The following is a 44,404-nucleotide window of genomic DNA, read 5'->3' as shown; positions in this document are numbered from 1 at the left end:
TTCATTTTCTTTACGTAATGCAATAAGTTCATTCTCTTCAGTAGACCGATTGTCTTTCTCTGAGAATGATCCTGACTGCTGGTATTGCTTAATCCAGCGATCTAGTACAGAAGCACTTAGTTCGTACTCATCTGCAATAGCTGCTCTTGCTTTTCCATTTTCGTATAACTGAACCATCTGTCTCTTAAATTCAGCAGTAAATGTACGTCTTTGTCTTGGCATAGTAGATCCGCTCCTTGTTATATTGCTCTTATTCTACTAGCCCTTATTTTTTCTGTCCAACTAAGTGTAGCCGATCCAAAGCGAATCTAATATATTAATCCTCTTAAACCTACTTATTTCGTTGGATAACTTCCGAAGGTAGGTTATTTGTTATGCAGTCACTCATCACATTTGAATCAGTAATTTACTCACAATGTGATGAGATAAAGAACTATATAAAATATTGTTTATGGAGGTATGAACATATATAAGATTCAATTAATTAGGGGTCAAGTTTGATTTAACATAATGTGATTACAAACTACTGACCAGTAGCATAAGAACTTAAGTGAATACAAACAATAAAGTTACTGTGCGTTATTAAAATGAGATTACACAGGAATGTCATCAACTTCTTGTCATCCGACATGGTTGGACACAAGGCTGTAGTAATATAGCTTATTTTAGTTTTATAGACATATGTACAAAATACGGGTTTTGTGTAATAGTATTAAAGTTAAAAAGTAGTTCTTCTTAAATTGGCTCTATTTTAGCCACATTTTCCGTTTATGTGCATATCCATTATTATTTTATATGTTGTTTACCATAACATCTTTTATCTTTCATTCATGCTAGCTGCTTTAGATTTTTTCTACGTTCTGTTCCAGTATCCATTTAATTTTGTGTTTGTAACGTATCATACGTGCACTTATTATAAATTAACTCTAATGCTTTATTCGTGCTGCACACATTGGCTGATTCTAGATACTTACTGTGTTCATCATTTCATTTTGATCTGACTGACTGGGCTTTAATCTGAATTCGCTTCATATAAAGCCATTTTTCAGACTAATTATCATTAAGCTGCTTACTAAGACTCACCATATTTGCGAATTGTCTATATGTCTACTTTGAAACGGTCTGTTTTGAATTACGTTTACATAATTATTTATTTGAAAACGCTTACTCTCATTTCCTATATATTGGGCTGCTCTAGTAATTAGAATGGCCCAATAATAGCATCAACATACGTCAATAGTTCATTTACAGATACTTGCTCATAAATTTACACACACTATACACGCGCTCTAATGCATCTATCTTTTCCCCAATTCACAATCCATTACAAATAATCTGCGCTATATAGCATTAACAGCACTCCTACAATGCACATAATCCACGAAGCGACAGAACTAGTATTTTTAGAAAACTGTTTCTGCATGTATGTTAATGGCTTTTGCATGGTTCGCCCCAAAAGTATATATAACAAGTACAAAATCAATGCCGGGAGCACCATGACTACATTATACGTTATTAACACCGGAAACCACTGATACCAGACTACTCCTGCATTCGTCATAAGCGCAATTGCCGTAAAATAAGGAAATGCTGTCCCGACCTCTACAAGTGATGTTGTGACTCCTAATGCTACCATAGCAGATATGCGTTTAGACTTTGGGTTTGTTATTCGTGATTTTTGGCTCTTGGGAATATAGAAGCTCCAAACAAAGAAGATCACCCCTACAATAAACAAGAACCAGCTGATTACACGATTGTGTAAGAACGAAGAAAACACTTCAAAAAAGAATCCAAATCCAATCTTAAGAGCCACACCAACGCTAAAATAAAATCCGATCACGGTTATTAAATAAATGAGTAGTCTTGAACCTAATTTCTCTTTCTCAGTTAGCAGCAAGTAAACGGTTACACCTAATATGGCAGGACTTAGCGTATCCAAAAGAGACAAACCGCCAATCATCAATAACAGCTCGGTATTCATGTTCCCTCACCTAGTTGAGTGCCTCTGTCACTGTCTACAGCACTGGATATAAAAATCTCGTATGCACGCTCCATATATTCCAGAACCTCCGGCTGAATGGGATACAGACCAAGTTGTTCAGAAGAATCTGGACATTTTCTCACTTCCCACAGTTTATTAATGAACTCGTCTTCATTTTCAAATTCTTCTTTTTGTTTTTCTAGCATTCTTCTTATCACATTCTGAACACATTCGGATGAGGATTCCTTACATGTATGGTATTTGGTAAGTAAGCCAATAAGCCCTATCCACTCCATGGATTCAGGAGTTCCAGCATTCATATTTGGAAGGTTTCTCCATGATTCAAGCTCTTCATCGTTGAATCTGGCTTTTTTGAAATGCTCACGTCTTTTCTTGTCCTGCATCATTAACTTGATCAGCTTCTGGATTGCCCCTTCCTGATTACCCTCCTCAACCGCAAAGCCACTTACTAAGGTCCGTATCGTCTGCTCCATTTCTTTTAATCTTGCTTGTTCGTCCATTATATAAGTTAACTGTTTGACTAAACCGGCGTTCCAGTTCCATTCCGGCTGAGTCAGTATCTCTTTAATGTCTGAGATTCGATAACCCATGCTTTTATAAAATTGGATCTGCTGCAGCTTTTGAAGATCTTCTTCGGTATACAGCCTATGACCACCTTGCGTTTTAGCGGAAGATGCCAGCAATCCAATTTGATCATAATAACGGAGCGTTCTGGCCGTAGTATTTGTTAGATTCGATACTTCATTAATATGAATCATTGTATAAGTGCCTCCGTTTCACCAATCACTTTTCAAATATTGTACATTTAATTAAATAACCTACTCCAAGGCCAATGCATACGGCTGGTAGTGGGTTGTCAATCAAAAGGCCGATTCCTGCGCCAATGATTACGCATCCGTATATAATCATGTCATCTTTTTTCATGCTTCACACCCTCTTTAATTCTTTAATTACATTTGCATCCAAAGTATAGTAACAAAATTTATTATAATAAATGACGTAACGTCAGTTTCAAGGTCTAATTTTGATTTAATAAAGAAATAATTTAGAGCTTGAAGTTGACGCTGCGTCAACAGCTATAATGTCAAATCATATATAGCTGAGGTGATCCTTTGAAAAAACGGTATAGATTCTCCCTATTGGTTAGCATGTTGTTATTGATTAGTGCGTGTTCTTCTGTTGAAAATGAGGAGACACAAATGGTTGCGCTGAAGGATATTCACACGATTTATATCAATCATGGAAGTACAGCACTTCATGTAAGTTCTTATGAAGCTGAGGATCTTAAGGCCTCGTTCATTGCTTCCGATGACGGTCCAGGAATCAAACTCCACAAAAGTAAGCGTAAACTCAATATATCCTTGAAAAGTGATATTAGGCGAATGTTAAACCTTAGAGAGAAGCCCGAACTCTTCGTTCAAATACCTTCTCAATACGAAGGAAGAGTCATCATCAATGGTTCTTCAGGACAAGTCAATATTCAGGATACGAACGCAGAACTACTTGAGGTCAGAGGGAAAAGCGGCAATATTACGATGGATTTCTCAGAAATAAAAAATCATATTGATATAAATGCAACCAGTGGGAATGTCCTACTGAAACTAAAAACAACAGATTCCGATGCAAGCTGGCACCTTCAAACTAGCAGCCGGAGGCGATCCATTGCTTTTTCGCTAGATAATCATACATTTACGAATCAAAAAACAGAGGGTCAAACGGGAGATGGAACCTATTCCGTACAAATGAAAACATCATCAGGAAATATAACAGTTGAATAATCCCCCTGATCAACAAGCTTATAATCGTCACCGTGAGTACCATTTTGCTCGTTGAACCTATGCCATTCATCGTATTCAAAGCCATTGGTATTCTTACTTCATTTTAGTTTCCATCAAAATACCCGCACAAAAAAATGCTGCCCTATAAGTCAATAGTGACATCATAGGGCAGTATCGTATAAAGCTAGTTAATTACTCGTACTAACTTCGACAGGGTCGGAATTTAATCTCGTACCAACCGCTTTGATGACGAATTCATAATTCATCGTTGAATTAATATTGTTTACAGTAAAGCTGTATTGTGTTTTACCTGCCACGACCGGAATATATTCACTCCAGTGTGTGGACACCTTATCATTTTTCTCATATAGTCTAAAACCTCTTACAGGTTCTGTACTTCCTGCAGGTGGGCTCCATGAAATCACTGCTTTGTTACCATTTCGTACAACACTAGCATTCGTGACGATCCCTGGCTTAACATCGGTTCTCCTGATCCCATACTGATCATAAGCCCTTACTCCATTGTTACCTGATCCTTCATCAGCTATTGCTGCTGTATAGGCTGTAAATTTCAGCACTTGATCAGATACATAAACATCGGTAAACATTTTCTTAAAAGGCTGTAGATTTTTAGCTGCAAAATAATCGTTATAGCCAGGATATTTCGTATAAAATTTATTACCGAATGCATTAGACATCAGATAAATGGTACCCTTAGGATTGATTGCATTCCCTTCACTGTCCAGCGTAATTTGTGAGGCTGGCACAACTTGATCATTGTACATTTGGAATGATCTCATGTACATATGATCGTGAGCTTCAAACACCATATCTATTCCCATCTCATCAAAGGCAGGAACAAGATGCTTTTTATAAAATTGAATTCGTTTATCTTCCCATTTTCCTGAGTTATCTCCTGCACCGTAAGGAGCTTTATGCAGCGCAACGAATTTCCACTTCATATTACTTTTGGCCACGACATTTTTCATCCATTTTACTTGGTCCAAATATTGTTGATCTACCCACTGCACGCTTCCATTACTCGCAAGCCCTCCTTCGTACTGAGAGTTGAAAATGATATACAGTGCATTACCATATTCAAAAGAGTAAACGGAACCATCTTCGGTACCGGCAACCACTTGTTTAGGCAAGTTAAAATGATTATAGAAGTTATTATTCGGTGTTGTCTCATCTCCAGTATAATCTTGAACCTCATGACCACCAAGAACAGGAACGAATGGTACAGTTGTAAGTTCATTTTGGGCTAGACCGAGCATCCATTGCCATTGCTCCTCCAAATCCCCGTTGTCTACCAAATCACCAACATTAATAAGGAATTTAGGGTCGCCAATTTGTATTTTCGCTTTTTTGAACGTATCTGCCCAAGGTTCAAAACCTGACCGACTTGATGCTTGAGAATCAGATCCGGCAATAAAATGATAGGGCTGATTCCCTGCCGCATCGGTTGTGAAGGAACCGATCTGACTCCAACTGTTCGGAGCTCCATTACCTACTCGGAATTTGTAAGCTGTTCCTGGAGTCAGGTTATTCGCAATCGCTTTATGAGCATAATAATACGTTTTCTTTTGAGTAGCTCTGTCTCCCTTGACCACGTAAGTTCCAATTTTTTCAGAGCTGCCTTGATAGGTAATCACTCCATTCTCTGGAAACACACCGCCCTGTACTGCTGAAGCCTGAACGACTTGAACGACCGTATCTGTCATTACATCGGTATACCAGGCGAAGGCTAAGCTTGTTTTCGGGTCTCCGTTAAAGGTCATATTAATTAATTTTGGGGGAACTGGTGGAGTACCCGGATTTGTGCCTGAGATGGGAGTTCCTTTTACAATAACATCTTTAAATAAGCTTGAACCATAAGGCCCAACCGCAGCATTACTTGAATTCGTTGCTTTAGTAGAAGTAACGAGCCAGCGAATATACAATACATCTTGATTGCTTGCGTTAAGTGGAATATCCTGAAGTTTACAGTTCGTGCAGTTAAAGTTGCTCGTAATTAACGTAAGCGCACCATTTGGTATATCCGTCCATGATTGATTATCTGCACTAATTTGAACCTTAAAATCCCGAGGGCCTGTTCCTGTTGAAGTTTGTTGAGAGGATAAAGTAATATTCTCATAATTTTTCGTTGATAACGTAGCCAGCCAGTATTTCGTATTAGCTCCATTATGCCAGCCTTGATATTTGATACTATTGTCCGTTGACACAAGCGCCTCGAAATATGGACCACCGATTGCACGAATGGTAGCACTTTGCTGATTCACACCAGATGAAGCTGGAATAATTCCTTGTGTTCCTGCGCTGGTAAAATTCCATTGGGCAATAACCTCACTACTCGGTGTGACCGCAGTCTCGACTGGCTGCTCATTTGCACTAGCTGCTCCTATTACATGGAATGGAAACAAAATTAGAACGAATAGCACGATTAGGACATTATGTAATCTTTTTTTTACCTCTTTTGTGATCCTCATGCCCGTTACCTCTTTTCCATTTTCATTTGAACGATTCATTTGCAATATATGTTTATTGACCATTGGATATTTCTTATTTTATTTCGTTCATAAAAGCCCTAAACTGCTTAGCAATTTCTTTGGATTGCGTATGATGCAAATAATGACCGCCGTCTAAGGGAATCACTTTCCCATGTACAGCATCTTTGATCTGCTCTTCGTGCAAAGGGAGCCAACCTTCTACAGGCGGATTATTCCCTTGAATAAATAATAAGAGAGGAAGATCTTTAGGAAACGTTAACGACTGCGCCTCCTTAAAATTAGTAGAAAGATGCTTTAATTCGTTTAAAATAGTAGCTTCGTACGCGTTTTTTAATGAAATCATTCGCATCTGTTCTTTTGTTTGATCATGAAATGGCAGTCCATCATAAGCGTCACCACTTACATTCATCATCAATCTTAGGAGACCAGAATGCTTGAGGAAACTAAACGTTTTTAATGGGAATGTAACATCCATACCAGGTTGTGTCGGAACACTCGTATCAATCCCGACAAATGCACGCACTTCATTCGGATATTTGTGAACATAATCGAGCCCGTAAATGCCTGCAATGGAATGACCCATAAGGATGTACTGCTCCATATTCAGCTGCTGCAGCGCTTCATGGATTTCACTTACAATATGGTCTGTGGTACGTTCTTTTTCGGTTCCATCGCTTAAACCATAACCAAAAGGCTCAATCACCACTATTTTGTAAAATGGCGATAACTCTTCTATTAAGAGCTTAAAATCAAGTGCTGGTGATGCTGTACCATAACCAGGCAGGAGCACGATTGTTTCTTCCCCTTCTCCTTCAATTAGCACATTCATCTGTTTCCCGTCTACAGTCACCAACTGTCCATAGGATTCTATTTTTCGTTGCTCTGATTTACTGCTTATGACATCCACGGTGAACACAATGGCAAGAAAAAGTACGATCACTGCCGCTAAAATCCCTATTGTTCTAAGAAGAATGACAATCGGTTTATTCCAACCCCTGCTCGTCCTCTTATTTAGTAGCTCCTCTTTTATCTCCACTCTCATCTCTCCTGTCCACATTTGGCTGACTTTACAAGTCGTTAGGGACAGCTTACATGCGGAAGATGTACTCCCTATGACCGCAATATGAACGGAGTATGAACTGGCAAAAAAAAAATGCTACAGCGTCATATGCAAGGAGGAAGCTTGCACATGCTGCTGTAGCATCGAGTATACGTGTATGCGGTAGATAAATTGAATATCATATTATGAATCCATCTACGCTGTGGGCGTTGTTAGTGGTAATGTAACAATGACGGTCGTTCCTTGACCTGGCTCACTTTCCACTCGCAGATCGCCTTGATGAAGCGATACGATCTGCTTAACGATGGCGAGCCCCAGTCCACTGCCTTCATATTTGCGACTATGGGATCGATCTGCCTTAAAAAACCGATCAAAGATTCGCTTTTGGTCCTCTAAAGGAATACCAATCCCCGTGTCGGTTATTTGGATAATTACAACCTTACTATCTTGTTTGATGCTGATACTAATTGCACCACCATCCTTAGAAAACTTAATACTATTACCGATGATATTTGTCCATACTTGGTTTAATAGATCAGGATCAGCCACTAAGCGAACGGACTCCAAATCTAGCTCGAAACGGATACTTCGAGCTGTCCATTGGGGCTGAATAGCGATGATAGCTCTCCTCATCTGTTCATCAAGATTAAATGTAGTCATCTGTAGTGGCTGTGACTGCGATTCAAGCATACTCAGCTTGAGCAGGCTATCGCTCATGTTGGACATGCGAGCTGCTTCTGCAATAATAATATCAAGATAACGACTTCGCTCATGATCTGTGAGGTGTACTTGCTTGAGCGCTACCGCATAGCCAGATATCGAAGTAAGCGGCGACTGAACTTCGTGCGATACGTTCGTTACAAATTCCCTACGCATCTGCTCAAGCTGCTGGAGATTATGCATCATTTCTTCAAAGCTCCGAGCCAGCGTTCCTAGTTCTCCTTGTTGTTTAATATTCAATTTGACGTTGAAATCTCCACCTGCTATACGCCTAGTCGCTTGCGTTAATTTCTTAATCGGTCTGACCACGAATATAGCGGATACCAGAATCACCAAACTTCCTCCGACCAACGAATATATCATAAAATGATACGTCCATATACGAAGAAATGAAGTTGAAGATGGTGAGCGTCGCTCCAGAAACATAGCTTTCGTACCCACTTCTGTTTTTACCGGTAATCCTAAAAGTATAGGATTAATCCCATTCGTCTTGACTCGAACAACTTCACCGTCTAATACTTTTTTTATTTGTTCATTGGTCACATGAAGAGGCTCATGCCCATCAATCGCCCCATAAATCTGAAGATGACCTAATTCATTGTACATTCGCAAATAATAAGAATTGAGCTGCTTCATTCCGCTTACAAACGAATCTGCGTCTTGCAATGGAAATGCCTCATAGATTCGGACGATATCTTGGCCGAAGTCGTCTAACGTTACTTGCAAGTTGTCGTTCAACTCATCTTCAAAAGCCCAAGTTGCTACTAAAAAAGCAATGATCGTCCCCCCGATCACCGAGACAAGAAAGGTTAGAACAACCCGTGGATATAGGGAGCGTATCATTCACCCACCTCAAGCCGATAGCCAAGCCCACGCATCGTCTCGATACGAAAATCATGTGTATTCGCAAAACGATCGCGCAGGCGTTTAATATGTACATCAATCGTTCGTTCATCTCCAGCATAATCGATACCCCAAATTTGCTCGATCAACTGCTCGCGTGTATAGACTTGTCCAGGTGTTCCAGCTAACTTATACAGTAATTCGAACTCTTTGAGCGGCAGTGTGAGCGTATCTTCCCCTATCAACACTTTAAAGCTCCGCCGATCAAGTATGACGCTGCCGAAGCGAATGATCTGCATAGAGCCAATCTTGTATCGTTTCAGCAGTGCCTTAACGCGAGCCATCATTTCCAACGGATCAAACGGTTTCGTCAAATAATCATCCGTCCCAAGCTCGAATCCTTTCACCTTCTCCCAGGTCTCGCCTCTAGCAGTCAGCATAAGTAACGGGAGATCCGGATTGGCTCTTCGCAGCTCCTTGCATAACGCCCAGCCATCCATAAGGGGCATCATAATATCAAGTATGACAAGGTCAATTTGCCTTGATGAATAAATAGCTAGTGCTTCCTTTCCATCCACGGCTTCAGCTATGTCGAACCCGTCATTACGTAGAAATAAACAGACCAGCTCACGAATGTTCGCATCGTCATCAGCAACTAGTATCGTAGGCATTCGTTCCACTCTCCCTATTCTCCATCCTGTATACAAATGACCAGTCTACTAATTATTTTATATTGCTAGCCTAATAACCAAAATAAGATAAACCAATCTATTATTATTCTCTCATATATTCAATATTTACATATAGCTTACCACACCTGCTCACATCAAAAAAACGTCACCACACAACGTGATGACGTTTCCGTCTAATAAACTTCAAATTACTTCTTTTCCATAACAGCGAAATAGCTGTTCTCGTCATCAGCAAAGTTGAATACACGCCCACCAGGCAAGCTTACAACATCACCAACGGTAACCCCATTTTCTTTAAAGCTACTGTACAATCCATCTAAATCATCGGTAAATAGCATGATGGAAGGAGTGCCTAAGTTCATATCAGGCTGCATTTCAGCGATCAACTGCTTGTTATGAAGAACGAAGCTCGTTAGCCCTCCTTGCGACGGTGCGACTTCAATCCAACGCATTGGACCTTGACTCTCTTCCGAAACGACGATAAATCCTGCCTTTTCGGTCCAAAACTTCACTGCTTGATCTTGATCGTTCACATACAGCATAATTTGTCCAATTTGATTGATCATTTTGCACACTCCCTAGGAATTCAATAACGATTATTATGCCCACGAACGACAAGCTGTAAGCTATAGATCATACCGAGCATAACTATGCTATATAAGTATAATCAAATGTCAGGATTGCAGACAAGCATGAAAGCATGATTATAAATAAGACTTCATTTTCCTTGATGTATCGATAACCCTATTTACCGAAATGAAACATGTAACAGCGTATTAAATTACGTGTAATAGAATCTCATGACAGCTCGTCACTATGTCATATGACGGATATGATTGTATATTCACCCTGTAACCACGAAGCGACTGATTGGCATGCAGCCATATCAGCAATCAGAAAGGGTGTATCTTTTTGTACAAAAATCTAGTATGCAAAAACAGTATTATGATGTTAATCGTCATCATACTATCCGGGCTGCTCGCGCAAACAACCTATGCTTTGCTCAATCCCCCTAGCCCAAAAGGAAAAAACAGTCTGATTATTCAAGACGTAACCGTTGTGGATGTGAAGACAGGCAAGCTTACACCAAAGCAATCCATTGTCATTACAGGTAACAAGATCACGCGTATTGATGATTCACTAGATATCGATGTTCCTGAAAATGCTCGAGTCATTAAAGCTTCTGGCAAATACGTCATTCCCGGCCTATGGGATATGCATGTTCATATGGAACATTTTATGGATAGTGCGGTTCCACTTTTGTTAGCTAACGGAGTAACAGGCGTCAGGGAAATGGGCACTAGTCTGAATCATGTGAAATTGACGCAAAACATGCACAACAAGGGTACATTAATGCCACGCATTGTCTATTCCGGGAAGGTACTCAATACATTCTCGAATGAACATGCACCTGGGCATCATTTTAATTTGAAAACAGAGGCAGAAACTCGTGAAGCTGTCCAACTTCTGAAACAGTACAAAGTGGATCATGTAAAAATCTACTCCAATATGCCTGAAAAGCTATACGCTGCTGCATTGGATGAAGCAAAAAAACAGCAGCTGCCTGCTGCTGGTCATCTGCCACTTACGATACGCGCAGATAAAGCTTCAAATGACGGCATGAAAAGCTTTGAGCATTTACATGGTATGCACATCGCGACAGCATCCCAACAGTCAAGAATCTTCGATCAATTTATTAAAGAAGCAGCAACAGGTCTATTAGATAAAGATCATCTGCGCTATTATGACTATGAAATCAAAGCAGCCGCATATTACAGTGCTCGTGATTCACAAAAGCTGTATGACATTTTCAAACAAAACGAGACCTACCAAGTACCGACGCTGGTCACAATGAAAAGTGTAAATAAGCCAACTCCTGATCAACGGATCAAGTATGTTGCACCATCTATTCAGAAGCAATGGCTGACAGGGATGGAAAGAACTCAAAGTAATAAAAGAGAAGTGAAGTTGTTGAATCAAATGGTGAAGATTAATTCGGATTTGATCCGTAAAATGAATCAGGCAGGAGTTCCTATTATGGCTGGTTCGGATGCCACATACATGATGCCAAACTTGTATTATGGCTTTAGCCTACATGAGGAATTGCAGCTGTTAGTGGAAGCGGGATTGAGTCCCCTGCAAGCCCTTCAATCTGCTACGATTAATCCAGCTCGTTACTTAGACAATGAGGAGAATCAAGGTACAGTTGAGGAAGGAAAGCTTGCGGAGTTGGTTATTTTAGATGCCAATCCATTAACGGATATTCGCAACACAACTCGTATTCATGCTGTTGTGATGAATGGACATTTGATAGACCAGAACAAGATCAAAAGTATGATAAAAACATACCCTGTCATCAAAGAGTTCACTCGAAAGAAATAAGAGAAGATATGCACAGCGATCTATGTTTAGCACTCATTTTTAAGATAAAAAATCACTATATCATGATAAAGTTTTAATATAAATAACGGGTTTTCAACTAAAAACTTTAGCATATGCTTTAATATTCATTTGCACATCTATATTAGGTACTAATCTTACAAAAACTCCTGTTGGTTATTAAGCCTTCAGGAGTTTTACATTGTCTATGTCGAATTATTAAAAGGATATACTTCTTCACTTACGTTCTTGCCATTCTGCACGCACTATACACTAGGCATCGGTGTTGGTGTTGGTGGCGCATAGCCTTCTTTATACTTCTTATCAATTTCAGAACGAATGTCTGATAATGAGGAACCTTCTTTGTGCATTTTAGCCGTAATGATTGCCGTTTCGATACATACTCCGCAGCGAGTGCCGTGATCATCCCATACAACAGAATCCTCATTAATTTCTTTGATAAAACAGTTCAAATTGTTATTGTGCCCCGCACTGTCACCACAGCCACAATAGCAAGGTATGTATTCCAATTGTTCTGTTACACTAGCTGCTGTTTTGTAAGCTGTACGTACAAGTTCAGGCTGTTTGTCCAAAAATGCCGGCAGCTTCTCTAAGGAAGCCGTAGTTTCTTGCAGGTCACCATTTGGTGCATGCTGTTGATGGCCTACGTTATGGTTTGCATTCGAGCTGCCACTGCTAGAATCGCTTGAACTGCTGCAGCCTGCTAATAGGAGACTAAATCCAAGGGCGAATACGCCAGTGAATTTTGCTATTTTATTCATACAAACACTCCCTTATCAAATATCTTCCATTATATCACGAAAAATAACCAATCCGACACTTTCTAGTGATTGCTTTTGGATTGTCGCTCTAGGAGTTAGAAATATGTTACGAAATAAACATTACTCTGGCTTGTTGCCAACAGTCGGATCCGGTGTGTAATTGCTTGTATATCCTTTATACATGACATCCGTGACCATTCCGTCAGCTGCGTGGTGCAGATCATGGCAGTGGAACATCCAATCCCCTGGATTATCCGCCTCGAATGCAACTACATACTCCTCGCCTGGCTTCACATTAAGCGTATCTTTTATGACAGGCGCTCCTGCAAGCGGCTTGCCATTCTTACTTAACACTTGGAAGAAGTGGCCGTGCAAATGCATCGGATGATCATCCATCATAGAGTTGTTTACGAACGTAACTTTGACTTTCTCGCCTTTATCGACTTTAATTTTATCGGTGTCAGGAAATACTTTGCCGTTAATCGTATAGACCATCTTGCCGTTCTTCATTTCTGTATTTAAATCCATCAGAACATCTTGATCGAATTTCTGCTCCAAAGAGAACTTCGTCTCAGCTTGCTTGCCATAATTGGTAAGATCAAATGCCGGCAGTTTTTCTTTCGCATTCGATACGTCTGTATGGTTTGCAGCACCTTCGTAAGCAATAACCGTCCTCATATTTTTCACTCTGTCATCCGAGCCGTGTTCTTCAAGAAGCCAATTGCCAGGGTTATTGGCTGTAAATTCGATATCGTAGCGTTCACCTGGTGCAATGGCAATCCCTTGGTCTGTAATCACTGCTGGACTATTCACAGGCTGTCCATCTGAAGCAATAACTTTAAATTCATGGCCGTGCAGATGCATCGTATGCGTAAGGTAGCCTGCATTGACGAGGCGAATCCGCACTTTATCACCTTCCTTGACGACCAGCTTATCAATGGCGTCACCTGATTTGCCATTGATCGTATATACATCATACATGCTCATATCATGGCCGCCCATGCTGCCCATGTTCATTTTACTGTGATCCATGCCTTCGCTACCATTGGACTCCGCTTGGCCATGCCCCATTTGGCTGTGGTCCATTCCCTCCATGTTACCCATGCTATGGCCATCATTATTGGAATCACCTACTGCTTCTTTTCCCATCTCCATGCTTCCTGAACTCATCCATTCATCCAAGACTAAGGTGTAGTCACGGTCGTACCTTTCTTTCGGATCCTCGACAATAAGCGTGCCGTAAAGTCCTTTGTCGACTTGATTTACACTGTCTTGATGAGAGTGGTACCAATAGGTTCCCGGGACATTAGCTTTAAATTCATATGTAAATGATTTACCTGCAACGACTGCATCCTGCGTCACACCAGGTATACCATCCATGTTATTAGGAACAGGATATCCATGCCAATGAATCGATACTGGCTCTTCTAGTTCATTTTTCAAGTGAATGTTTACCGTATCGCCTACTTTGACTCGAATTTCTGGACCTGGTACAGAGTTGTTAAACGTCCACACTGGCAAGGTTGTGTCTTTCGAAACTTGCAAATGGCTCCTTTGAGCTGTAATGGTGAACGCTTTACCATCCACGACAGGTGCAGCTTTAGTTAGCTTGCCGTCACCCGTTACAACCTTAGGAGAGTTTGCAGCATCAGCGTTTTTTTCTGAATCCTGCGTATTCATATTAGAATGGTCCATACCTTCGTGTTTGTTTGTATCGAAACAACCTGTCAGAACGATGCTAATTGCGTTGATAGCAAGAAGAATTTTCAGTTTATTTTTCATCTTCGAAACCTCCATCTTTTGCGTGTTGATCCTACTGTACATAACAATTGTGTGGAAACGATGGAGATAACCAAAAAAAGCAGGGGAACCTTTTAGTCCCCGTGCTTTGGCTTTTACGCATACTATCGTGACTTCAATGACATCCTCATCTCATACATCTGAAACTACAGCCTTACAAATAACTGAACCCAATAGTGAGCATACGTGCTGGTAGCGTTCCCCGGGACGTAACCAACACCTAAATAAGTGAAATTCGGATTTAAAATATTTGCGCGGTGACCAGGACTGTTCATCCATGCCGTCATGACTGCTTGAGGAGTTGGGTAACCAGCTGCAATATTTTCGCCTTGTGCAGTCCAATTCACACCAAAACGTATTAACATCTCTCCAGGCGTCCCATAGGTTGGAGAGTCATGTGAAAAATAGTTATTGTCTCTCATATCTGCTGCTTTAATCGTCGCAATATGCCCTAAATAATCAGTGTACACCATGTCGGCAAGTGTAAATTCTAGCTTGACTAAGGGATTCAGCCCTCTACTTGTACGCTCCTGATTGACCAGACGAAATACGTCATCGGCAAATGTCTGAGTTGCACGGATTCTATTTTGTATAATCAGCCCTTTCGCATAAAGAGCTTTTCGTTTTTGTAATGGATAAGGTTTAACTCTTCTACATGAGGAAATCATACGACTTTTTTTCATAGCAGCAGCCTCCTACTCTCCTTACTAGCATCTCTCTTATATTTCTATGAAACTTTGCTAGTAAGGTGTCGGCTAATTCACCCGCTCCCACCCTTTACATAGGGAAGGTCCCTATTTAGTTTGGCTGCTATACCCGCTTCACCTTCAAAATATTGGATGGATTAACATAAAGGTTATGACCGCACAATTCAAACAAGGATGGCATTTCATCCAAGCAGCATAATTACTAGATTCATTATTTAACTTAGAACGCTTAAGGAGGATATGAGATGATAAGAAAACAAATTAAAAGACCATTGCTTCCAAAACCAAAAAACATTCAACTTCCTATTCAAAAAAATAAAAAGATTCCGAAGATTAAAGTAATCTTTATGTCTCCTACTGAAAGGAGCTCGGAGAATTTAGGAGGGGGATTCCGGCGTCATATCTTTAATGATGTGGAGATTCCAGCTACGGATTATGCTGAAATTAGATTGTTTATTCGCAATAGCAATAGAAAGCCTGTAAGTGCAGGGTGGGCGATAGGTGAATTCCATCAAGCTTATGCCGTTGAAAGTTATCCATTATCCAATACTGTATGGGCAATTACTGTATATAACGCCACTAATACTGCTAGATCCGTAACTCCTTATTTAATAACAAAGTCATAAGTGTACGCGATTGTAAAACAAGCATAGACAGGCTAGGCTCCCCGCGTTCTGCGGGGTCTTTCTATTTATGGGTATATAGGTCGAGAAATGAACACAAGAATGATAAGGTTTTTAGTTATTTCACGGGTTTATACAAGTAAACATTATCATATACATAAATGTTTACTTGAAGTTATATTCATGGATTTATGAAATACACCCACATTAATACTTTTGGGGTATATATGTTAAGTTCATAGTAAAGCGAAGAACTCCTTCTCTACACTATAGTGAGAAGGAGTTTATTATTTATCACATAAGTTCATGTATGTTTACTGCGCCAAAAGTTTAGTTTATCCACTTACTAACTCGTAATAGCTGTGAGTGTTCTTCCCGCTTCCACTCTCTCTTCTATAATTTGCTTGAGATGCTTTACGACAAACTCAGTAGATTGCAGCTGTCCGCTTGTATAAGCTTCCTGAAACAGTCCTGCGCAAGAAAACTGTGCAGTGTCTTGTTCTCTTGCACTTTGCTGCAAAGACGTATCTACCATCCCTGGATCGATAGCAACGATTTCAACAGGATATTTACGATTCATCTGTTCCGCTCCTATACATTGGGTGAACATGTTCAAGCCCGCTTTAGCTGTGCAATAGATGCTCATATCAGGCACAGGATAAACCGCAGATCCTGAAGAGATATTTATGATTTTCTTTCTTATTTCGAGGCCTGTGGTATGTTTGATAAAGCTAGAAGATAGAAGGATTGGGGCTGTTAAACTAATTTGCAGGTTGGATACGATCTCATCATATGTACAGAGCTCAATTGGCTTAAGAGGTTCCAGCATCGCGGCGTTGTTAATTAAACAGATCATATCTGCTTGTACATGTTCCATTTGTTCCAAAATAGAACATATTAATTCATTGAGCTTATCTACTTCGCTTAAGTTGAAACCGATATGCCTGTAGTTATCGTACGCGGATAGAAGTTTAGACTCTCCTCGTGATATTCCGTAGACGTAATGACCATCTTCCAGTAAAGACTTTGCTAATGTTTCACCGATCCCTCTCGAGGTTCCTGTAATTATAAAATAACGAGTAGACAAGATAATTCCCCTCCTTAGCTTTAGTTACTCCACACTCTATTTTCTAGAACGTGGATGTGAATTAATCTGAGATTACATATTCAAGCTGCATATCTCTTGGGTCACTTTCATAAAGCTCCATTTTAATTTCCTCGGCTTCTTTACAACCCAATGTATAGTAAAAGACGATGGTATCCTCAGCCGAACCCGCACAAATATAAATCTTGTCTGCTCCCCATTTCTGAGCCATGCCAGCACAACTGAGAAACAACCTTTTACCGATACCTTTATTGCGATGCTCTAGTGAAATAAAGAGCGAGTCCAGTAAGATATGCTTGTATTTGTGGCCAAACATCTCACGATTAACCGTACCAAAGCCAATTAGCTTGCCGCTTTCGTCAAAAGCACCGACTGCATAGCCGCAATCAAATATCGTTTGCTTTAGTTTGCCGAGATAATGCTCATATCCATCGGGCCAGCTATTTTCATAGTAATCGATTTCGACTAGTTGACGTTTGCCGTCTACTTCCCGCCAAGCTCTTTTGATGTATTGAGCGGGATTGATTTCATTGATTCGTGTACATTCATCCAGTGTTAATGCTCGAATTGTATAGGTATGCTACATCGTTGTTCTCCTCTAAGATGCATACAGGATTAAAGACTACTCATTAAGGTCTACTCCTCAATAAGGGTTTGCATATAGATCGATTTCGATTTCTGCCTGAATAAAGTGGATAAAATCTATCACTTTTCTATTCAATGAAAATGCTGGCGTATACCCCTTCTCCATTATGATGACTATATCTAATCGACACTCCAATTCAAAATCCTTACGAATTTCATTGATTACTTCTCTTTTTCCGTGCAGTATATCAATGATTTTACTTAACTGATTATCGACATCAAGTGATTCTTCATAGTTGGTTTCAAGCTGCCATGCCGTTTCTTTTCTTTGAATAGTTATACCGAGTTTGTCCGATTGCTTCGCGGATATAAGGTCTCCTTTTCTATATCCCATAGATGGTTTCAGTCCTATTTTTTCTGTTACATATTCCAATGGAAATTCATCACCATACAAACTGAAACAAGCTCTTACGTTTGTTTTCTCCAATGCGCACCTCGCTATCCATTACAATCTGCCTTCACTAACTTTCAACAGTAAGTCCTCTATGATCTCTATTAACTTCGAATAATCCCTTGTCCGTAAACAATAAATCGGATTACCCCAGTCTAGCTCTTCATTCGTCGAGTCTACTAATACAAGAGTATATTCTCCAGTACAATCAAATTCAGGATACCATCCTAAATCAAGAATACGATGATGGCTCAGATGTCGGAATTGTAAAATATCCTCTTTAAACTCCCAGCAATGTATATAGTCATTTGTTGTAAAATCCTCTGGATAAACCTCGTTAAAAACATTGTAGAAAGTTGTCCACCCTGATGGAATACGTAACGGAACTAATGTAAGTGTCATCGTTTCTCCTTCGTGTCTTAAAAATAGTTGCTGGATCTTTGAATACAAGCTATAATTTGAAAAATTTATACAAGGAGCTGCATCTCATGAAATTTGTTCTACTATTCGGTCCTCAAGCTGTTGGCAAAATGACAATTGGTTATGAATTAGAAAAATTGACGGGCTTAAAGCTATTTCACAATCATATGACCCTTGAAATATCATAATTATAAAAACTCCTACAAATTTAATATGCATCGCTGCCCATCCTGACCATTCTACGAGTTAGTAGGTTCCATTCTACCTATTAGGCCAAAGAAAAATAGCTCTATTAGCTGATCGATATTTTGTTCAACTTGCTCTCGATTCGCAGCTGAATTCTGATATCTTTCCAGTTCATTTTTGTACATCGTGAAATACATCATACTCATCTCTTCCGTAATCTCTTTTTTAATAAAACCCTCCTGCTTGCCCATCTCAATATACTTCATATAAAAAGGCATCACTTTGTCCACGTTATACTTCTGCAATTGGCTGCCCCATTCGTCCATCTCTGTGCCTAAAGGATTTATTGCATCATCAAATAGAACCTTAACACTTTCAGCTTCGAGCAGCATGATTTGCTTTGTTTTTTCAGGGTAAGACAGCTCTGAAGCAAGAATGCGTTCACATTGCTCCAATCGCGTGTCCATCCAATCCATCAACATATCTATATAAAGTTTTTCTTTCGTTCCAAAGTAATTATATATGGTCGCGGGAGATACTTTAGCAAGTTCAGCTATCTCATGTACACTCACTTTTTGAAACCCGTATTGCATAAACAACGGTAAGGAAGCACGGTAAATTTGATCGATTTTCTTCTGTTTGCGACGTTCATAGCCGTTCATCTCTATCACCTCACAAAAAGTGTAGCTTAAGTTTTAGAGTATATCAATGATATGAGTATAAAACCTATTGCATTTAGACGCTTTGCAGTTATAATCGTTTTAGAGTAATCTTATACAATCACTACATAACTTTAGAATAAGGAGTGTATTCGATGAAAAAGGAACTACGTATTCCTCCGTTTTTGCATGATGTGTTTGGTGAGAAGCAGCATATAGGATCGATAATCGCTGTTCTGTTCTTTGGGGTACTGCTAACAGGGGCATTACTGTGGAGATCTCCCGAAATGATCCAATCGTTACCATTGTGGCGCAGTATACTCGCCTGTATTCTGATCTTCGATATATTTGCTGGCTGTATCGCTAATTTTACAGTCTCGACTAATAACTTTTATGCGGCACGGAGCACAAACCGGATCGTATTTATAAGCATACATGTTCATATTGTACTTATTGCGTTATTGCTTGGTGTAAATGTAGAACATTCCATCGTTGTGTGGGCGTATACGATTATTGGTGCGTTTATTGTAAACTCACTTATCAGAAAGCAATCCCAATTATTCATTGCAGGCCTCCTCTTGTCTATTGGACTCGGCTTGTTGCCATTGCTCCCTAACCTCCATTCCTATATGTTAACGACCTGTATATTATTTATGATCAAAGTGCTGTTCAGCTTCGCCGTCGATCATTATGGCAGCAAACCATTTCACAAAGTTGGTGATGATACTTGAGCTCTTCTAATCGTATATCCAAGCTGAATCAGTCAAATAAAGCCTCTTTCGTATCGCTTATGAGCAGCGCATTTGCTCAAGATCCCATTTTTCTGCATATATTCGGCCATTCTGAGTGTAATGAGCAAGCTCGACGCCATACGGCTCATTTCTTTTCATTTCTATTTGATAAAAGTGAATGGCTTCATGAAGATGTATGGGGCTATTTTGAAAATGAGAAACTGCTTGGGGCCTATATTATAGAGAAGCCTGCGACCAATACAATAAAGCCTATGGACATCGTAAAGTTGCTTGGAAGACTCATTTCTTTGGCTTGCCGCTTACCAATTAGGAAGATTCAACAGTTAAACAAATACATGCAAGTTACCCGCTCCATGGCCCCTCGTACCGCCCATCACTATCTGATTATGATTGGAGTCGCACCAGAAGCACAAGGCAAAGGAATCGGAAAAGCACTGCTGCACCATCTGTTACATGACGTAGATTCTTGCCCACTGTCGCATGGCGTGGCGCTAGATACAGAAAACAAATCGAATACGGCTCTCTATGAAAAGTTCGGATTCGTGTTGATGCGAGAAGCTCGACTCGATCATGTCCCCGTCTACGGTATGTTCCGTCCAAGACAGCAGAAATCAACCATGTAGCCCCTTTACTCTTTCTAATATAGCAGCTACGATACCTTTCTTAATTACGGTGATAAATAACCCTTCGTTAAACCGATCTCCTCTAATGTAGCTTGTCATTAGTTTGCGAAGGGTTTCCATATCAGCTTGCTTAATATGATCAGAAATATCAATATTTATATCTCTATACACTTCATGCCTATTGAGCCATTCCATCCAATCAAATACCATTAAAAACCCTGTATCCGTGAGCACTTCACGAAACTCCATAACCGTATCATTCTCAAACTCATAACCATTTTTGTGAACCGTGAACGTTTGTTCATGTTGAAAATAATCAAAATACGTCAGTAATCTGCTCGTCTCAGCTTGCGATAATTCTTGATCATGCATGAAGCGATCCCCTCCTTACTATGAAAATAGGTAAATATATAAATTATTTCTTTATTATAATACTCTTTCTTTGCTAAAGTGTATAAAACAACCAATATCTTATAGGGGTGAGATACAATGTTCATACATACCATTGATGAAGAACTATCTCTTAAATTAATAGAACTAAAGGATGCAGATCGTATTTTTAAATTAACAAATGATTCAAGAAACTATCTGAGAGAATGGCTGCCATGGCTCGATGAAACAACAAATATTGAAGATACAAAAGCATTTATTCAAATGTGTCTTACAGGCTTCGCAGAAAATAGAAATCTTACTACAGCTATCGTATACAAAGGTCAAATTGTTGGTGTTGCAGGATTCAATCAAATCAACCGTTCTAACCAAGTCGCTCAAATAGGGTATTGGCTTGCTCAAGTGTATCAAGGAAATGGTATTATGACCCGAGTAGCAAGTGCATTGACTGATTATGCATTTCATGAATTAAGCCTTAATAAAGTTGAAATTATAGCTGCCGTAGGCAATACAAAGAGCAGAAGCATACCTGAGCGCTTAAACTATGTGCAGGAAGGCAGCATTCGACAAGCCGAATGGTTGTATGACCATTATGTCGATCATGTCGTATATGGCGTGTTAGCGGAAGAATGGAATAGTAAGTAGGCACAATTACAAATCCAGACTATTTAAAAAGTTAAAGAACCCTGTCTCTTAAGAAAGACAGGGTTCTTATACTGTCTGAACAAGACCCTCTCGGCCCTATATACAAATGGTACAATTATTGCTGCGTTTTTGATTCAGGATATAAAACCGATCATTCTATTTATGGATAGGAAGAGATATTCTCTTATTGTAGGTTTTAATATAAGTGAAATCCTCCAGCAGCAAGGATTCAGGTTTATCTTTTGTGTTAAAGGAAAACGTGTTTTCCCTCATAATATTATTATTCCTCAAATCCCAAGGACGGCTTTCAGAAATCGATGATACTGGAATCACTTTACCACCAGCTGTTACGGATATAGTATCCCATTTCAATTTTGTAAATTCTCTTCTAGCAATAACAACATCATAGCCTGTCCCGGTCTTGGTTACACTGCGAATCCATAACTTCTCATCGCCTATTTTAATGGACCGATCTGATGGTGAAGCGAGAGAAATGGGCTCTTCTATTTTTTGATAGCCTAAGAAGTTTTCAAGTTCAAGCTCAATGGAATTTATTCTGTCTGTTGGTAGCATATCAAATATAAGCTCAAATTCAGGCATTTTACCATGCTTTCCCTTATATTGAACTTCTATTCCATTCACGTAAAGTTTGTATTTGCCATAAGTTCTCGGGTATTCCTCAAATTCATAACGCCCTTTAATAAGGGTTGATGTAGGTGAAGCAGAAATAGAATTATAGTGAATCGTTCCATGATCGACTTCAATGGATTGATCAAGCTCCTGTTTGATAATGCTCTTCATCGCTTTATTGGCTTCAAACTTGAAAGAAATCGGATAAAACACTCGCTCGTCATTAATCCATTCATAGAAGTTAACCGTTAATGTCCTAGAAAATGGGCTAACAGGTTCAAATCTAGCCTGTCCCACGAACTGAGACTTGTTCTTACCATCACCGCCACCGTACCCTTGCGAATTTGAATCTGTCAGGAATCCTGTTAATTTATCGAAGCCATATCGACGAAAATCTTCATCCTTGAACTCGATGCCCACTGGTCGATCCATCGTGTAGTACATGAGAAACACATTATCGTCCGCCATAACACCATTGATAGTAACGACAGTGCCGTCCCTAAGCGTTATACTTTCATCTACCTTTTGACCATATCCTTGTTCTGTTACTTCAGAAAAGCTTAGCGCGCCCCAATTCGTTTTGAAGAACTTCTCACCATAATAAGCTAGGGCAGGATACTGATACACACCAACCAATAAAATGAACACCGCAGCCGCTGATGCGATCCAGGATACGGCTTTATTTTTGCTTTTCTTTTTATCGGGAACGTTATGAAGCGCATCTCGAAGTCGTCCCTCCAGTTCTGAAGGAGTCTGCATCGTATCAAAAGTCTGTTTATGCTCCTTTAACTTCTCCTCGATTGTCTTCATCATGCTCACCTCCAATCATCACTTTCAGTTTTTGAATACCTTGTGAGATTCTTGACTTGATCGTTCCCAGCGGTGCGCCGGTCATGTCCGCAATCATCTGATATGGAAGATCATGAACATATCGAAGTTCGATCGCTTCCCGCTGCTGTTCATTCAAATGAGAAAGCAGAAACTCCATATTCATCTCTGACTCTGTATAGCGATATGGATTATCATCCGTTAATGCAGCAAATGAAGACTCTCCTTCATCTCCCACTGGAAGCAACCGCTCCTTTTTGCGAAGCAACGTTTTGCAGCGATTGACGAGAATCGTTTTACTCCAACTGTAAAAGGCTTCACCCTTTTGCAATTGGTCAATCTTTTCATAAAGTGTAACGATCATGTCTTCCATCGCATCCAACGCATCATGCTCGTTTCCCATGTACGAATAAGCGAGACGATAATAAGCGTCCTTATCGGCCATGATGAGCTGTACTAAAGCTTCCTTGTTGCCTTTTTGGGCTTGTCTGACAAGATGGCTTACTCTCATGTTCACTCCCCTTTTCATAGATAAGAGACCACAGAGTCAATAAAGGTTCATTGTTCATACAAATTTATAAAATAATAAAACGGCCCCAAGGAGCCGCCTCTACAACTTTATAATAGACTCTTATTCCTTTTATAAGGAGACCGCATAGACTAAAACATCTTTTTCCCATTTATTAATGGTCTTTTCTACCGTCATTCCGATTCGTTCAGCTACCCTGGCCGATGGCGTGTTATTTACATCAACGAAAGAAATTAGCTTCCTCAACCCCATTTGCTCAAAGCCGTATTTTTTGCAAGCCAATGCAGCTTCCGTTGCATATCCATTGCCCCATACTCGTCTAGCAAACAGGTAGCCTATCTCCATTTCGATTACATCGTCTAGTTGTTGAGGAACTATGCCGCATTGTCCAAGAAAGTCTCCTTTTGCTTTATCTTCAACGATCCAAAGCCCTGTACCATATGTATCGTAATTACGCAGTGTCCAATCCACCCATTCGCTCGCCTGCTGCTCATTTTTCGTTGATGGATAGTATTTCATAGCCTCAGAATCCGAGAAAATTTCCATTAATACTTCAACATCAGCTTGGATCATCTTTCTCAAAAGCAATCTGTCTGTATAAAGAACCAGATTACGCATCTTATCCCTCCTGCCAAGTTTAAGATCCTTCAGCTCTTATTACGCTACATTCTAAATATATTGATTATAACTGCACAGCATGTTCAAAGCGATGGATACCGAACACGATTTTTATACGGTGTGAGATAGATAGCCATAGACTTATATATAAATATACTCATGTTTAGTATAATAGATGGATGAATTTAGTAGGAGGAATGACGATGTTCAAAAAGATAGCAGCGCTTTCCACTGCCATGTTGCTGCTTGCAGGGACAGGAAGTACATTGGCGTATAACGCTCAATTGAAACCGTATTCCGATGTGAAGAAAGATTGGGCAACTGATAGTATTTACAAGCTGTCCGTAACAGGCGTTGTCTCTGGTATGGGCAATGGTACCTTTCAAGGGAATGACGTTCTAACAAGAGAGGCATTTGTCAAAATGCTAATGGCAGCTAACCCAGAACAGTACGAGTCAAAATCAGGTACCTCGATGAAATTAAAAGATATGCAGGATGCTGCTTACTGGTCCTATGATTATGTAAAACACGCTTATGATCAAGGTCTGATCCAATTCATGATTAAGGATCGTCAATTCAAACCTAAAAATGAGATTACGAGAGAAGAAGTGGCTGTACTTACAGGCAACCTGCTGCTGCAACAAAAGACGGACGCAGAACGTAAAGCATGGAAAGATTCTGGCTGGAAGGACGAACAGAGCAATCATAACTTTGCAGATGCTAACAAAATAAACCCGAACTATTTGCCTGAGCTTTACTACAGCTCCTCTCTAGGCATTATGGTTGGCGATAAAACAGGCGCATTTCGACCAAATGCATCTTTAACAAGAAAAGAAGCCGCGTCTATTATTGAGCGGGTCATCAATGAACGAATTAAAGATCAGCCTCTATCCGGGATCGGTTATTATGCGATTGAATCATTCAAACAAGCGAATCAAATGAGCCATTTAAATGACGTCAAATTTGGTTGGTCCGAACTTAGCTATACAGCTGATGGCGTCGCTTCATTGGATATGAAAGCTGGTGAGTATGCGGTGCCTAGTGGCTGGGAAGCTGCGATCCAGATTGCGGATCAGCACAACGTACAGAAAGAGCTGAGTATATTTGCACATAACGGCAAAGGTCAATTAAGCAAGTTCCTTACAGATCTTCCTGCGCAGCAAGCCTTTATTCAGTCTGTTCAATCGGAAATGGCGAATAATCCATATGGGTTTTCGGGGATTTCTATTGATTTTGAAGGTATTAAGAAAGAATCGGAGCAGGCTGCCTTTGTATCTTTTTTACGAGAGTTGAAACAGAGCTTGAATGGGTTTACCTTTTCCGTAGCAGTTCCACCAACAAACTGGTATAAAGGCTACGATTACAAATCAATCGGTGCGATTGCCGACCAAGTGATTCTTATGGCTTACGATTATACACATATGGAGAGCAGGCTTCCATCTGCTCCCCTGCCATTGGTCAATGAAACGATACAAGCGGCATTGAAAGTAATACCGAAAGAAAAGCTTGTGTTAGGTATTTCAAAGCAAGCGAATCAATGGATAACACGACCAGATGGAACGAGGGTGTCAGAACAACCATCTATCAAGTTAGTGGAAGAGCGGGCAGCCAAATCGGGCAGCAAAGTGGAATTCGTGACACCGTACTTTTTAAGCAAAATTACGTTCAAAGATGACCGCGGCAGCCACGAGATTTGGTATGAAAATACGCAAAGTATTGAACATAAAATATGGCTGGCCAAGTTTTACGGCTTGCAAGGTGTTTCCTTATGGCATATGGGTAACTATACAGCAGCCGATTATGAAATGCTCAAGCAGCATACGACTAAACCATAATTGAAAGGCTTATGTAGACGCCTGCACTTATAGAGCTCATCATACTTATATAGCTCATTATGAATGTAAGCCACTCTTCAGAGTGGCTTTTTTACGAGATCAACTACTCATCTCCAAATCTTTTCACCCTAACCTGAAACATGTTAAGTGGGCATCAATCCCTCTTCCTCTTGCCGCTCTTTGCTTGGATGAATGGCGAACAAAGCGATGCCGCAGCATAGGAGGCCTGCACCCGTGAATATATAGAACACCATTTTATCATTATCCAAAAAAAATGAAGTGATCAACGGACCCGCTGCAACACCGATAAAACGCATACTGCTGTATAAAGACGTAATCGTCCCTCGCTGCTTTTTATCTATCCCTTCTGTAATTAAGGCATCCAGACTTGGCAATATGAGACCAATCCCTATTCCTCCAACGGACAAGAGAATAAGATTCGTTAGCAGCTTGGTCGTATCCAGAAATAAAAACATCCCCATACTTACGGTCAAAATGACTGTACCCGTAAAGTTAATCCACTTCATTTTACATTTGTCGGTCCCAATTAATTTACCAGTCAAATAGGATGCAAGGCAGATGGCACTTAACGGAATGGCAAGCAAAGCGCCTTTCTTAATTCCTTCGATTCCATGCTTGTCCTCCAGCATTGTGGACATATGATACAAAAACCCAAACATAATATACATCGTGATCCCACCGATTACGAAAATCGCATACAACCAACGGCCATCCTTGTATAAAATGTCGCCAACATCATGGAGGAATGCTTTGAACGTGATCTTTTGCTGGTTGTTTTTCTTAGGCACCTTGACGAAGATTGCGATCGCAGCTATCGAGATCAAACAGAAGAACGGTATTATCGCAAGCGGAAGAAACCAGACTACTAACGTAAGCGCAGAGCCCAGTATAGGACTTAGTACTTTGCCAAATGTATTCGATGTCTCGATCATGCCGAGTGAACTGCTTACTTGCTCATCACTTTTAAACATATCCCCGACCAATGGAATCACGATAGGAAATGCCCCTGCTGCACCAATGCCTTGGATAAATCGGCCAATAAGAATACCGATATACGCGGCATTCTGTTCTAATTTCCAAGCGGATAAGCCTGATACAACGCCGCCGATGGCTGCAATAATTAATCCGATCGTGATGATTAACTTGCGACCGTAACGGTCAGATAAGTATCCTGCTATCGGAATGCATACGATGGATACAGCTGCATAAACCGTTATGATTAAGCTGGTCATCACAGAGGTAATTCCTAATTTCTTCTGCATCAAAGGCAGCACGGGAATAAGCATCGAGTTGGCCAACGTCATGATTAGCGGTATCGAGGCAAGTGCAACTAAATCATGTTTCTTTTGTTCCTCCATTGATGCATCCTCTTTCTTCATTCCAAGGCTGGTTACTGCTCACTCGGATAAGATTTCCCTTGATACATCATTTCATTCCAGCCTGACTAAAATGCTGCTTAACCTGAACACGCCCAAATTAACATTTATCTATAAATAACGATCCATCTTGTTGAATTTCGGCATACAAAACCTCTTCTACCGATCGAATTCCGTGTTTCTTTAATTCGTTATGTACCCAAACTTCAGTAAGATTTAATTCCTTCAAATTTTTGTATACGATTTTTCCATCTGCAATAATTTCGGAAGGAAGATAAACAAATTTCCTAGGAGCAATGTTCATATCTGCTTTCGTTACCTGCTGTTGAGCTTCTTTCATTAATACACTTAATCTCCCGTCAGGCTCAAGAATGGCATAATTTACGTCTTTCGTACTGAAAACATTGTTTTCTCGAAGCATCATACTCAAATCATCCAAATTTAAACGACTGCTATAAAGAGCCTGCTTCATAATTTTCCCCCTTTTAATAAGGATTGTTGGTTCTCCGTCCAGCAAAATACGTACTTTAGTTGATTTGAGCGCGATAAATCCGACAAGTATCGTTAACACCGACCACCAGACAATGCTGACAACACCATTGAAAAATGGCGTTTCTGTTTCACCTGCAATATCAGCAGCGATAGAGCCTATTGTGATACCTGTAACATAGTTAAAGAAAGTAAGATGACTGAGCTGTTTTTTTCCAAGAAAACGAGTTACCGATAATATGATAACAAACGCAGCAGTAGCTCTGATGATCATTTCCCAAAAATCTACGTGAGCAAAATCATTCATCCGTATGCATCCCTACGATCATAGTTCGAATTGTAATCGTTATTATGTTTCCCTTCTCTAGCATTATGCACGGTTGAAGAACGCTGCACATTGCGGAGTTCGTACAACTTGCATTCGCTCGCCATTTCACATATAATTTTAGACATGTATGAATGAACGGATGAGCAATAGCAAATGTATTTATCCTATCTACCACTACACGAAAGGAGCGTATCCTCATGAAGAAACGATCATTGCAATCTTTGTCTAAAGGCACAGGATATTCTACTGCTGTTTTCTTTGATCTATTTAACCACGGGATACGTCTGTCCAAATTCGATATTCGGCGACTTCTATCTAAGGTGATCATGACTTAGGATACAGTGGATCTTAAACACCACAGGTCGCTTCCTTGTGGTTATCTATTTTGATTTTGATTCGTACACCACAGGGTTCCTGTGGTGTTTTTTATTATTTAACAAAAAGGAGAAATGAACGATGACACGATTAAACGGAGAAAACATTTATGTAAAATTGGTTGAGGAATCCGATGCCGAGAACCTACTCGCACTAGAAAGAAACAATCGCGAGTTCTTTCAAGCTTTCACTGGTTCAAGAGAGGAATCTTTCTATACCCTTGCAGGCCAGATCGATCGAATTAAGGAAGAGATGGAGTTAAAAGAAGCAGATCGAGGTTATTTATTTGTAATCTGCTTGCAGCAATCGGGGCAGGTCATTGGTGAAGTCTCTTTAACAGAGGTTGTACGTTATAACCTGCAAAGCTGCTGGATTGGCTATTTCCTTGATCAAGCTCACAACGGGAAAGGATATATGACGGAGGCAGTTACATTAGTTGTTGACTACGCTTTTAGGCAATTGGGCCTCCATCGGATTGAGGCTGGTGTTATGCTACATAATCAAGGTTCCATGAAAGTGCTGCTGAAGTCTGGCTTCCATAAAGAAGGTATTGCTATGAAAAATGTAAAAATAAATGGCCGTTGGGAAGATCATCAGACGTTGGCTATCGTTAGAGCAGAAGCTTCCGATAACACATTGGCTGAGAAGAAACGGGTTCAGCGTATCAATCCAACTACATTGGTCCCTCCTATGGGTCCGTACACTCACCTCACTGTTGTCCCACGAGGCGCTGATTTGCTCGTATTGTCTGGTCAAGTAGGAAGCGATTTACAGGGACATATCCCTCCGGAGCTAAAACAGCAATTGCATAATACGCTCCAGAACATATTACGTGTTTTGCAAAGCCAATCAGTGACTGCAGACAATATTTTTAAGGTGAATATTTGGGCAACGGAAGAAATGGATTGGGACTATTTCGATGAAGCTTGGGAGAAGTTTCACGGAGGTGCCACACCAGCTATGACGTTTTGTTATATTCCGGCATTAGCAGTTGATTCGCTTAAAGTCGAAATCGAAGTTTGGGCAGCTAAATACTAACCTATCACGCATAAAGTTGGCGTCGTCAGTGCGTGGCGACGCCAACTCCTTTATTTTCAATATGACCAACATATGGTTCACACGTTGTTGAATCACTTAACGGTACATTCGTTTAAAACCGTATCCACTTTCGTTCCGCTGTACGATTTGGTTCAGGAGGGTGACTCCCTCTATGCGCGTATTAGCCCCTTTATAGGAAAAGCGCATATCGAGACTAATTCTTGTTCCATTACTTTCGTTAGGAACAGAACCATGCCCCAAATACCCCCCATCAAATATAAGCACTTCCCCATACTGTACAGGTACTGGCGCATAATCGCCGCGACCATAATCACTTTCTAACCAGAGCGTTGCTGTTCCGTCAACATCTGTAAAAGGCATCCAACAATTCATTTGATCCATTCGACGGGTAACGAGGATGTCATGATGGAAGCTGCTCTCACTATCTGTCCCAGGGAAATGAACACGCATATTGGGATGACTTGAATAGGATAATGAACTTCCCACTAATGGAGAGAGCACTTTTTGCATGAAGTGATGATAGAACAAATAAAAAGGAGAATCCTTCGTGCTTTTTTGAAATAATGCTATGGCACTCAAATTATCTTTTTGAGTTAATATATCACTCATACCTAGTAACTTGCGCTTCGATTTCACAAATTCGTGAAGTAAATCTAACTGTTTCACCTTATACACATCACGAGATATGATTTTGGCAAATGGAAATCGATCCGTGTCATAGCGTAAAATGGTCCAAGGTTTAATCGGTTTTGGTCCTGCCGCTGCAGATTTCGCACGTATTTCTGCGGATTGTGTCGCATTCAAAGCATTCATACACTTACCTCCTTTAAGCACTACTCGAAGCATTCATTTGCAATTCGGTCGTCGTACTGTTGACCTCATCATAGCGGAGATGCATATACAAGGTAAGTGACTGGAGTGTGTAGTTCGTCATATGACTTACCTATGACTGAAGTAACTAGTCATCACTGAAGTTTAGAGATATCCTTTATATAAGAAACGCAAAAATACCGACCCTATAATGAGTCGGTGTAAGAAATGCCATTTAAATAGACATTACATTGACTAATGATTAAACATGGTTCCTTCCAGCGTATCAGTTAATATCGAAATGGCTTTGGCTCGATCATTGGTGCCGATTTTTTCATAGATCATACTAATATAGTTCTTAACTGTTCCTTCCGCAATGTAAAGCGTATCCGCAATTTCCCTATTGTTTTTGTACGATACTATTAACTTTGCAATTTCAAGTTCACGTGGTGTAAGCCCATAATCACGTACTGCAAGCCGAGGAGGCGCTGCCAGGCGAAGTCGAGCTGCGAGCTTTGCTGCAAGCTTAGATGGCAGCATCAATTCACCCCGAGCCGCCTCTTTCAACGAAGTAGTTAGTTTGTCCGATGAAAAGTCTTTCAGCAAATAACCAGACGCGCCATTCGCCAGCCCTTCGATAATATAGTCCTCATCCGTAAAAGTGCTAAGGATTAATACGATAGTTTCGGGATACAACTGCTTAATCCGTTGTGTAGCCATAATTCCATTCATGACAGGCATCTCAATGTCCATTAATACGAGCTGCGGTCGTAATTGCTCAACTAATACACAGGCGTTGTACCCATTATCCGCTGTTGCCACGACTTTAAGATCGGGCTCAAGATTGATAATCGTTTCTAATCCTTCACGTACAAGCCTCTGATCTTCTGCAATTAGTATCGTTATGCTAGACACACTTGGTCACTCCTTATGTGCGGCATGATAAAGGTTAGCGCGCAGCCTGTGCCATCCTTCGTGCTAATTGTGAAAGTTCCGCCAACACGTTGAACGGATTGGCGAATCATAGTCAGCCCGAAGCCCAACTGCTCAGCGCCGAAAGGCACGCCATCATTTTCTAGTTTAAACTGAATGTATTCAGAAGTTTCCTTTAGTTCAAATCGGAAATGTGTGCATTTCCCGTGTTTGATGCCGTTCGTTATTCCCTCTTGTAGGGCGTTACGAATTAATTTCTTCGTGTCATCTTCTAAGTTTCTCTCTGTCATTTCAATACAGTGATCTACTTTGACATCTGCATATTGCTCAGCATCTCTGATGATCTGAACCAAGTAATCTTGAAAGGTAAGGTTATCGATCGGCTGTTCAGCGAGCATATGCACAGACTGCCTCATTTCGTGAAGCCCCTTACGAACTAGCTCAGATACAAGCTTCAGCTTCTCTAATGAGTCAGGAGAATTTACACTCATTAGCTTCATACCAGCTTCTAATTGTACAACGCCGGCGGTAAGAATATGCCCAACATGATCATGAATATCCCTAGCTATCCGATTTCGTTCTGCGAGCACAGAAATCTCCGCTATAGCTCTAGCCCGTTCTTCCATCGATTGCTCAAGTTCACTGGTTCTAGCTTTCACTTCATGTTCCAACGATGTATGCCAACGAGCTAGCTGCAAGTGCAGCTCCAATCGAGCAAATAACTCCTGTTTATCAAACGGTTTCATTAAATAATCATTTCCTCCATGTTGAAAGCCCGCAACTAAATCCGTGATTTGACTTTTTGCACTAAGGAAAATAACCGGTAGTTCGCCTGAAGTGTGGTAACGACGTATTTCTGCACCGATTTGAAGCCCAGATACATAAGGCATCATGACATCCAGCAAAGCAATATCTGGCTTGTACCCTTCTTGAATCCAGTCAATAGCCTCTTGACCATTACATGTCGAACGGATTGCATACCGGCCTGTTAAAAATTGCACCAACACCTGTATGTTGATTGGATCATCGTCCACAATGAGCACTGCGGGAAGAGTCTGCATATGAGTATCAAAAGCCTCTACTTCTGCTCCCCCTAACTCATATTGCGAAATTGACTCAAGTGGAACCGGATTAGTATTTGGAAGTGGAGCTGTTAATGGCTTTTCTTCTCCAGCCCAAGGAAGCGTAAAGGTAAAGGTAGATCCGTGACCTGGGCGTGAAATGACCTCAATATATCCTCCATGAAGCTCGACGAGCTTCTTCGTGATAGACAACCCAATTCCGCTTCCTCCTTGAGAGGGTCTGTTATAGGAATGCAATTGCTCGAAAGAATCAAAAATTCTCGCTTGATCCGATTTTTCAATCCCGATTCCGGTATCCACAATTTTCACGATAACTTGTCCATGCTGCCTATATGCTTTAATAATGATAGACCCTGTATCTGTATACGTAATAGCATTGCCAATCAGGTTATACAGAATTTGCTGAAGCCTGTTCTCGTCAGCAATGACGTATAAGTTATCCGCTAGTTCTTGTGACAGCAACAGCCCTTTATTCCTTGCTAAAGGCATAACGACTTGAATAGTCAGCTCAACCGCTAGTCGTAAATTAACGGTTACTGGAACTAAGACGATCTCTTGATGCTTCAGCTTCGAGAAGTCTAATATATCATCCACTAAATGAGCTAACCGCTGTCCACTTATTTTGATAAGCTGTAGCAGCTCTATTACAGGTGAATTGAGCTTTCCCGAGCTGCCATCTATAAGCGCATCAGCCAATCCAATAATGCCATGGAGAGGTGTACGCAGCTCATGCGAAGTTTTTGCTAAAAAGTCATCCTTTAGCTTATCTAGCGTCAATAGCCGATCTGAAAGTCGTTCTACTTGTATATAGGCTCGCGTGAACTTCATCGACAGCAGCAAAGCTTGCAAAAACACAAAACCCAACACACCCAGTTGCAATAATGCTGGTGTTTCTAAAATTCCCTTGCGATTTAATGTATCATTTAGAGCTGTCACAAATAACAGACTGAATCCTAAAAAGAGTAGAATCGCCCCTTGTTGCCGTTGACGGATGGCCTGAATAGCTGCATACACAGCATATAAGACTAAGCCTACGGAATACACCTCAAAGAAGATTAGAGAGTAATCGTACACCTTCACATCTGTTACAATGACTAGCACAGTTAAGACAAGCGTTAGCCCTTGTGTCGTCCGCCACACGATACGTGACAAATATTGAGGGAATAAATGATAGATAAATGAAATTAAGAAAAATTCACCTACGTATACCGTCAAATACGATGCTTTCGCAAACCATTCCCACGATATCATCGGAAAAACTTCTAATATATATCTGGATCCTACAAGCATTGTTCTCACGGCAATGCATAGACAAAATAATCCGAAATATAGCGAAATAACATCATTACGTCGTAATCCGTACAAGAAAAGATGGTATACTGCCATAACCATTAGCGAACCGATTATAAAGCTGTCTTGTACAAGCTCGCCCGATTTCTCATGGTATAGTTGTTTGGCATTACCAAGTATAAGAGAGTTATTGATACCACCCTTGGGATACTCATAATTGGCTACCTGCAGCAAAATAGTTAGCTTTCCATCTGAACTAGGCGCAATAGGCACAACGGTAGAAGCGCCGAATTGTGGCTTTGTTTCTTCAGGAGTTACTCCTGGTAAACCTATTGAGATAACCAGACGATCATTTACCCATAACGCGTACGAAGAATATACGTTGCGCAGTTTGAGTCCTAGCTGCTCTCCTGATTGCAGACCACTAACGGTTAACCGATACGTGGCATATCCTTCTGACGGAAGTGGCAATCCATTCACTTTGTAGTTGGACCAATAGTCAGGTACATTGACATATGTACTCGCCATTGATCCAGATCGGAGAGGAAAGTCGGTAGGTTTAAGCAGTTGCTGCCAATAAAAAGCCCACTCACCGTCCAGCTTGATCGTCCCGTCCCGTTCAAAGTCCCATTCATCTACCTTAATCTCACCGTTTACAGGTGAAATAGCGTTGTTGGCATCGACGTTAGCAGGATGTACTGTGATACATAGAAGTAAATATAAGAAAAGACGAATGAGACTCTGCCACCTCATCGCTAAATGGAATTAACATCAATAAGAATTTCTTCACTGAGGCGAGCACCCTTCAATAATGAAAGCGGACGTTGTGCTGAAAAATCTCTAGGTTCGTAGCTATTTGGAGGTTTTGTCGCTGAAAGAAGTCCTAACTGTATGTAGGTTTCTGCTACTAACTTACTGCAAAAAAAGTCTTTAAAGGAAGATTTGACGCCTAGCTTCCCCTCTAAAACCTCCCAATACATCCGGAGGGTACTAGGGAATGAAGCATTGTGCACTTGGGCAATAAACGTTTCCAAATGATCATTCATACTGTGCGTCCGTTCGACGTCAAGCAAACGAATGGCAAACATCGAATCGTAGTTACCCTTCAAATCCGTCGTCAGTCTTTCCCGCAATTTTACGAGCTGTGGCCCCGACTTCTTAACATGGAAGCATATGTCCTCTAAATTGTCTAAAGAGGTGGATTCCCACAGTAATACTTCGTCATTCGGTCCACGAACGACCATCGCGACATGTGACCACAAACAGTGCTCCAGCTTCTCGACACGTAAACTTTCTCCTGATACACCATGCGCTAAAAAAATGTCTCCCGTTTGCAGCTTCGGTTCAATTTCCTGATAAGAAACAGGTTGTTGAGACATCGTATTCCCCCCTATAAGGTTGTAGATATCCGTCTAAATTCATGCCACACTATCATAGTAATCCTAACCTGAAAATTGTCAACATAAAGATAATAGAAAGGAGTATCCCTTCATTTCGCAGCAGCAGCTTGACCATACTACGAGAAATGAATGAATACTCCTATATATAAGCTTTTATTTTTGTTTACGACTATTTTTACTCTAAACGAATCCGATTATTATCCTGTAATGGTTCACTGCTTTCTAAAATAATTTGGTCGTCTTCAACTAATTCATTCGACTGAATCATCGTATCATGCTCGCTTGATTCCATATAATCAATCTTTACTTTTCTGGCCACGAATACATTGCCTAGTGCGCCCCTCTGCTCCTCCACTTTATAAACAAACTTGCCTTTGCGATCTTGATGAACCGCCTTATCCAGAATGAGCAACCCTTGTTCTTTGGAACGATTCGTAACCGTAACAGATACTTGTTCGCCACCTTTAAGCGTTGGGTCTATTAGTTTGACTTGGATCATCATTTGCGTAACACTGACACTAGCACCCTCACTTGACTCCTGGTTCAATTGCTCCATTCGAGATGCTGCATGCGCAATATTCATAATCGTCCCATCAATCGTCCTCGCCGGTTGTTTTGACGTAATTGGAACTTCAACGGCTATTTTACGATGAACCGCGAGTTCCAAATTAGACACCAACGCTGCATCAACCTGCAATTCAAATTGATGGCCTGCTCGGCTATCTGCAATCAGCACATCAGGCTCACCAGATGATCGCATTCCTTGTACGGCATTCAGCTTTGTAATTAGACCATCAAAAGGGGCTACAATCTCCTTCTTTGCTGCTAACTTCTCTCTCTTTTCAAGTATATTGCGTTCTAATATTTCCATATTGAGCTTATGCGTTGCCAAGTCTCGCTTCGCCGTGCGAACAGCCATCTCGTCGCCTTCTCTTGCAATTTCAATAAACTTATCCTGAATATTTTGAAGTACAATTTGCTCCTTCTTCCATTCAGCAGTATCATTAAGCAATTCCCGTTCCGCATCGGTACTATCATAACGGATAAGAAGTTGTCCCTTTTTTACTCGATCTCCTTCTTTAACATGAATCGTTTGTACTTCCCACTCCACTGGACCTACTAACTTAACTTCTACAATAGGCTGGAGCACAGCTTTTCCTTCGAGCTTATGTTCAACAGCTCCTAGTATAGGCTTTTCCGTGGTCACTTTCGGTAATCTTATCGACTCTAACGTATTGCTAAATAACGTAAAAAATATCAATACCCCGATGAATAAAAGGAATGCGACTTGAATGTATCGTTTACGCTTTGCATCGTTGCCATCTTTCAGTATTTGCACCCCTATGTTCAAAGCACTTCCTCCTAACCACTTGAACTACCCCTTAATTCCAGATAGTTGAATCCCTTCAATAAAATTTGATTCTGCATACATAAACAATAATACCATCGGAGTCATATATAGCATCGAAGCTGCAAAAGCAACACCTCGTTCTCCCTTATTAATTTCTGATAAATATACCGATAAGGGCTGTTCAAACGGATCTTCTAGAAAAATAAGCGGCTGCTCTACCATGTTCCAATAGTCAACGAACAGGAGTACAACAAGGGCGGCAACACCTGGTTTCACCATAGGAAAAATAATAGTCCAAAAAATTCGAAAATGCCCAGCACCATCTATTTTAGCTGCCTCGATGTAAGCATAAGGGATTTGCTGCATGAACTGCCTCAGCATAAACACGCCAAAAGCCGCGAATATACCTGGTAAAATGATCGCACTTGCATTATTTAACATCCCAAGCCTATCCACCATAATGTAATTCGGCACGAGTGTAACTTGGAATGGCATAAGCATCGTCAACACATAGAGGACAAACAACGTCTCTCGCCCATAAAATCTCAACTTGGAAAACGCATAGGCAGCGAAAGCAGCTACAATCGTTTGTCCCACAATAATGGGCACCATGAGGAATACAGAATTCCAGAACAATTTTAGAAAAAATGGACTATCGATCAACACTTTCTCGTATTGCTCCCACGATACTTTATCAGGTAATAGTTTGAGGTTCACGAATGGGTTTTCTTCACCTGGTTGTACTTCCTTCATTACTCCGATCAATCCATAATTTATCTCCATCTCGAGCTGTGTCATAATCGAATTCGTGAATGTAATCACAATAGGAAACAACAAAATGATTGCTATGACGGTCATTACAACCGTTAGTGCCAAACGCTGCAGCACATTTCTACTTCGTTTCAACTCTGCTTCCCTCCCGCCCTTATTCCATTGACTTCTGGAATCGGCGTTCTAACGCGAATAATACGAATACAATGATTAAAATACAGCCAACCATCATCACAGCAGCCGCCATTAGCTTCTGAATATCGAGTGCCATAAACATATTGTTCATAAAATGCTGCAGCGTATAAATACTGTCATGCGGATAATCGCCTGCAATCAGGTACGTTTCCCGAAATACTTTGAACGAATTAATGATCGACATTAACACAATAAATGAGATCATCGGAGTCAAATAGACGAGCGTAATACTGCGAAATTGGCGCAGTCTCCCTGCCCCTTCTACTTGTGCAGTCTCATAATAATCCTTTGGTATTTGCTGCAGACCTGCTAAGAACAAAATGATGTTATAACCAATGTTCTTCCATAAATAAACGACAATGACAACATTACGAGCTGCGTCTGTCTTCATCCAATCTACTCGATCCATGCCAAAGTACTCCAACCAAGCGTTCAGAGAACCATTCCAGTCGAATAGTATTTGCCAGATGAGAATAATAGAAGCTACAGGAATAACTAACGGCAGGACGTAGGCGGTTCTTAGCCAGTTGCGAAGGTATAGATGCTGATTGAGCAGCAAAGCGAGTCCTAATGACAACACGAGCATTAGCGGAACACTAATAACCGTGAAATACAAAGTATTAGATGCTGCTTTACGGAAGGAGCCGCTGTCTAGCAGCTCCTTGTAATTATGCAGTCCAACGAATTGTCCACTGACTGAATTGTCTTTAAACGAATAGGAAACACCCATCAGAAATGGAACCAGATAAAATAGTGTAAATCCTATTACACTAGGAGCTAGAAACAAGAGCGCCGCAACGGCGTCCTTACGAGACCATTTCCTCAACATTATTTTCATGATTGTTCTTCCTTTTAGAAACGAATGACTACTTGAAGGAATCTAACTCTAAATCCATGATTGCGTTACTCGTTTAACAACGTCGTCACCCGATTTTGTATCAATTTTGCAACATCCTCGGCAGATTTTTGACCGGCGAAAAAGGCGACTGTTTCTTCATATACAATGTTCGTTACCTTCGCATCCCATGCTGCATAGTTATTCGCTTCTTGGGTGAACTGCTTAAACTGAGCAAAAGCTTCGATTGGCACATTGACCGGTTTCCCTTCCGGAAACTTATAAGTGCCGTTCTTCATCTGATCCTGAATCTCATTTAGCTTCTTGTCATTGAGTGACGTCAGCAGTGAAAACCCATGTCTTTCTTGTAGTGATTGCACTTCTTCCGACAATAAGAAGGAAATAAACGTCCACGCCTCATCTTTGACCTTACTGCTGGACTTAATCCCAAGCTCATCCGCCGTAAAAATTCTGGGGCCACCTGATTGACCTTCGGCATGCGGCTTATGCAGCAGCTTTGGATTGTTATATAACATATAGGAACCGATAAATTCCTCTGGTGAAACGATCCTCATTGAATGAAACAACTGCTTCCCATGCTCCGCTGGTTCCGATGTCATTATCCCATCATCGTACATCCTTTTAACTTGCTGTAACATATCTACAAATAAGGCAGAATCAAAATTGGCTTTCTGATTCGTACTATCTACAAGATCCTTGTAGCTGTCCACTACGAATTCCTGTAGGGTATAATCTGGTGGTTGGTTCGCTATAGCGTAACGCTTATCACCTTTGCCCGTCTGCTCAATCAGATTCTTTGAAATGTTACCGAATTGCTGCCAACTCCAGCTTTTATCGTCTACATTTGCATGGTTTAAAATGTCACCATCACCGACAAATACGCTTAGCGAGAACGAGTATGGCATTGTATACAAACCACCATTAATCTTTCTAGCATCTAGCACATTCATCTGAAGGTCACTTTTGTTTAACGATTTGTCCTTCTCCATCAAGTCGCTCAAATTTACAAGCAGCTTTTTGTTTACGTACTTATCAACAGGCAAACTACTCATTTCGATGACATCAGCGCCTTTTCCAGCTAGCACCTCGGTGTTCATCGTTTTTATGTACTGAGCATGCGCGCCAGGCTTCGACTTTTCCCCAGCTTGCTTATAAGCTTGGATTTCCAAGTCAATGTCTGGATACTTCGCTTCAAATTTCTTCTCCACCACTTGATAAAACGGATTCGATTCTCTAATAGAGAAAGTAACGATTGTTTTACCCGCTGCCGATTTCGGCTTAGGCTTCGATTCTCCACGGACACCGCATGCGGTCGTTAGCGCCAGTAGTACGCAGCTCGCTATAATGGCTAATGGCTTCTTTCTCATTTCATGGACACTCCTCGTTTTCATTTTTAACCGCACAAAAACCCTACTTCTTCGTGTCAGTATCTTCATGCCTTTCATACAGAAAGGATAAAGAAAACTTTTTAAAAAGAAGTAGGGTAAAGATAAAGTTTTTCTTAAAAGTCTGTAGATAAGATCTCGGCTGCACTAACGATTAGTCGAGGCATGCAACTTCAGCTTCGCTTGTAATGGCCAAACCTATTCATTGGTTACACTACAGGACTGAGTGTTACTTTAAAATTTTTACGTTCACTCAAGGATGTATGTACATTGCAAATATAAAAGGTGTTGGAGCCGTAATATTCTAATCGGGATCCATTTTTAACCTCATTATATTTAGCAATATCGTTACCATTTTCAATGTCAATTGACATGCTAAATGTAATATCGTTATTTATTTTCCCATCAACCGTCACTTCAACATCCATAGCTTTGCAGGATCCAAACCATACGGTTGAAAAATTACCGCTTGCACGGCTTCGTTGATTTTCTAAGTCAGAAAAATTCGATACGACAACAGCAATAGGTCTGCTCATTATTTGTCCTCCCGAAGTGTTTTATAAAAAGTTAATGTTTAAATCCACTAATTCACATACGGTTTAATTGTAACCGTAAAATTTTTATTCGTTGGACATTTGGTTTCACAGATATACAGAGAATTACTTTCGATATACTCTAGTTCTGTATTGTTATGTACGTTACGAGCTTTAACAGGATCGTTGCCGCTTCGGTCTTCAGCAATACTAAATGTAATCGTTTCATCAATTTGGCCATCTACAGTCACTTCAACAAGCATACGGTGTGCGCCTCCAAACCATTTAGTCGAAAAGTTACCGCTTGAGCGACTGCCTTGGCCTGCTAAAGGTCTTGGTTCAGATACAATAATTCCAATAGGTCTCTCCATCAACTCTTCCTCCTTTAAGCAATGAACAATATTATGAAATTACTTTATACATGTATTTATAGCAGCCCATTTTTATAACCTGAATTTCTTCAGTATGAACCACTCTCACTATCGCTGTTGTTAGAGTGTACGTTCAGCACCTCACGCAACAAATCTCGGCAGCAATATCTTGGTTTTTCAATGAAATTAAAAAACATCCTTTCTATTGTTGAATATGTCGATTGTCAGTCGAGCACTTCAATAAATAGAAAGGATGTGAGCAAACCCGAAATAATTTATCATTTTACTGTTTCTACATTAAGGATTACGTATTTGCTGAAAGTGAAGAAGTTTCAGTTGTTTCCTTACGTCGCGGCAGCCTTACTTCAAACTTTGTACGAACCACATTACTCTCGGCCGTGATGGAGCCTTGATGCTGCTCTACAATATTTTTCGCAATAAATAAGCCCAGACCTGTACTGCCCTCCTGATGCGTCCTTGCTTTGTCCGCTATGTAGAACATGTCGAACAGATGCGGCAAATCTTCCGGATCAATTTGGGAGCCATAGTTCACAACCTGTACGACGATATCTCTATCCTCAACAAATCCATTAATATCTACAAACTGACCATCATTCCCATAGCGAATGGCATTGGTCAGCAAATTTTCAAATACGCGCGCAAGCAGCTCGCCATCCCCTTGAATCGTCAAATCAGAAGCCACTCTAATTCTCGAAATGAGGTGATTACTTTCAAACATTGGATACAGTTCTTCGCTTAACTGGTGTAGCAGCTCGCTCAAATCAATTGATTGCCGCTCCATCGAAACCATACCGTAATTCATTTTCGTAATACCAAAGAGCTCATCAATCAGCTTTTCCAGTCGTTTCGACTTTGTATAGGCGATTGTCGTATAATGCTTCGTTTGTTCAGGAGTTAGATGCTCGTCCTTTAAAATGAAGTCTAAGTATCCTAGAACCGAAGTAAGAGGCGTGCGCAAATCATGTGCCAAATTCAATATCAGCTGTTCTTTACTGCTCTCGGCAAAGTCGCCTCTCTTCACGGCCTCCTGCAATTGAACACTAGCTGCATTGATGTCTGCTGCAATAGCACCAAACTCATCTTTCGTGGCAAGTTGGACTCGATGATTGAAGTCACCATTCGCAAGATGATGGATACCATCCGATATTTGACTAAAATAATTCGCATATCGTTTCGTAAGTAGAAAGAAGAAAAAAATCGATAATGGAATAAAGAAAATTAAGAAAAAGTTAATATCGCCAATTTTTTTAATAAAGAATCGCACGTCCGCAAGTGGGCTCTCCATTTTTACAGTCAGATGATAGTATGTCTGAAACACCTTATAGGTGGCAAATGTAACGATACCGGAATACAGCATACTCAAGCCTAACATCATAATCATTTTCGCACGAAAACTTTGTATCATTTTCAACTTAGCCATTGAAGGTATACCCTACTCCCCAAATCGTTTTGATAAACTTATTCTTATCTTCTCCTAGCTTTTTGCGCAGGGTACGAATATGTACCATTACCGTGTTCCCGCCTTCAAAATAAGCTTCGCCCCACACCTGTTGAAAAATAAGCTCTGTAGGATACACTTTCTTCGGAGAGCTGGCTAACAAATATAAAATATCGAATTCTTTCGGAGTTAGTTCGATAGCATTGCCATAAAGGGAAACCGTACGCTGATCATACGAAATCGATAATCCCCCGAATTCTAGTATTGGCTTTATCGCTGGTGCTTGTTGGTTCAACTGCATCGAACGCCGCAGCTGAGCATTGACACGAGCAATCAGTTCCATCGGATTGAAGGGCTTTGTGACGTAATCATCTGCTCCTCTAACCAAGCCTGTAATTTTGTCCAAATCCGTTGCCTTCGCACTTAGGAATATAATAGGCATGGAGCTAAGCTCACGAATACGATGCGTTACCTCATACCCGTCCATTTCAGGCATCATAATGTCAAGTACAGCTAGATCAATAGCGTTCGACTCCACAGCTTGGATCGCCGCCTTACCGTTAGATACGACAATTGGGTAGTAACCCTCTTTTTTTATGTGCAGCGCGAGTAACTCTGCGATTTCTGGTTCGTCATCCGCGATGAGAATGGTAATACGCGTCATTTCTTTTCATCCCCTATAAGAAGTTTACAACGTCACCATTATAGCAGAACTATATGCCCGAATTAAAAGTACAGATTCTTAATAATTGTATCTGAACGATAGAAACAGAACAAATAGAGCCTCAGATATACGCTAGGCCCCATTGTTAACCCTATACATGTCCACCTTACTCAAAACCAACTCGCTTTACGAATTCACAAAATCAATAAGCAGCTTATTCAATTCATCTGCTTGACAGATTGGCGCCCCATGCCCACTATTCGTTAATGGAAAGAGCTTAGAGTTCTTCATTCGTTGATTCGTCAATTCAGCACTTTTGTACGGAATCAACTGGTCATGAACACCATGAAAAATGGCTGTTGGCGCTTGAATTTGACTTAAATCTTTTTCTACATTTTCATTAGCTGCTGCTTGCAATAATTTAATAAGGGCATATGAAGCGGAATCCAAAGCCATATTTACAAACCAATCATTCGTTGCATTGCCTAAATTCCGATTAAAAAAAGATGGAGACAGACCACTAAGAAATACAGGTAAATTCACGTACATTTGTTTAATAAGGGCATCTGCTTGTTCTCTTGGAACTCCGTAAGGAGAATCTGCATCTTTCACGAATGAAGGAGAAACGGCATCGACTAGTGCCAACTTCGAAACGCGACGACCTTTGTAGCGAGACATATAACGAATCGTAATGGCTCCGCCCACAGAAAAACCAAGCAGCGTTATATTTTCAAGTCTCAATGTCTCCAGCACCACAGCGATGTCGTCCGCTAATCGATCAAACGTGTAGCCACCCCATGGCTTATCTGATTGCCCATTCCCACGAATATCCATACACACACAGCGAATTCCATGCTGCGGCAGAACATTGTACTGATACTGAAACATATTGTGATTAAGCGGCCAACCATGCACGAAAAAGATCGTTTTGTTCGTCTGTCCTCCAGGATTAATATCCTCAACAAAAACATGTATGCCTTTTTCCACTTCAATATACATGATCTACCCTCCATTTAACTGTTCATTGTTAAATGTACGGTCTATAGAACACACCCTATTGAAGGATATATGAGTGAAGGTTTGTACCCTATGTATAAAAAAAAACACGCTATAACAATATGAAAGGGCACCAGAAAGCCAGTCTGAACTGTAACCCTATTAGTGGACAGTATATAAAAAAGGTCCTTTCGATTTAAGCAGCAACAAGATGGCTCCTGAATTCATCAGGAGTCATCTTATTTAATGTCCACTGATATCGATGTGAGTTATAAAATGTGATGTACTCATCTACACAAATTCGCAATTCTTCTAAATTTGTACATTGCTTATAGTCCAACTCATCTTTCAAATGACCAAAGAAGCTTTCCATGGAAGCATTGTCCCAACAATTAGCCTTACGCGACATAGACTGCTGAAACCCTAACTCAGCGATCTGCTTTTGTATGTTAGGATTCGTGTAGTGCATACCTTGATCCGAATGGAATATCGCCTCGGGGTGAACATA

The 44,404-nt window shown here is 40.5% G+C and carries 45 protein-coding genes and 1 pseudogene; 10 read left to right on the top strand and 36 right to left on the bottom strand.

Annotated elements, in window-relative coordinates; translation table 11 throughout:
• From H580_RS0113700 to H580_RS0113690, 3 genes are all read right to left on the bottom strand, one after another.
• Positions 1-222 (bottom strand): IS3 family transposase (locus tag H580_RS0113700; RefSeq protein ID WP_028595305.1); only part of this gene is annotated, 222 nt, incomplete at its 3' end.
• Positions 223-1,324: 1,102 nt separating this feature from the next.
• Positions 1,325-1,981, bottom strand: coding sequence for a GAP family protein (locus tag H580_RS0113695; RefSeq protein WP_028595304.1), 657 nt, complete (start codon positions 1,979-1,981; stop codon positions 1,325-1,327).
• Positions 1,978-2,760 (bottom strand): MerR family transcriptional regulator, encoded by a 783-nt coding sequence (locus tag H580_RS0113690; protein WP_028595303.1) that lies wholly within the window; start codon positions 2,758-2,760, stop codon positions 1,978-1,980. The genes H580_RS0113695 and H580_RS0113690 overlap by 4 nt, the downstream gene beginning before the upstream one ends.
• A 441-nt stretch (positions 2,761-3,201) precedes the next feature.
• Here H580_RS0113690 and H580_RS0113680 point away from each other — a divergent pair, with 441 nt between their 5' ends.
• Positions 3,202-3,780 carry a DUF4097 family beta strand repeat-containing protein gene (locus H580_RS0113680; RefSeq protein WP_051217458.1) on the top strand — a complete coding sequence of 193 codons (579 nt, stop codon included), beginning with the start codon at positions 3,202-3,204 and terminating at the stop codon, positions 3,778-3,780.
• Between the two features lie 188 nt (positions 3,781-3,968).
• On the opposite strand, the gene H580_RS24240 is transcribed toward H580_RS0113680, so the two are convergent.
• The 5 genes from H580_RS24240 to H580_RS0113655 all read right to left on the bottom strand — a co-directional run bounded on the left by H580_RS24240 (position 3,969) and on the right by H580_RS0113655 (position 10,171).
• Positions 3,969-6,269, bottom strand: coding sequence for a metallophosphoesterase (locus H580_RS24240; protein WP_051217457.1), 2,301 nt, complete (start codon positions 6,267-6,269; stop codon positions 3,969-3,971).
• Between the two features lie 73 nt (positions 6,270-6,342).
• The gene (locus H580_RS0113670; RefSeq protein WP_028595300.1) at positions 6,343-7,332 is read right to left on the bottom strand and encodes an alpha/beta fold hydrolase; all 990 of its coding nucleotides are present in this window, start codon (positions 7,330-7,332) and stop codon (positions 6,343-6,345) included.
• A 213-nt stretch (positions 7,333-7,545) separates the two neighbouring features.
• Positions 7,546-8,913, bottom strand: a complete 1,368-nt coding sequence (locus H580_RS0113665) for a sensor histidine kinase (protein ID WP_028595299.1) — start codon at positions 8,911-8,913, stop codon at positions 7,546-7,548.
• Positions 8,910-9,584, bottom strand: a complete 675-nt coding sequence (locus tag H580_RS0113660) for a response regulator transcription factor (RefSeq protein ID WP_028595298.1) — start codon at positions 9,582-9,584, stop codon at positions 8,910-8,912. The genes H580_RS0113665 and H580_RS0113660 overlap by 4 nt, the downstream gene beginning before the upstream one ends.
• 209 nt (positions 9,585-9,793) lie before the next feature.
• Positions 9,794-10,171, bottom strand: a complete 378-nt coding sequence (locus tag H580_RS0113655; protein ID WP_028595297.1) for a VOC family protein — start codon at positions 10,169-10,171, stop codon at positions 9,794-9,796.
• A 346-nt stretch (positions 10,172-10,517) separates the two neighbouring features.
• Between H580_RS0113655 and H580_RS0113650 the strand changes: the two genes are divergently transcribed.
• On the top strand, positions 10,518-11,987 hold the full coding sequence (locus tag H580_RS0113650) for an amidohydrolase family protein (protein WP_028595296.1): 1,470 nt from the start codon (positions 10,518-10,520) through the stop codon (positions 11,985-11,987).
• Between the two features lie 263 nt (positions 11,988-12,250).
• On the opposite strand, the gene H580_RS0113645 is transcribed toward H580_RS0113650, so the two are convergent.
• The 3 genes from H580_RS0113645 to H580_RS24235 all read right to left on the bottom strand — a co-directional run bounded on the left by H580_RS0113645 (position 12,251) and on the right by H580_RS24235 (position 15,249).
• Entirely contained in the window at positions 12,251-12,766 is a 516-nt protein-coding gene (locus tag H580_RS0113645; RefSeq protein WP_028595295.1) for a PCYCGC motif-containing (lipo)protein, read from the bottom strand.
• Between the two features lie 120 nt (positions 12,767-12,886).
• Complete coding sequence (locus H580_RS0113640) at positions 12,887-14,548, bottom strand: multicopper oxidase family protein (RefSeq protein WP_028595294.1); 1,662 nt, start codon at positions 14,546-14,548, stop codon at positions 12,887-12,889.
• A gap of 164 nt (positions 14,549-14,712) precedes the next feature.
• On the bottom strand, positions 14,713-15,249 hold the full coding sequence (locus tag H580_RS24235) for a CAP domain-containing protein (protein ID WP_051217456.1): 537 nt from the start codon (positions 15,247-15,249) through the stop codon (positions 14,713-14,715).
• A gap of 269 nt (positions 15,250-15,518) precedes the next feature.
• Here H580_RS24235 and H580_RS0113630 point away from each other — a divergent pair, with 269 nt between their 5' ends.
• Positions 15,519-15,899 carry a hypothetical protein gene (locus tag H580_RS0113630; protein WP_028595293.1) on the top strand — a complete coding sequence of 127 codons (381 nt, stop codon included), beginning with the start codon at positions 15,519-15,521 and terminating at the stop codon, positions 15,897-15,899.
• A 343-nt stretch (positions 15,900-16,242) separates the two neighbouring features.
• Here the strand turns inward: H580_RS0113630 and H580_RS0113625 are convergent, their stop codons facing one another.
• The 4 genes from H580_RS0113625 to H580_RS0113610 all read right to left on the bottom strand — a co-directional run bounded on the left by H580_RS0113625 (position 16,243) and on the right by H580_RS0113610 (position 18,439).
• Positions 16,243-16,983 (bottom strand): SDR family NAD(P)-dependent oxidoreductase, encoded by a 741-nt coding sequence (locus tag H580_RS0113625; protein ID WP_028595292.1) that lies wholly within the window; start codon positions 16,981-16,983, stop codon positions 16,243-16,245.
• 61 nt (positions 16,984-17,044) lie between these two features.
• The gene (locus H580_RS0113620) at positions 17,045-17,461 is read right to left on the bottom strand and encodes a GNAT family N-acetyltransferase (protein WP_245583566.1); all 417 of its coding nucleotides are present in this window, start codon (positions 17,459-17,461) and stop codon (positions 17,045-17,047) included.
• A 183-nt stretch (positions 17,462-17,644) separates the two neighbouring features.
• Entirely contained in the window at positions 17,645-18,073 is a 429-nt protein-coding gene (locus H580_RS0113615) for a DUF4279 domain-containing protein (protein WP_028595290.1), read from the bottom strand.
• An 18-nt stretch (positions 18,074-18,091) separates the two neighbouring features.
• On the bottom strand, positions 18,092-18,439 hold the full coding sequence (locus H580_RS0113610) for a hypothetical protein (RefSeq protein ID WP_028595289.1): 348 nt from the start codon (positions 18,437-18,439) through the stop codon (positions 18,092-18,094).
• Positions 18,440-18,525: 86 nt separating this feature from the next.
• Between H580_RS0113610 and H580_RS26675 the strand changes: the two are divergent.
• A pseudogene (locus H580_RS26675) lies at positions 18,526-18,639 on the top strand (shikimate kinase); the annotation flags it as partial.
• A 57-nt stretch (positions 18,640-18,696) separates the two neighbouring features.
• Here the strand turns inward: H580_RS26675 and H580_RS0113600 are convergent.
• Positions 18,697-19,305, bottom strand: a complete 609-nt coding sequence (locus H580_RS0113600; RefSeq protein ID WP_028595288.1) for a TetR/AcrR family transcriptional regulator — start codon at positions 19,303-19,305, stop codon at positions 18,697-18,699.
• A 152-nt stretch (positions 19,306-19,457) separates the two neighbouring features.
• Here H580_RS0113600 and H580_RS0113595 point away from each other — a divergent pair, with 152 nt between their 5' ends.
• On the top strand, positions 19,458-20,033 hold the full coding sequence (locus tag H580_RS0113595) for a hypothetical protein (RefSeq protein ID WP_028595287.1): 576 nt from the start codon (positions 19,458-19,460) through the stop codon (positions 20,031-20,033).
• The gene (locus H580_RS0113590) at positions 20,030-20,677 is read left to right on the top strand and encodes a GNAT family N-acetyltransferase (protein ID WP_028595286.1); all 648 of its coding nucleotides are present in this window, start codon (positions 20,030-20,032) and stop codon (positions 20,675-20,677) included. The genes H580_RS0113595 and H580_RS0113590 overlap by 4 nt, the downstream gene beginning before the upstream one ends.
• Here the strand turns inward: H580_RS0113590 and H580_RS0113585 are convergent.
• A complete protein-coding gene (locus tag H580_RS0113585) occupies positions 20,666-21,049 on the bottom strand; it encodes a DUF6508 domain-containing protein (RefSeq protein WP_028595285.1) in 384 nt (127 codons plus the stop codon). The genes H580_RS0113590 and H580_RS0113585 overlap by 12 nt on opposite strands.
• A gap of 117 nt (positions 21,050-21,166) precedes the next feature.
• Here H580_RS0113585 and H580_RS0113580 point away from each other — a divergent pair, with 117 nt between their 5' ends.
• Positions 21,167-21,712, top strand: coding sequence for a GNAT family N-acetyltransferase (locus H580_RS0113580; RefSeq protein WP_028595284.1), 546 nt, complete (start codon positions 21,167-21,169; stop codon positions 21,710-21,712).
• 156 nt (positions 21,713-21,868) lie between these two features.
• Here the strand turns inward: H580_RS0113580 and H580_RS0113575 are convergent, their stop codons facing one another.
• The 3 genes from H580_RS0113575 to H580_RS0113565 all read right to left on the bottom strand — a co-directional run bounded on the left by H580_RS0113575 (position 21,869) and on the right by H580_RS0113565 (position 24,317).
• Complete coding sequence (locus H580_RS0113575; RefSeq protein ID WP_342663191.1) at positions 21,869-23,155, bottom strand: DUF4179 domain-containing protein; 1,287 nt, start codon at positions 23,153-23,155, stop codon at positions 21,869-21,871.
• Positions 23,118-23,681, bottom strand: a complete 564-nt coding sequence (locus H580_RS0113570) for an RNA polymerase sigma factor (protein WP_028595282.1) — start codon at positions 23,679-23,681, stop codon at positions 23,118-23,120. Before H580_RS0113570 ends, H580_RS0113575 begins: the two co-directional genes overlap by 38 nt.
• Before the next feature lie 129 nt (positions 23,682-23,810).
• Positions 23,811-24,317, bottom strand: coding sequence for a GNAT family N-acetyltransferase (locus tag H580_RS0113565; RefSeq protein WP_028595281.1), 507 nt, complete (start codon positions 24,315-24,317; stop codon positions 23,811-23,813).
• 203 nt (positions 24,318-24,520) lie between these two features.
• Here H580_RS0113565 and H580_RS0113560 point away from each other — a divergent pair, with 203 nt between their 5' ends.
• On the top strand, positions 24,521-26,152 hold the full coding sequence (locus H580_RS0113560; protein WP_028595280.1) for a glycosyl hydrolase family 18 protein: 1,632 nt from the start codon (positions 24,521-24,523) through the stop codon (positions 26,150-26,152).
• Between the two features lie 143 nt (positions 26,153-26,295).
• On the opposite strand, the gene H580_RS24225 is transcribed toward H580_RS0113560, so the two are convergent.
• Both H580_RS24225 and H580_RS0113550 read right to left on the bottom strand, forming a co-directional pair.
• Positions 26,296-27,531, bottom strand: a complete 1,236-nt coding sequence (locus H580_RS24225) for an MFS transporter (RefSeq protein ID WP_036605238.1) — start codon at positions 27,529-27,531, stop codon at positions 26,296-26,298.
• Between the two features lie 118 nt (positions 27,532-27,649).
• Positions 27,650-28,345 carry a DUF421 domain-containing protein gene (locus H580_RS0113550; RefSeq protein ID WP_028595279.1) on the bottom strand — a complete coding sequence of 232 codons (696 nt, stop codon included), beginning with the start codon at positions 28,343-28,345 and terminating at the stop codon, positions 27,650-27,652.
• 218 nt (positions 28,346-28,563) lie between these two features.
• Here H580_RS0113550 and H580_RS26405 point away from each other — a divergent pair, with 218 nt between their 5' ends.
• Together H580_RS26405 and H580_RS0113545 are read left to right on the top strand one after the other, a co-directional pair.
• Positions 28,564-28,701 carry a hypothetical protein gene (locus tag H580_RS26405; RefSeq protein ID WP_169449369.1) on the top strand — a complete coding sequence of 46 codons (138 nt, stop codon included), beginning with the start codon at positions 28,564-28,566 and terminating at the stop codon, positions 28,699-28,701.
• 121 nt (positions 28,702-28,822) lie between these two features.
• Positions 28,823-29,779, top strand: coding sequence for a GNAT family N-acetyltransferase (locus tag H580_RS0113545; RefSeq protein ID WP_028595278.1), 957 nt, complete (start codon positions 28,823-28,825; stop codon positions 29,777-29,779).
• 96 nt (positions 29,780-29,875) lie between these two features.
• Here the strand turns inward: H580_RS0113545 and H580_RS24220 are convergent, their stop codons facing one another.
• The 14 genes from H580_RS24220 to H580_RS0113475 form a co-directional block, all read right to left on the bottom strand.
• Positions 29,876-30,613 (bottom strand): phytanoyl-CoA dioxygenase family protein, encoded by a 738-nt coding sequence (locus tag H580_RS24220; RefSeq protein WP_051217455.1) that lies wholly within the window; start codon positions 30,611-30,613, stop codon positions 29,876-29,878.
• Positions 30,614-30,865: 252 nt separating this feature from the next.
• Positions 30,866-31,525, bottom strand: a complete 660-nt coding sequence (locus H580_RS0113535) for a response regulator (protein WP_028595277.1) — start codon at positions 31,523-31,525, stop codon at positions 30,866-30,868.
• On the bottom strand, positions 31,513-34,668 hold the full coding sequence (locus H580_RS0113530) for an ATP-binding protein (protein WP_245583565.1): 3,156 nt from the start codon (positions 34,666-34,668) through the stop codon (positions 31,513-31,515). The genes H580_RS0113535 and H580_RS0113530 overlap by 13 nt, the downstream gene beginning before the upstream one ends.
• Positions 34,669-34,670: 2 nt before the next feature.
• Positions 34,671-35,294, bottom strand: coding sequence for a hypothetical protein (locus tag H580_RS0113525; protein WP_028595275.1), 624 nt, complete (start codon positions 35,292-35,294; stop codon positions 34,671-34,673).
• A 196-nt stretch (positions 35,295-35,490) separates the two neighbouring features.
• Entirely contained in the window at positions 35,491-36,666 is a 1,176-nt protein-coding gene (locus tag H580_RS0113520) for an efflux RND transporter periplasmic adaptor subunit (protein ID WP_245583564.1), read from the bottom strand.
• A gap of 24 nt (positions 36,667-36,690) precedes the next feature.
• Positions 36,691-37,524: a carbohydrate ABC transporter permease gene (locus tag H580_RS0113515; RefSeq protein WP_051217459.1), complete on the bottom strand. Its 834-nt coding sequence runs from the start codon at positions 37,522-37,524 to the stop codon at positions 36,691-36,693.
• A gap of 67 nt (positions 37,525-37,591) precedes the next feature.
• Entirely contained in the window at positions 37,592-38,470 is an 879-nt protein-coding gene (locus H580_RS0113510) for a carbohydrate ABC transporter permease (protein ID WP_211224409.1), read from the bottom strand.
• Between the two features lie 65 nt (positions 38,471-38,535).
• Positions 38,536-39,855: an ABC transporter substrate-binding protein gene (locus H580_RS0113505; protein WP_028595271.1), complete on the bottom strand. Its 1,320-nt coding sequence runs from the start codon at positions 39,853-39,855 to the stop codon at positions 38,536-38,538.
• A gap of 227 nt (positions 39,856-40,082) precedes the next feature.
• Positions 40,083-40,409 carry a hypothetical protein gene (locus H580_RS0113500; protein WP_028595270.1) on the bottom strand — a complete coding sequence of 109 codons (327 nt, stop codon included), beginning with the start codon at positions 40,407-40,409 and terminating at the stop codon, positions 40,083-40,085.
• 47 nt (positions 40,410-40,456) lie between these two features.
• Positions 40,457-40,777: a hypothetical protein gene (locus H580_RS0113495; protein WP_028595269.1), complete on the bottom strand. Its 321-nt coding sequence runs from the start codon at positions 40,775-40,777 to the stop codon at positions 40,457-40,459.
• A 304-nt stretch (positions 40,778-41,081) separates the two neighbouring features.
• The gene (locus H580_RS24215) at positions 41,082-42,218 is read right to left on the bottom strand and encodes a sensor histidine kinase (protein WP_036605236.1); all 1,137 of its coding nucleotides are present in this window, start codon (positions 42,216-42,218) and stop codon (positions 41,082-41,084) included.
• Complete coding sequence (locus H580_RS0113485; protein ID WP_028595268.1) at positions 42,211-42,900, bottom strand: response regulator transcription factor; 690 nt, start codon at positions 42,898-42,900, stop codon at positions 42,211-42,213. Before H580_RS0113485 ends, H580_RS24215 begins: the two co-directional genes overlap by 8 nt.
• 186 nt (positions 42,901-43,086) lie before the next feature.
• Positions 43,087-43,899, bottom strand: coding sequence for an alpha/beta fold hydrolase (locus H580_RS0113480; RefSeq protein WP_028595267.1), 813 nt, complete (start codon positions 43,897-43,899; stop codon positions 43,087-43,089).
• A 193-nt stretch (positions 43,900-44,092) separates the two neighbouring features.
• Positions 44,093-44,404, bottom strand: a 312-nt coding sequence (locus H580_RS0113475) for an IS3 family transposase (RefSeq protein ID WP_028595266.1), incomplete at its 5' end; no start/stop codon positions are given.

This window comes from Paenibacillus assamensis DSM 18201, from assembly GCF_000422445.1.
GTDB classification, from domain to species: domain Bacteria; phylum Bacillota; class Bacilli; order Paenibacillales; family Paenibacillaceae; genus Paenibacillus_B; species Paenibacillus_B assamensis.
Note: the sequence above shows the minus strand (reverse complement) of the source record. Positions and strands in the feature narration are given on the sequence as shown.

Excerpts from the sequence above, each read along its gene's own strand:
- H580_RS0113695 (WP_028595304.1), bottom strand. The coding sequence starts at position 1,981 with ATGAATACCGAGCTGTTATTGATGATTGGCGGTTTGTCTCTTTTGGAT.
- H580_RS0113690 (WP_028595303.1), bottom strand. The coding sequence starts at position 2,760 with ATGATTCATATTAATGAAGTATCGAATCTAACAAATACTACGGCCAGA.
- H580_RS0113680 (WP_051217458.1), top strand. The coding sequence starts at position 3,202 with ATGGTTGCGCTGAAGGATATTCACACGATTTATATCAATCATGGAAGT.
- H580_RS24240 (WP_051217457.1), bottom strand. The coding sequence starts at position 6,269 with ATGAGGATCACAAAAGAGGTAAAAAAAAGATTACATAATGTCCTAATC.
- H580_RS0113670 (WP_028595300.1), bottom strand. The coding sequence starts at position 7,332 with ATGAGAGTGGAGATAAAAGAGGAGCTACTAAATAAGAGGACGAGCAGG.
- H580_RS0113665 (WP_028595299.1), bottom strand. The coding sequence starts at position 8,913 with ATGATACGCTCCCTATATCCACGGGTTGTTCTAACCTTTCTTGTCTCG.
- H580_RS0113660 (WP_028595298.1), bottom strand. The coding sequence starts at position 9,584 with ATGCCTACGATACTAGTTGCTGATGACGATGCGAACATTCGTGAGCTG.
- H580_RS0113655 (WP_028595297.1), bottom strand. The coding sequence starts at position 10,171 with ATGATCAATCAAATTGGACAAATTATGCTGTATGTGAACGATCAAGAT.
- H580_RS0113645 (WP_028595295.1), bottom strand. The coding sequence starts at position 12,766 with ATGAATAAAATAGCAAAATTCACTGGCGTATTCGCCCTTGGATTTAGT.
- H580_RS0113640 (WP_028595294.1), bottom strand. The coding sequence starts at position 14,548 with ATGAAAAATAAACTGAAAATTCTTCTTGCTATCAACGCAATTAGCATC.
- H580_RS24235 (WP_051217456.1), bottom strand. The coding sequence starts at position 15,249 with ATGAAAAAAAGTCGTATGATTTCCTCATGTAGAAGAGTTAAACCTTAT.
- H580_RS0113630 (WP_028595293.1), top strand. The coding sequence starts at position 15,519 with ATGATAAGAAAACAAATTAAAAGACCATTGCTTCCAAAACCAAAAAAC.
- H580_RS0113610 (WP_028595289.1), bottom strand. The coding sequence starts at position 18,439 with ATGACACTTACATTAGTTCCGTTACGTATTCCATCAGGGTGGACAACT.
- H580_RS0113600 (WP_028595288.1), bottom strand. The coding sequence starts at position 19,305 with ATGAACGGCTATGAACGTCGCAAACAGAAGAAAATCGATCAAATTTAC.
- H580_RS0113595 (WP_028595287.1), top strand. The coding sequence starts at position 19,458 with ATGAAAAAGGAACTACGTATTCCTCCGTTTTTGCATGATGTGTTTGGT.
- H580_RS0113585 (WP_028595285.1), bottom strand. The coding sequence starts at position 21,049 with ATGCATGATCAAGAATTATCGCAAGCTGAGACGAGCAGATTACTGACG.
- H580_RS0113580 (WP_028595284.1), top strand. The coding sequence starts at position 21,167 with ATGTTCATACATACCATTGATGAAGAACTATCTCTTAAATTAATAGAA.
- H580_RS0113575 (WP_342663191.1), bottom strand. The coding sequence starts at position 23,155 with ATGATGAAGACAATCGAGGAGAAGTTAAAGGAGCATAAACAGACTTTT.
- H580_RS0113570 (WP_028595282.1), bottom strand. The coding sequence starts at position 23,681 with ATGAGAGTAAGCCATCTTGTCAGACAAGCCCAAAAAGGCAACAAGGAA.
- H580_RS0113565 (WP_028595281.1), bottom strand. The coding sequence starts at position 24,317 with ATGCGTAATCTGGTTCTTTATACAGACAGATTGCTTTTGAGAAAGATG.
- H580_RS0113560 (WP_028595280.1), top strand. The coding sequence starts at position 24,521 with ATGTTCAAAAAGATAGCAGCGCTTTCCACTGCCATGTTGCTGCTTGCA.
- H580_RS24225 (WP_036605238.1), bottom strand. The coding sequence starts at position 27,531 with ATGGAGGAACAAAAGAAACATGATTTAGTTGCACTTGCCTCGATACCG.
- H580_RS0113550 (WP_028595279.1), bottom strand. The coding sequence starts at position 28,345 with ATGAATGATTTTGCTCACGTAGATTTTTGGGAAATGATCATCAGAGCT.
- H580_RS26405 (WP_169449369.1), top strand. The coding sequence starts at position 28,564 with ATGAAGAAACGATCATTGCAATCTTTGTCTAAAGGCACAGGATATTCT.
- H580_RS0113545 (WP_028595278.1), top strand. The coding sequence starts at position 28,823 with ATGACACGATTAAACGGAGAAAACATTTATGTAAAATTGGTTGAGGAA.
- H580_RS24220 (WP_051217455.1), bottom strand. The coding sequence starts at position 30,613 with ATGAATGCTTTGAATGCGACACAATCCGCAGAAATACGTGCGAAATCT.
- H580_RS0113530 (WP_245583565.1), bottom strand. The coding sequence starts at position 34,668 with ATGAGGTGGCAGAGTCTCATTCGTCTTTTCTTATATTTACTTCTATGT.
- H580_RS0113525 (WP_028595275.1), bottom strand. The coding sequence starts at position 35,294 with ATGTCTCAACAACCTGTTTCTTATCAGGAAATTGAACCGAAGCTGCAA.
- H580_RS0113515 (WP_051217459.1), bottom strand. The coding sequence starts at position 37,524 with ATGACCGTCATAGCAATCATTTTGTTGTTTCCTATTGTGATTACATTC.
- H580_RS0113510 (WP_211224409.1), bottom strand. The coding sequence starts at position 38,470 with ATGAAAATAATGTTGAGGAAATGGTCTCGTAAGGACGCCGTTGCGGCG.
- H580_RS0113505 (WP_028595271.1), bottom strand. The coding sequence starts at position 39,855 with ATGAGAAAGAAGCCATTAGCCATTATAGCGAGCTGCGTACTACTGGCG.
- H580_RS0113500 (WP_028595270.1), bottom strand. The coding sequence starts at position 40,409 with ATGAGCAGACCTATTGCTGTTGTCGTATCGAATTTTTCTGACTTAGAA.
- H580_RS0113495 (WP_028595269.1), bottom strand. The coding sequence starts at position 40,777 with ATGGAGAGACCTATTGGAATTATTGTATCTGAACCAAGACCTTTAGCA.
- H580_RS24215 (WP_036605236.1), bottom strand. The coding sequence starts at position 42,218 with ATGGCTAAGTTGAAAATGATACAAAGTTTTCGTGCGAAAATGATTATG.
- H580_RS0113485 (WP_028595268.1), bottom strand. The coding sequence starts at position 42,900 with ATGACGCGTATTACCATTCTCATCGCGGATGACGAACCAGAAATCGCA.
- H580_RS0113480 (WP_028595267.1), bottom strand. The coding sequence starts at position 43,899 with ATGTATATTGAAGTGGAAAAAGGCATACATGTTTTTGTTGAGGATATT.